Source organism: Collinsella sp. AF20-14LB (assembly GCF_003459505.1).
In the GTDB taxonomy this organism is placed as follows: domain Bacteria; phylum Actinomycetota; class Coriobacteriia; order Coriobacteriales; family Coriobacteriaceae; genus Collinsella.
In genome coordinates this window covers 1-57,671 of sequence record NZ_QRWD01000008.1, presented here as the reverse complement: position 1 = coordinate 57,671, position 57,671 = coordinate 1, and the positions used below count along the sequence as shown (strand labels likewise).

General features: G+C 61.2%; 46 protein-coding genes, 2 tRNA genes and 1 pseudogene (1 of these 49 running past the window's edge). 38 read left to right on the top strand and 11 right to left on the bottom strand.

Annotation, left to right across the window (positions count from 1 at the left end):
- The 3 genes from DWX63_RS05590 to DWX63_RS05580 all read left to right on the top strand — a co-directional run.
- A protein-coding gene (locus tag DWX63_RS05590; RefSeq protein WP_117843072.1) for a YitT family protein crosses the window boundary here: on the top strand, window positions 1-422 show its end. Its footprint begins 469 nt before the window's first position; only the last 422 of its 891 coding nucleotides appear in the window; its start codon lies off the left edge, out of view; it ends in the stop codon at window positions 420-422.
- 208 nt (window positions 423-630) lie between these two features.
- On the top strand, window positions 631-1,461 hold the full coding sequence (locus DWX63_RS05585; protein ID WP_117843071.1) for a transketolase: 831 nt from the start codon (window positions 631-633) through the stop codon (window positions 1,459-1,461).
- A gap of 1 nt (window position 1,462) precedes the next feature.
- On the top strand, window positions 1,463-2,404 hold the full coding sequence (locus DWX63_RS05580; RefSeq protein WP_117843070.1) for a transketolase family protein: 942 nt from the start codon (window positions 1,463-1,465) through the stop codon (window positions 2,402-2,404).
- Between the two features lie 117 nt (window positions 2,405-2,521).
- Here the strand turns inward: DWX63_RS05580 and DWX63_RS05575 are convergent, their stop codons facing one another.
- Window positions 2,522-3,703, bottom strand: a complete 1,182-nt coding sequence (locus DWX63_RS05575; RefSeq protein ID WP_233514484.1) for a hypothetical protein — start codon at window positions 3,701-3,703, stop codon at window positions 2,522-2,524.
- A 21-nt stretch (window positions 3,704-3,724) separates the two neighbouring features.
- Window positions 3,725-3,790 (bottom strand): annotated as a pseudogene (locus tag DWX63_RS11680) (zinc-ribbon domain-containing protein); the annotation flags it as partial.
- A gap of 437 nt (window positions 3,791-4,227) precedes the next feature.
- Here DWX63_RS11680 and ftsE point away from each other — a divergent pair.
- The 10 genes from ftsE to DWX63_RS05525 all read left to right on the top strand — a co-directional run bounded on the left by ftsE (window position 4,228) and on the right by DWX63_RS05525 (window position 15,180).
- Window positions 4,228-5,448, top strand: coding sequence for a cell division ATP-binding protein FtsE (ftsE, locus tag DWX63_RS05570; protein WP_117843068.1), 1,221 nt, complete (start codon window positions 4,228-4,230; stop codon window positions 5,446-5,448).
- Window positions 5,435-6,355: a permease-like cell division protein FtsX gene (gene ftsX / locus DWX63_RS05565; RefSeq protein ID WP_117735980.1), complete on the top strand. Its 921-nt coding sequence runs from the start codon at window positions 5,435-5,437 to the stop codon at window positions 6,353-6,355. Before ftsE ends, ftsX begins: the two co-directional genes overlap by 14 nt.
- Before the next feature lie 122 nt (window positions 6,356-6,477).
- Window positions 6,478-8,613 carry a ribonuclease R family protein gene (locus tag DWX63_RS05560; protein WP_117843067.1) on the top strand — a complete coding sequence of 712 codons (2,136 nt, stop codon included), beginning with the start codon at window positions 6,478-6,480 and terminating at the stop codon, window positions 8,611-8,613.
- 174 nt (window positions 8,614-8,787) lie between these two features.
- The gene (locus tag DWX63_RS05555) at window positions 8,788-9,393 is read left to right on the top strand and encodes a recombinase family protein (protein WP_117843066.1); all 606 of its coding nucleotides are present in this window, start codon (window positions 8,788-8,790) and stop codon (window positions 9,391-9,393) included.
- 120 nt (window positions 9,394-9,513) lie between these two features.
- A complete protein-coding gene (locus tag DWX63_RS05550) occupies window positions 9,514-10,080 on the top strand; it encodes a VanZ family protein (RefSeq protein WP_158559621.1) in 567 nt (188 codons plus the stop codon).
- 204 nt (window positions 10,081-10,284) lie between these two features.
- Window positions 10,285-11,136: a MurR/RpiR family transcriptional regulator gene (locus DWX63_RS05545; RefSeq protein ID WP_117802999.1), complete on the top strand. Its 852-nt coding sequence runs from the start codon at window positions 10,285-10,287 to the stop codon at window positions 11,134-11,136.
- 10 nt (window positions 11,137-11,146) lie between these two features.
- Window positions 11,147-12,070: an N-acetylmuramic acid 6-phosphate etherase gene (murQ, locus tag DWX63_RS05540; RefSeq protein WP_117843111.1), complete on the top strand. Its 924-nt coding sequence runs from the start codon at window positions 11,147-11,149 to the stop codon at window positions 12,068-12,070.
- Between the two features lie 57 nt (window positions 12,071-12,127).
- A complete protein-coding gene (locus tag DWX63_RS05535) occupies window positions 12,128-13,558 on the top strand; it encodes a PTS transporter subunit EIIC (RefSeq protein ID WP_117843064.1) in 1,431 nt (476 codons plus the stop codon).
- A gap of 117 nt (window positions 13,559-13,675) precedes the next feature.
- Window positions 13,676-14,728, top strand: coding sequence for a MupG family TIM beta-alpha barrel fold protein (locus tag DWX63_RS05530; RefSeq protein ID WP_117843063.1), 1,053 nt, complete (start codon window positions 13,676-13,678; stop codon window positions 14,726-14,728).
- Window positions 14,729-14,820: 92 nt separating this feature from the next.
- Window positions 14,821-15,180: an arsenate reductase family protein gene (locus DWX63_RS05525; RefSeq protein ID WP_117843062.1), complete on the top strand. Its 360-nt coding sequence runs from the start codon at window positions 14,821-14,823 to the stop codon at window positions 15,178-15,180.
- A gap of 72 nt (window positions 15,181-15,252) precedes the next feature.
- Here DWX63_RS05525 and DWX63_RS05520 read toward each other — a convergent pair whose 3' ends face one another.
- Window positions 15,253-15,663 (bottom strand): hypothetical protein, encoded by a 411-nt coding sequence (locus tag DWX63_RS05520; protein WP_117843061.1) that lies wholly within the window; start codon window positions 15,661-15,663, stop codon window positions 15,253-15,255.
- A 265-nt stretch (window positions 15,664-15,928) separates the two neighbouring features.
- Between DWX63_RS05520 and DWX63_RS05515 the strand changes: the two genes are divergently transcribed.
- The 6 genes from DWX63_RS05515 to DWX63_RS05490 all read left to right on the top strand — a co-directional run bounded on the left by DWX63_RS05515 (window position 15,929) and on the right by DWX63_RS05490 (window position 18,462).
- A tRNA-Gln gene (locus tag DWX63_RS05515) sits at window positions 15,929-16,002 on the top strand.
- Window positions 16,003-16,019: 17 nt separating this feature from the next.
- Window positions 16,020-16,093: transfer RNA gene (locus tag DWX63_RS05510), tRNA-Glu, on the top strand.
- A 101-nt stretch (window positions 16,094-16,194) separates the two neighbouring features.
- The gene (locus DWX63_RS05505) at window positions 16,195-17,112 is read left to right on the top strand and encodes a hypothetical protein (RefSeq protein ID WP_117843060.1); all 918 of its coding nucleotides are present in this window, start codon (window positions 16,195-16,197) and stop codon (window positions 17,110-17,112) included.
- Window positions 17,102-17,572, top strand: coding sequence for an SsrA-binding protein SmpB (gene smpB / locus DWX63_RS05500; protein WP_006235325.1), 471 nt, complete (start codon window positions 17,102-17,104; stop codon window positions 17,570-17,572). The genes DWX63_RS05505 and smpB overlap by 11 nt, the downstream gene beginning before the upstream one ends.
- Before the next feature lie 153 nt (window positions 17,573-17,725).
- Window positions 17,726-18,229: a flavin reductase family protein gene (locus DWX63_RS05495; protein WP_117839691.1), complete on the top strand. Its 504-nt coding sequence runs from the start codon at window positions 17,726-17,728 to the stop codon at window positions 18,227-18,229.
- Window positions 18,230-18,318: 89 nt separating this feature from the next.
- Window positions 18,319-18,462, top strand: a complete 144-nt coding sequence (locus DWX63_RS05490) for a rubredoxin-like domain-containing protein (RefSeq protein WP_055251878.1) — start codon at window positions 18,319-18,321, stop codon at window positions 18,460-18,462.
- A 467-nt stretch (window positions 18,463-18,929) separates the two neighbouring features.
- Here the strand turns inward: DWX63_RS05490 and DWX63_RS05485 are convergent, their stop codons facing one another.
- Together DWX63_RS05485 and gpmA are read right to left on the bottom strand one after the other, a co-directional pair.
- Window positions 18,930-20,186 (bottom strand): Nramp family divalent metal transporter, encoded by a 1,257-nt coding sequence (locus DWX63_RS05485; protein WP_117843059.1) that lies wholly within the window; start codon window positions 20,184-20,186, stop codon window positions 18,930-18,932.
- A gap of 75 nt (window positions 20,187-20,261) precedes the next feature.
- Window positions 20,262-21,008, bottom strand: coding sequence for a 2,3-diphosphoglycerate-dependent phosphoglycerate mutase (gene gpmA / locus DWX63_RS05480; RefSeq protein WP_199411115.1), 747 nt, complete (start codon window positions 21,006-21,008; stop codon window positions 20,262-20,264).
- Between the two features lie 406 nt (window positions 21,009-21,414).
- Between gpmA and gltB the strand changes: the two genes are divergently transcribed.
- From gltB to DWX63_RS05455, 5 genes are all read left to right on the top strand, one after another.
- Complete coding sequence (gene gltB / locus DWX63_RS05475) at window positions 21,415-26,112, top strand: glutamate synthase large subunit (protein ID WP_117843057.1); 4,698 nt, start codon at window positions 21,415-21,417, stop codon at window positions 26,110-26,112.
- Window positions 26,113-26,117: 5 nt separating this feature from the next.
- Window positions 26,118-27,599 carry a glutamate synthase subunit beta gene (locus DWX63_RS05470; RefSeq protein WP_117843056.1) on the top strand — a complete coding sequence of 494 codons (1,482 nt, stop codon included), beginning with the start codon at window positions 26,118-26,120 and terminating at the stop codon, window positions 27,597-27,599.
- 361 nt (window positions 27,600-27,960) lie between these two features.
- Window positions 27,961-28,668, top strand: coding sequence for a hypothetical protein (locus tag DWX63_RS05465; protein WP_117843055.1), 708 nt, complete (start codon window positions 27,961-27,963; stop codon window positions 28,666-28,668).
- 203 nt (window positions 28,669-28,871) lie between these two features.
- The gene (locus tag DWX63_RS05460) at window positions 28,872-29,942 is read left to right on the top strand and encodes a hypothetical protein (RefSeq protein WP_117790260.1); all 1,071 of its coding nucleotides are present in this window, start codon (window positions 28,872-28,874) and stop codon (window positions 29,940-29,942) included.
- Between the two features lie 375 nt (window positions 29,943-30,317).
- Window positions 30,318-31,721, top strand: a complete 1,404-nt coding sequence (locus DWX63_RS05455) for an amidohydrolase family protein (protein WP_117655755.1) — start codon at window positions 30,318-30,320, stop codon at window positions 31,719-31,721.
- 133 nt (window positions 31,722-31,854) lie between these two features.
- Here the strand turns inward: DWX63_RS05455 and DWX63_RS05450 are convergent, their stop codons facing one another.
- The 4 genes from DWX63_RS05450 to DWX63_RS05435 all read right to left on the bottom strand — a co-directional run bounded on the left by DWX63_RS05450 (window position 31,855) and on the right by DWX63_RS05435 (window position 35,507).
- Entirely contained in the window at window positions 31,855-32,328 is a 474-nt protein-coding gene (locus DWX63_RS05450; protein ID WP_117655756.1) for a hypothetical protein, read from the bottom strand.
- Between the two features lie 146 nt (window positions 32,329-32,474).
- On the bottom strand, window positions 32,475-32,747 hold the full coding sequence (locus DWX63_RS05445; protein WP_055285698.1) for a metal-sensing transcriptional repressor: 273 nt from the start codon (window positions 32,745-32,747) through the stop codon (window positions 32,475-32,477).
- Between the two features lie 48 nt (window positions 32,748-32,795).
- A complete protein-coding gene (locus tag DWX63_RS05440) occupies window positions 32,796-33,017 on the bottom strand; it encodes a heavy-metal-associated domain-containing protein (protein ID WP_006235338.1) in 222 nt (73 codons plus the stop codon).
- Between the two features lie 147 nt (window positions 33,018-33,164).
- Complete coding sequence (locus DWX63_RS05435; protein ID WP_117764949.1) at window positions 33,165-35,507, bottom strand: cation-translocating P-type ATPase; 2,343 nt, start codon at window positions 35,505-35,507, stop codon at window positions 33,165-33,167.
- A 552-nt stretch (window positions 35,508-36,059) separates the two neighbouring features.
- On the opposite strand from DWX63_RS05435, the gene DWX63_RS05430 reads away from it, so the two are divergent.
- The 12 genes from DWX63_RS05430 to DWX63_RS05375 all read left to right on the top strand — a co-directional run bounded on the left by DWX63_RS05430 (window position 36,060) and on the right by DWX63_RS05375 (window position 52,194).
- Window positions 36,060-38,330, top strand: coding sequence for a DEAD/DEAH box helicase (locus DWX63_RS05430; RefSeq protein ID WP_187364953.1), 2,271 nt, complete (start codon window positions 36,060-36,062; stop codon window positions 38,328-38,330).
- A gap of 683 nt (window positions 38,331-39,013) precedes the next feature.
- Window positions 39,014-39,715, top strand: coding sequence for a 4Fe-4S dicluster domain-containing protein (locus tag DWX63_RS05425; RefSeq protein ID WP_233514483.1), 702 nt, complete (start codon window positions 39,014-39,016; stop codon window positions 39,713-39,715).
- Between the two features lie 280 nt (window positions 39,716-39,995).
- Entirely contained in the window at window positions 39,996-40,508 is a 513-nt protein-coding gene (locus DWX63_RS05420) for a PTS glucose transporter subunit IIA (protein WP_158559620.1), read from the top strand.
- 6 nt (window positions 40,509-40,514) lie between these two features.
- Window positions 40,515-41,381, top strand: a complete 867-nt coding sequence (locus DWX63_RS05415; RefSeq protein ID WP_370445873.1) for a PRD domain-containing protein — start codon at window positions 40,515-40,517, stop codon at window positions 41,379-41,381.
- 99 nt (window positions 41,382-41,480) lie between these two features.
- Window positions 41,481-43,097, top strand: a complete 1,617-nt coding sequence (locus tag DWX63_RS05410) for a PTS transporter subunit EIIC (RefSeq protein WP_117843054.1) — start codon at window positions 41,481-41,483, stop codon at window positions 43,095-43,097.
- 3 nt (window positions 43,098-43,100) lie between these two features.
- Entirely contained in the window at window positions 43,101-44,483 is a 1,383-nt protein-coding gene (locus DWX63_RS05405; RefSeq protein WP_117634836.1) for a 6-phospho-alpha-glucosidase, read from the top strand.
- A 270-nt stretch (window positions 44,484-44,753) separates the two neighbouring features.
- Entirely contained in the window at window positions 44,754-46,586 is a 1,833-nt protein-coding gene (locus tag DWX63_RS05400) for an NAD(P)-binding protein (protein WP_117843053.1), read from the top strand.
- Window positions 46,587-46,636: 50 nt separating this feature from the next.
- Complete coding sequence (locus DWX63_RS05395) at window positions 46,637-48,391, top strand: [FeFe] hydrogenase, group A (protein WP_117843109.1); 1,755 nt, start codon at window positions 46,637-46,639, stop codon at window positions 48,389-48,391.
- 2 nt (window positions 48,392-48,393) lie between these two features.
- A complete protein-coding gene (locus tag DWX63_RS05390; RefSeq protein ID WP_117843052.1) occupies window positions 48,394-49,449 on the top strand; it encodes an ABC transporter substrate-binding protein in 1,056 nt (351 codons plus the stop codon).
- Window positions 49,450-49,473: 24 nt separating this feature from the next.
- The gene (locus DWX63_RS05385; RefSeq protein ID WP_117843051.1) at window positions 49,474-50,829 is read left to right on the top strand and encodes an ATP-binding cassette domain-containing protein; all 1,356 of its coding nucleotides are present in this window, start codon (window positions 49,474-49,476) and stop codon (window positions 50,827-50,829) included.
- 215 nt (window positions 50,830-51,044) lie between these two features.
- The gene (locus DWX63_RS05380; RefSeq protein ID WP_055252556.1) at window positions 51,045-51,248 is read left to right on the top strand and encodes a hypothetical protein; all 204 of its coding nucleotides are present in this window, start codon (window positions 51,045-51,047) and stop codon (window positions 51,246-51,248) included.
- A 34-nt stretch (window positions 51,249-51,282) separates the two neighbouring features.
- Entirely contained in the window at window positions 51,283-52,194 is a 912-nt protein-coding gene (locus tag DWX63_RS05375) for a CPBP family intramembrane glutamic endopeptidase (protein WP_117843050.1), read from the top strand.
- Here the strand turns inward: DWX63_RS05375 and DWX63_RS05370 are convergent.
- Complete coding sequence (locus tag DWX63_RS05370) at window positions 52,191-54,332, bottom strand: YgiQ family radical SAM protein (RefSeq protein ID WP_233514481.1); 2,142 nt, start codon at window positions 54,330-54,332, stop codon at window positions 52,191-52,193. The two genes, DWX63_RS05375 and DWX63_RS05370, sit on opposite strands and share 4 nt — an antisense overlap.
- A 253-nt stretch (window positions 54,333-54,585) precedes the next feature.
- Here DWX63_RS05370 and DWX63_RS05365 point away from each other — a divergent pair, with 253 nt between their 5' ends.
- Entirely contained in the window at window positions 54,586-55,302 is a 717-nt protein-coding gene (locus tag DWX63_RS05365) for a YoaK family protein (protein ID WP_117639796.1), read from the top strand.
- Between the two features lie 121 nt (window positions 55,303-55,423).
- Here the strand turns inward: DWX63_RS05365 and DWX63_RS05360 are convergent, their stop codons facing one another.
- Window positions 55,424-55,960, bottom strand: coding sequence for a hypothetical protein (locus DWX63_RS05360; RefSeq protein ID WP_147336058.1), 537 nt, complete (start codon window positions 55,958-55,960; stop codon window positions 55,424-55,426).
- Window positions 55,961-56,375: 415 nt separating this feature from the next.
- On the opposite strand from DWX63_RS05360, the gene fucO reads away from it, so the two are divergent.
- Window positions 56,376-57,542, top strand: a complete 1,167-nt coding sequence (gene fucO / locus DWX63_RS05355; protein WP_117634860.1) for a lactaldehyde reductase — start codon at window positions 56,376-56,378, stop codon at window positions 57,540-57,542.
- Window positions 57,543-57,671: the final 129 nt, after the last annotated feature.

Here is a 57,671-nt window from a genome sequence, read left to right as displayed (position 1 = left end):
GCAATACGTCACTACCGGTGGGCTCCACCGTCATGGCGATCGACGTTGCCGTGTGCGCGCTGTCGGCCCCGGTCTTCTCGGTCGAAAACGCGCTGTATGCGGGCCTTTCGATGGTCATTAGCGGCTACGTGATCGATGCCGTGGTCGACGGCGGCAACAGGCGCCGTATGGTACTCATCATCTCGGACAAGTTTCCCGATATTGCGGCCGACATCATGTATGGCCTGGGTCGCGGCTGCACCAAGTTTAGGGCGACCGGCATGTACTCGGGCGCCGAGAAGCCGGTGATCATGGTCATTGTGAGCCGCCGCGAGCTCAACACCCTCAAAACGATCGTGCGCGAGCGCGATCCTCACGCCATTGTGACGGTCGCCGACGTTACGGAAACCTTCGGTGAGGGATTCAAGGACATTAACGCGTAGGGCCGACTGCGTTCCATCCAAAAGACGTTCACATTGATAAACCGTTTCATCAGCGGTTCTGCCTGCTCAATTGTTCAAATAATGATAAATACTCTGGTAAAGCTTCCAGTTTCCAGCATAATGAATGACGTACGTGCATCGCGGCTGTGTTGGGACTACCTTTCCGTGCCGTGCGCATCTTGTCTTAAGAGGATGAAAGGAAGGCACAATGAGCGACGAAGAGCTCAAAAAGGTTGCCAACGAGGTAAGGAAGGGCATCGTCACCGGCGTGCACGCTGCCAAGTCCGGCCATCCGGGCGGTTCGCTCGGCGCTGCCGACATCATGACCTATCTGTACTTTGAGGAAATGAACGTCGACCCGGCCGACCCCCGCAAGGCCGACCGCGATCGCTTCGTGCTTTCCAAGGGTCACTGCGCGCCTGGTCTGTACGCCGTGCTCGCCGAGCGCGGATTTTTCCCCAAGGAGGATCTCGGGACGCTGCGCCACATCGGCAGCCACCTGCAAGGTCACCCCAACATGAACGACACCCCGGGCGTCGATATGTCCACCGGTTCGCTCGGCCAGGGCATCTCCGCCGCCGTGGGCATGGCCGTTGCCGCCAAGCACTGGGGCGACGACTATCGCACCTACGCCCTGCTGGGCGATGGCGAGAGCGAGGAGGGCCAGGTTTGGGAGGCCGCCATGTTTGCCGGCAACCAGCAGCTTGACAACCTCTGCGTGATCGTCGACCACAACGGCCTGCAGATCGACGGCCCCGTCGAGGAGGTCAACGACCCCATGCCGCTCGCCGACAAGTTCCGCGCCTTCAAGTTCCACGTGGTGGAGCTTGCCGACGGCAACGATTTCGATCAGATCCGTGCCGCCTTTGCCGAGGCCCGCGCCACCAAGGGTCAGCCGACCGCCATTATCGCCGAGACCACCAAGGGCAAGGGCGTTTCCTTTATGGAGAACCAGGTGGGTTGGCACGGCAAGGCCCCTAACGATGAACAGTTTGAGCAGGCCATGGCAGAGCTCACGGCCGCCGGAGAGGAGCTCTAGGATGGCAGACGTCAAGAAAATCGCCACGCGCGTAAGCTACGGCGAGGCCCTCGTCGAGCTCGCCAACGAGCACGACGACTTTGTGGTCCTCGACGCCGACCTGGCCGCCGCCACGCAGACCGGCAAGTTTAAGGCAGCCTGCCCCGACCGCTTCTTCGATGTGGGCATTGCCGAGAGCAACCTGATGGGTGTTGCCGCCGGTATCGCGACCACCGGCCGCGTCGCCTTCGCGAGCACCTTTGCCATGTTTGCCGCTGGCCGCGCCTTTGAGCAGGTCCGCAACTCCATCGGCTATCCGCACCTTAACGTTAAGATCGGTGCCACGCACGCCGGTATCTCGGTGGGCGAGGACGGCGCCACGCACCAGTGCTGCGAGGATATCGCTCTCATGCGCGTCATCCCCGGCATGACCGTTATCGTTCCCGCCGACGACGTGGAGGCTCGTGCCGTGACGCGCGCCGCCTACGAGTGCGATGGCCCCGTGTACATGCGCTTTGCCCGTCTGGCCTCGCCGGTCATCAACGACCCCGAGACCTACAAGTTCGAGGTGGGCAAGGGCATCGTCATGCGCGAGGGCGCCGACGTCACCATCATCGCCTGCGGCCTAATGGTCGGCGAGGCTCTCGAGGCCGCTGAGCAGCTTGCTGCCGAGGGCATCGATGCCGAGGTCATCAACATGCACACCATCAAGCCCATCGATGCCGACCTGATCGTCAAGAGCGCCACCAAGACCGGTCACGTCGTGACCGTCGAGGAGCACTCCGTGATCGGTGGCCTGGGCAGCGCCGTTGCCGACGTTCTGTGTGAGCAGTGCCCGACGCCGCTCAAGAAGATTGGCGTCAACGACACCTTCGGCGAGTCCGGCCCGGGTGCCGAGCTCCTGCACAAGTACGGCCTGGACGCCGCCAACATCGTGGCGACCACCAAGGAGTTCTTGGCCTAAGGCGTTTTGGTTGCGCTTTAACTTGGGAACCGTTCCCATATTGGGCAATGAAAAAGCCGGGGTGCCTTCCATCTAGAGGCACCCCGGCTTTGCGTTTGGAGACGGCTGGGAAAGAGGCTAGAGAGGTTTTACGGTCGGGGCCAGGGTGCCGGCAAAGATGTCGTCTGCCTTGAAGAGCGTTTTAGAATCCGGTGCGTTTGCGGCTTTCATTTCGGAGACGATGGTATCGAATGAGACGGCTCCCAAGGACTGTAAATCGAGGGTCTCGCGGGCGGCATCATCAGAGCAGCCGGTCGAGCTCGATGAGAATTTGGAAAGATGAGCCATTGCGGCGTCGTAGGACCAGCGCGTAATCCATATTTCTACATAGCGGCCGCCGCCGAGGTTGATGTCCTTTACACACCCGCCGCCGATATCGCCGCCACCCCATACCTCATGGTCGTATCCGGTAAGACTGCCGATGTATTTGTCGGGATAGGCGGTCGAGTACAGTTCTATCGAATCCCCGTTGACCTTTGCCGTGACCCTGCCATCCCAATACTCGGGCAGGTCGACACTGAAGGTTTGGGCCTCGATGTGGCGTGCGGCGACTTTGCGCTGTTCCTCGGCCTGGCGCGCCGCTTCCTCTTCGGCGGCTTTCTTGGCTGCAACGGCGGTGTCGCGGCGGTTCGTTGCGGCGTGTTGCAGCGCATCGACGTTGGGCGCGTCCTTGCCCTGGTATGCCATGGCGAGTTTCACGGCGTCGTTGATCTCGTCGTCGGTCACGTCGACAGCATCGATGGGCGTAAAGTCCAAAACCGAATCCTGCTCGGCGAGTTCTGCCAAGTCGATCTTCTCTCCCTTAGCAAAAGCGTCGTCGATCGTGAGCTCGGCCTTTGTGCAAGGCACCTGGTAGATGGTGCCGTCGGCGGCGATAGGGGAGCCGGCTGCCTTGAGCGTGTACTTGCCCTGGATTAGCTTGATGCCCGAACCGTCGGATGCGACATATTCGACCTTGTCGACCTTCTTTCCGTCGACCGTCTTGCCCTTTACGCGCACCGGCACACGCGAAGCGCCGTTTTCGGTGTCCCACCCATCAGCCTTTACGCTCACCACGAGCGCATGCTTGGAATGCGCCGACTCATACTGCCCCTGCTCCTGAACATGCTGCTGATGCAGGTGATACGCCAGCCCACCGCCCCCGTCAACAACAAGTATCGCCGCACAGACGATAGCGATCACAACGCCTTTCTTGGGCTTCTTGCTGGGAGCGGGCGAGTCCACGGGTGTCGGCGCAACCGCAGGGTTGGCTACGGGCATAGCCTGTGTCCCGTCAAGTGCAGCCCCGCATCCCACGCAAAACCGAGCCTCATCAGCAAGCTCAGCACCACAATAAGGACAAACCATATCAACCTCCAGCAAGCCTAGAGCTACCCATCTAACTCAACTCAACTGTAAAGCGATATCCCCAACCCAAGTTGCGCAACATTCAAAGAGACCTTATCAAGCGGGGTTTCTATTGGGATAAGGGCCCAGCACAACAAAGTGCAATTCAGCCAGACCCATGCATGGTTTTGCTGCATTCAAGACGAACGCATCGACTCTTTGGTAGCCGCAGGCCGCGCACAGGGTTACCTCCCAAATCTTTCCGCAGGACGGAGGAGCCCCCGCAGCGCGAAGCGCGCAGCGGGGGTTCCGACATGTCCGAGGACGATTTGGGAGGTAACCCTGTGCGCGGCCGGACAGATCCCAAAGCCCGCCATGCTTCTTATGTGCAGCAAAGGCAATCCTGCTAAAATACAAAGCGCTCATGTAGTTTAAACGCACGACGATAAGGAGCACCAGTGGGTAACCACTTCCGTACCTCCGGTGCGGGCGATGAAGCCCCCAAGACGCAGCCGAGCGTCGCGGGCAGTCGTTTCGCCACTCCGGATTCAGAGGATCAGCTGTTTAGCCCGATCCCCGCACAGCCGGCAGATCAGGCACAGCCGGCGGCAGATCCCTTTGCCTACAACCCCAACAACGATGTTGCGCTTTCCGGCACGGCTGGCTTTGAGCCCGTTCAGACGGTGACCGCCCGCGTGGCTCAGCCTCAGATGAGCGCCGCCACGCCGCAGCCTACCATGGCCGGCATCCCCGATCCTATGGCCCCTGCGGCTCCCGCGCCGCAGCCCGCGCAGTCCGGTCTTTTTGCCGGCATTCCCGACCCCACGCAGCCTGCGGCTCCCGTGGTCGAGCGCGATCAAGCCGCCGAGGTCGCAAGCCTCGACAGCGCGCTCAACAACCCCGACTTCACGTCGGTGTTTGCGCCCATCGACCCGCAGGCCAGCCGCAAAAAGATGGCCAAGCAGGCCGGTGTCGAGCCCGTCATCCTTATGGAGCACGTCACCAAGATCTATCCGGCGCAGCCCAACAAGCCCGCACTCGACGATATCAACATCGAGATCTATCCGGGCGAGTTCGTCTTTTTGGTCGGCCACTCCGGCTCGGGTAAGACCACGCTGCTGTCGACGCTCAACCGCGACGTCAAGCCCACAAGCGGTCGCATTTTGGTCGCCGGCCAGGACCTCATGAAGATCAAGAACCGCAAGGTCCCGTTCCTGCGTCGTCAGATTGGCGCCGTGTTCCAGGACTTTAAGCTCCTGCCGCAAAAGACCGCCTACGAAAACGTGGCGTTTGCCCTGCAGTGCATCGGCAAGCCCAAGGGCGTCATCCGCAGCCAGGTGCCCGAGGTGCTGCGTCTGGTCGGTCTGGCCGACCAGATGGACTCGCTGCCCGATCAGCTTTCCGGTGGCGAGCAGCAGCGCGTGGCCGTTGCCCGCGCTATGGTCAACCGTCCGCCGCTGCTTATCTGCGACGAGCCCACGGGCAACCTCGATCCGGCGATTTCGCTGGGCATCATGAAGCTGCTCGAGCGCATTAACCGCACCGGTACCACCGTGATCGTCGCTACGCACGACCGCGAGATGGTCGATAGCATGCACCGTCGCGTGATCGCCCTCGAGGGCGGCCACGTAATCCGCGACCAGGAGAGGGGAGGTTACGGCAACTATGGCACCAACTAACGTGGGCTACTCGCTCAAAGAGGCAATCAGCCACTTCTTCCGTAACTGGACCACCTCGCTCGGCGCCGTCATCACGATTTTCCTTTCGCTGTTTATCATCGGCCTGTTCATTATGGGTTCCGCGATGCTGAACTCCGTGATCGGCACCGTCGAGGATCAGGTCGTCATCAACGCCTTTATTAGCGATGACGCCGACCAGGCAGATGTTCAGGCCTTTGAGGCCGAGCTCAAGACGTGGAGCAACGTCAAGTCCGTGACGTACAAGGACAAGGACGACGCGCTGGCCGAGTACACGAGCAAGATGTCGGGTAACGCCGACGCTACCATGAGCGCGCTCGACGGTCAGAACCCGCTGCCGGCTTCGTATGCCATCGAGATGGACGATCCGTCCATGGTCGAGAGCACGGCCCAGAAGCTCAAGAAGAACGCCGATTTTCAGAAGATCGCGGACGACGGCGACGTTAACGCGAGCGTTCTGTACGGCCAGGAGGAAGTGAGCCGCCTGTTCCAGGTGACGAACTACATCCGTATCGCCGCTGTAGTGCTCGTCGGTCTGCTGACCTTTATCGCGTTCATTTTCATTAACAACACGATTCGCCTGTCCATTACGGCGCGTCGTCGTGAGATCGCGATCATGCGTCTGGTGGGCGCAAGCAACGGCTTCATTCGCGGGCCGTTCATTACCGAGGGCGTGCTGCAGGCCATTTTGGGCTCGTTGCTTTCCATCGGCGTGCTGGAGCTGCTGCGTAACCTGATGGTTCCGCGTTTGCAGGAGAGCATCGGCTGGATGTCGTTTGCGCTGCCGATGCAGTACTACCTGGTGACCTACGCCGCGCTGATTCTGGTCGGCGTCATTATCGGTCTCTTTGGTTCCGCCATCGCCATGCGCCGCTACCTGCGCGTGTAAGCGCTGCGGATATGCCGTCTACAACGGGTCGTTCCTTTCCAGGGGCGGCCCGTTTTTTGTCCCCTAGGGATCATTTGGGTAGACTCTTGGGTGTAAGCGGCCATCGATAGTAAGGAGGCGCCATGGGGCGCAATAACAAGCATAAGCGTGGAGCTCGCAATAAGCGCGGGCCGGTGCGCAGCGAGCGTCGCCCGAGTCTGACCGGACGCGTGCAGCTCCATGAGCATAGCGCCTATGTTGTAACCGAAAACGGCGACTACAAGGTCATGGGCCGCGGCAAGCGCGAGATTATGGACGGCGATACCGTTGCCGTAAGCATTAAGAACAGCCCGCATGGCGAGCGGCGCGCCGTAATTGAGGGCGTCGTTGAGCGTGCGGCCATTAGTGTGGTGGGCACGTACCAGACCGCCGGCCCGCTCGGGGTGATCGAGCCGCTTGATTCTCGCCTTAAGGCCGATTTCTTTGTTCTGCCGGAGGACACCTCGGCGGAGCGCTTGGGCGTTCATTCGGGCGATGCGGTCGTCGCGCGCATTCTGACATATCCGACGCGCCTGGAATCGGGCACCGTGACGATTGAGCGCCGTATTGGCGGCGATGATGCGCCCGATTTGGGCGTTCAGTATGTGATGGCGCGCTATGGCTATACCGATACTTATCCCGAGGCCGCGCTAGCCGAGGCCGAGGCACTTTCGCTCGATGTGGCCTCGGCGCTTAAGGACCCGCTCCGCCGAGACCTGCGCGACCGCTTTGTCATTACGATTGACCCGGTCGACGCGCGCGACTTTGACGACGCCATCTCGCTGGAGCGCACGCCCGAGGGCGGCTACAAGCTGGGTGTCCATATTGCCGACGTTTCGCACTATGTTGCCTGGGACGGACATATCGACCTGGAAGCCCGCCATCGCACGACGTCGGTGTATCTTGCCGATCGCGTGTTGCCCATGTTGCCCGAGCGCCTGTCGAACGATTTGTGCTCACTGCGTCCCGACGAGGACCGCTTGGCGTTTACCGTCGACATTGAGCTCGACGCGCAGGGTCGCGTGCGCCATTACGATCCCTATCCCAGTATGATCCGCTCGCGCGTGCGCATGGACTACGACGGCGCCGAGGCGCTGCTGGTACGTGCCGGTGCGGTGGAGTATTCGGTGCTGGAGGGTGCCGCCGAGGATGTTTCCGCGGTTGAAGTCTCGCGCGAGGAAGCGCTCGAGCGCGGGCTTGCGTGCGAGGAAACCACTCGCGGCTATAACGTCGACTTGGGGGATTTCCTCGTAGCTGCCAACGAGCTCGCTGAGCTTCGCCATCGTATTCGTCGCGCACGCGGTTCGGTCGACTTTGATACGGCCGAGATCCGTGCGCTGTTGGATGAGGATGGTGTGCCCGTGCAGATCGTGGCCCGTGAGCGCTCGTGCGCCACGTCGCTGATTGAGGAAGCCATGCTGCTGGCCAACGAGTGCGTGGCGGAGTGGCTGGCCGACCGCGATATCGAGGCCTGCTATCGCGTACACGACGATCCCAGCCCCGACAGCCTGCACGGTGCCGCCGTGGCGCTGGCACAGCTGGGTATCATCGATGACCGTCGCGCGGCAGGCATTGCTCTGGGAAGTCCCGACGAGCTACAGGCGGCGGTTGATGCCGCAGCCGGTACGGCCAACGCGCCGCTCGTCAACACGCTGCTGCTGCGCAGTATGCAGCGCGCACTGTACAAGCCGCGCAACGAGGGCCACTTTGCACTTGCTTCGCCGTGCTATTGCCATTTTACGAGTCCCATTCGCCGCTATCCCGACCTGGTGGTGCATCGCGTACTCAAGTTACAGCTGGCCTACGAGCGGCTGGGCGGCAAGGACGCCTTGGTGCGTACGCCGCGGCTGATCGGTAAGGGTCGCGAGTCCCTGCCGCGCATCCTGCCGCAAATCTGCCGCGCGTGCAGCGATGCCGAGCGTGCGGCCGATGCCGCCAGCCATGCGACGCAAAAGATCAAGATTGCCCAGTACTACGAGGACCGCCTGGGCGAGCGCTACGCCGGAACGATCTCGTGGGTCAGCAGCATGGGCCTCTTTGTGCGCCTGGATCTGACACAGGTTGAGGGTTTGGTTTCGATCAAGAGTCTGGGCAACGAGTGGTTCGAGTTTGATGAGGACGCGCTCACGCTCACGGGTGCCGACACGGGGACTCGCTATGAGCTGGGGCAGCGCGTGATCATCGAGGTCTCGCGCGTTAACACCACGCGCGGGCACTTGGATTTCAGGCTTATTCATTAGCCGGAATTTGGTGATTCATAGAAAACGGGGCGGTCTTTTGGGGCCGCCTTTTTTGTGGCGCATCAATCGTCTTGCCGCTCGCGCGCTTGCGTCTTCCGCCTGCTATAGGGGAGATAAAACCTACCAAAATAAACCTGTCCCTTTTTGGGAGGTTTACGAGAGAGCGGGGATGAGATGGCAACGGTGTACGGGTATGCGCGGGTGAGCTCGCGTGATCAAAATCTGAATCGGCAGCTGGATGCGCTGGGCGCCTATGGCGTGGAACCGGCGAATATCTTTGCCGATCATGCGAGCGGCAAGGACTTCGATCGACCGCGGTATCGCGAGCTGCTGTGCGCGTTGGATTCCGGTGATGTGCTGGTGGTACTTTCCATTGATCGGCTGGGCCGTAACTACAGCGAGATCCTCGAGGAATGGCGGTGCATAACCAAAGAGCTCGGCGCCGCCATCGTGGTGTTGGACATGCCATTGCTCGACACGCGCGCCAGAGACTGTGGTGGGTCGGACGTGACGAGTGCGTTGATTGCCGATATTGTTTTGCAGCTGCTGAGCTATGTGGCGCAGGTGGAGCGCGAGAACATTCACCGGCGCCAAGCCGAGGGCATTGCGGCGGCGCGAGCGCGCGGCGTGCGCTTTGGCCGGCCCCGCAAGCCCTGTCCTCCGCAATTCGAGCTGGTGCGCGATACCTACGAGGCGGGTGATATCACGCGGAGTCAGGCGGCAAAGCGGCTAGGCGTGTGCGTGGGGACGTTTGATCGCTGGATGCGCGAGATGGAGTAGGGGCGCCGCGGTCCTTTGGCGCCCCGATTCGAACATTTTGGATTTCGCTACGGCGGCAACTGCATTTGGGGGTACACTCGCTGCTGCTCAAAAAATGACGGAGGTTAGCCCTTGGCGCGTGTGAAGCACATAGTCGGATGGATTTCGGTTGTCCTGCTGGTCGTGACGCTGGCAAGTATTTGGATACTGACGGGGCAAAACGTGGAGCAGACGTCATCGCTCAGCGAGTCCACTGCGCGCGCGGTGGAAGGACGGGCCGCGGACATGCGACCCGACGCCGCGCAGGAGTCCCAGGCGGGGGATGCCGTCGAGGGCGCGGATTCAACGACTGCCACCGTTCATCCCGATCCGCTTGCGCCCGTTCGTCTGTGGATGGGTGCCAACATTCGTCGCGTCGCACATACCGTTGAGTTCTTCTTTGTAGGACTGTTTGCTTCGACGACAGTGGCATGCCTGGGCGAATGCCTGCCATGCGCGCGATTCCGGTACGCACTCGCTGCGCTCTTTTGCGCCGTCTGCTCTGTCGGCGACCAAGTGCACAAGATCTTTGTTCCTGGTCGTCATTTCGACATGATCGACCTGGGCTTCGATGCCGTGGGCTATGTCACCGCCATGCTGTTGGTATTGCTGGTCTCCGCATGGGTACACCACGTGACGCGCCCCATCGGCGCCCATGCGAGGCGCTAGCCGGTAACAAACCCGTTTCTGATAATGCGACCTTGTTGAATTATTTTGTGTCGCGCGTATTTCCGAGCGGTCGGATTTGAGGGGCGAGCGGTAGAACGCTCGCCCTTTGTGCGCCACGATGCGGCACAATGTACCGCAAAAGCTGTTTGTATCCGGTACGAATCGTTCGTTGGTCTTTAATTCTTCTCAACGGAGGTGTTTGAGATGGCAAACGGATTGCTTTTGCGGCTTCGCGAGCGTGAACTCAGCGCGAGCCCGGCGGAACGCAATGTCATCGCATATGTAAGCGCTCATCCGCATGAGGTGGTCGGGCTGTCCGTCCGCAGTCTTGCCGATGCCACGTTCTCCTCGCCCTCGAGCATTTTGCGTTTTTGCAAGCGTTTGGGTTTTGCGGGCTACAAGGAGTTCCAGCGCGAACTGATTGCTGAATTGGCGCTCTTGGGTGACAAGAAAGACGTTGCCCTCGAGGACATCTCCATGGATGACAGCGTCGAACGTATCGTGGGGAAGGTGATGAAAAGCAACGTGCGTACGATCGAAGCGACGGCGCGAACGCTCGATTACACCGTTTTGGAGCGATGCGCGGCCCATCTTAAGCGGGCACGCGCGGTCAATCTGTTCGGTATCGGTGCCTCTCGTTTGGTCGCGCACGATCTGGCGCAAAAGCTCATGCGTGTCGACAAAGAGTGCCATCTGTACGACGACTGGCATGATCAGCTCCTGTGTGCCAAGAACATGCATGAGGGCGATATGGCAATCGCCTTTAGCTACTCGGGCTTGACGCAAGAGGTGCTGGACTGCACTGCTGAGGCTCAACGTCACAACTGTCTCGTTGTGGCCGTTACCAAAGTAGATGGATCGTCCAAGCTTGCCACCATGGCCGATGCCGTGCTCGGCGTTGCTGCAAGCGAGCCCTTGGTCCGCAGCGGTGCCATGGCCTCGCGTATGGCCCAGCTTATGGTTGTCGATGCCCTGTACGCTGCTTACGTTGCCAGCGACTACGAGCGGGCGACGCATGTCATTAAGCAAAACTACATCGAGAAACAGGAAAGATGAGGTGAATGAAATGCTCGATTTAACAAAATTCACGACCGAACAGCGTAATCAAAGGTCAATGGACCTCGATACGATGACATCGCTGCAAATCGTCACGACGATGAATGATGAGGATCTTCGTGCCGTCCAGTCGGTCACGAAAGTGTTGCCCCAGGTTGCCACAGCAATCGACTGGGCTGCTGAGGCACTCGAGCGCGGCGGGCGCGTCTTTTACATGGGCGCAGGCACCAGCGGTCGTCTGGGCGTACTCGACGCTTCGGAGTGTCCGCCCACGTTTGGCGTGTCACCCGATCTGATCGTCGGGCTCATTGCCGGAGGCGAGACGGCGTTTATCAAGGCCGTCGAAGGCGCCGAAGACAGCGAGGAGCTTGGCGCGAGCGACCTGCGGGAGCGTGGACTCTCGGATAAGGATCTTGTCGTTGGCCTGGCGGCAAGCGGTCGTACTCCCTATGTGGTGGGCGGCCTTGTGTACGCCAAAGCAACTGGGTGCAAGACCATCGCAATTGCCTGTAACCAAGGGTCGAAGATCGGGGAGAGCGCGGATCTTGCCATTGAGCCTGTGCCCGGTCCCGAGGTGCTGACCGGCTCAACGAGGCTCAAAGCGGGAACGGTCCAAAAGCTCATTCTCAATATGATTTCGACCGGTGCCATGGTCAAGATTGGCAAGGTGTACCAAAACCTGATGGTCGATGTACAGCAGACGAACGAGAAGTTGGTGGTGCGCGGCCAGAACATCGTGATGGAGGCGACCGGCTGCACGCGCGAGCGCGCTGTTCAGGCGCTTGCAGATGCCGGCGGCCACGTAAAAACCGCTATTGTCTCGGTGCTGCTGGACTGCGATGCCGAGCAGGCTGCGGTAGCTCTTGAGCGGGCGCGCGGCCATGTCCGTGCTGCGGTGAGGGGCCATGAGAAGAGCAATGCCGATGCCCAATAGGTGCACGGCGTGAGTAGATATGACATCAAGAAGAGATACCCAATACAAGGAGGAGTTATGACGAACAAAGAGCTGGCTCAAAAGCTGCTGGATCTTTTGGGCGGTAAAGACAACGTGCTCGCAAACGCGGCGTGCATGACGCGCCTGCGCGTGACCGTCAAAGACACGAGCAACGTTGACACGGAGGGTATTAAGGCACTCGACGGCGTGATGGGCCTGGTCGAGGACGACACGATGCAGATCGTGCTGGGTCCGGGCAAGGTGAATAAGGTGCTCGAGGAATTCTCCAAGCTCACCGGCCTTGCGAAAGGCGTTGCTGACGAGAGCGTAGTTGACGCTGCGGCCACAAACAAGGCCGCGCAGAAGGCCAAGTACGAGTCCAAACCGGTTCAGGCCTTCCTTAAGAAGATTTCCAACGTCTTCGTCGCCCTGCTTCCCGGCATCATTGCGGCTGGCCTCATTAACGGTATCTGCAACGTCATCAATGTCTCGACGGCGGGTGCGCTTGCGGGCGAGTGGTGGTATCAGGGCATTCGCTCCATGGGTTGGGCCCTCTTCGCCTATCTGCCCATTTTGGTGGGCTATAACGCAGCGCGCGAGTTTGGTGGCTCCGCTGCACTGGGCGGTATCGCCGGCATGATGTGCATCGCCAACAGCGCCATGCCCCTGCTTGCGCCTGGCGCTGCTGATCCTGCCACTGCCATTCTGCTGCCGCTCACCAATGCGCAGTACAACCCCGCAGCGGGCGGTATGATCGCGGCTCTCATCGCTGGTGCGTTTTTCGCCTGGATGGAGCGTCAGATTCGCAAGGTCATGCCCAACGCGCTCGATACGTTCCTGTCCCCGCTGCTGGTGCTCATCATCGGCGCCTTTGCTCTGATGCTTGTCATCCAGCCGGTTGGCGCTTGGCTGACGGCCGCGATCTTTAGCGTCCTCACCTTTATCTTCGAGAAGCTGGGCGTCCTGGGCGGCTATATCCTGTCGGCAGGCTTCTTGCCGCTGGTGTCCGTCGGCCTGCATCAGGCGCTCACGCCGATCCACGCTATGCTCAACGATCCCGACGGCGCTACCAAGGGCATCAATTACCTGCTGCCCATCCTTATGATGGCTGGCGGCGGCCAGGTCGGTGCCGGTTTGGCGCTGTACTTTAAGACCAAGAACGCCAAGCTCAAGAAGTATGTCGCCGAGTCCATCCCCGTTGGCATCCTGGGCGTGGGCGAGCCTCTGATGTATGCCGTTACGCTGCCGCTCGTTCGTCCGTTTGTGACGGCCTGCCTGGGTGCCGGATTTGGCGGCGCGCTTGCAGCGCTGCTTCACATCGGCACGGTTTCCCAGGGTGTTTCCGGTCTGTTTGGCCTGTTGATCGTCGTTCCTGGTCAGCAGCTCGGCTACGTTGCCGCTATGCTGCTTGCCTATGTCGCCGGCTTTGTCCTGATGTGGTTCTTTGGCGTGGACGAGCAGAAGATCAACGAGTTTTTTGGCGAGTAGCCTGATACTGCGCGCTATGTCATTCGAACGTCTTGACGTGCCGCAGATCTCTTGATGCTATGGTTGTGCCGGCGGGGCTAACTGCTCCGCCGGCCTTTTTTAAAGGAGCGTTGAAGCGTGAAAACGGGTATTTCGATTTATCTTTCCAGCCCTCTGCAGGATATTGAGCGGACAATTGAGCGTGGTGCCGCGGCGGGTGCGCGCTATGCGTTTACCTCGCTGCATATTCCCGAGGATGGGGGAGCGGCGTATGCCGATAAGGTTCGCCAGGCGCTGTCGCTGCTTTCCGCTCGCGGTATTGCGCTCATTGCCGATGTGGGGCCGCGAACGTGCGATTTGCTCGGGCTTGAGCGCATCGAGGACTTGCGCGATTTGGGACTGGAATACCTTCGTTTGGACTATGGCTTTAGTGCCCAGCGGGTCGCGGAGCTGTCCGGTGTATTTCGCATTGTGGTCAATGCATCGACAGTGAGTTCTGATGAAATCGCATCGTGGCGAGAAGCCGGTGCCGATGTGACTCGTTTTGCCGCCTGCCACAATTTTTATCCCAAGCCTTATACCGGTTTAGCTCTTGAAGATGTTGCTCGGACGAATCTTCGTCTTGCGGCGCTCGGCTTCGAAATCATGGCTTTTGTGCCGGGCGATGCCAACGTTCGCGGGCCGGTGTTCGAGGGACTGCCGACGGTTGAGGCGCAGCGCGGTCGCGCGTCAAAGGTTGCCCTCAACATGCTTGAGCTCGCACATGGCGCCGATTGCGACATTGTTTTGGTCGGCGACCCCGATCTTTCGGATGCGGGTTGGGCACAGTTTGCTCAAGTTTCTGCCGGATACGTGGATTTGCAATGCGAGCTTGAGTCCGGCTATGCCTATGTACGTGGGCAGATTCATCATGACCGGCCCGATTCGAGCACCCTCATCTTTAGGTCTCAGGAGTCGCGCACGACGCTTAAGCCAGATTCCGTGCCGGCGGATACTGGTGCCGGCCTGCCGCGAAAGACGGGGTCGATCGCTGTGAGCAATAGCGGCTATGGGCGCTACGAAGGCGAGCTTGAGATTTCGCGGGTCGATCTTCCCGGCGACGAGCGCATGAACGTTGCGGGCCATATCACGTTCGAGGCAATGGAGCTGCTGCCGTTCATCAAACGCGGATTCGGGGTACGCTTCGTTTAGCGTGTGACCCGTGGGCTACAATTGCCCCATCATGCGAAGGCGCCTCGTATGGTATGTACCTGTGTTGGCCGATCTATATTCGGAGGATTCCCATGACCGTACTGTTTGTTGAATATCCCAAGTGCTCGACCTGTAAAAAGGCCAAGGCATGGCTGGATGAACATGGGGTTGAGTATATCGACCGCGATATCGTTACGGACAATCCCACGGCCGATGAACTTTCGACCTGGATTGCTCGTTCGGGGCTGCCGGTGCGACGCTTCTTTAACTCGTCGGGCATGAAATATCGAGAGCTGGGCCTGAAGGCGCGTCTGGATGCGGGTATGACGGACCAGGAGTGCTTCGAGCTGCTGGCGACTGACGGCATGCTGGTTAAGCGCCCGCTGCTGGTGGGCGACGACTTTGCGATCCCCGGCTTTAGGGAAGCGGCCTGGGCCGAGGCGTTGCTGTAGCGGCTGCGGAAAGCGCGACCCGTTTTGAGTGCTCAGGGTGGGACGTGTTTTCCATCGGCGGGCTCGCTCGGCTCAATCATCGAGCTGTGCCCATTCGTGCGGATCGTAGACCTTTACGTGCTTGTTGGGCTTGCCGCTCCAGTACTCCTCGTCCATAAAGGGCAGATATGCCTGAACGCCGGGGCAGATAAAGGGAATCCGCTGTTGTTGCAGTCGCTCGCGCTGTCGCTGCTCCAGGTGCGCCTCGGATATGACAGTCGGCATACCGGACAGCTCGACGAGGCTTGCCTGGATTCGCTTAAGGTCGGGGAGTCCCGCGTGCCATGACATCCGCATGATCAAAAAGGATGCACGGCGGTATTTTGCCTGCATCACCGTGATGGCGGGGCGCAGGGTGGGATGGATTTTGTCCCGTTCGGGCCAAAGGTCAGCAGTGATCTCGAGGCCCAGGGTCTCCCATAGGTAATCAAGCTCTTCGTCCATGGCGCCTCGATATCCGTGTAATGATGACGGTTTGATTGTGCCATCAGCCGTGAGTGCTGCATTGTTGTAATCTACCAGCGGTAGATGTGGGATGTTTTACGGGCTTTGGCACCGTACGTGTCGCTGGTGCTTCACAGGTCCTTCACGTGTCGGCCGTATTTGACTGAATTTCAAAAAAGTCAAAATTAGGGCTTGCGTCACGGCGGGACTTCCCGTATATTTCTTTCTTGCGCAAAGGCACAGCCGAGCGCAGCGATGCAGTCATTGGGATGTCGTCTAATGGCAGGACAGCGGATTCTGGTTCCGTCAATGGGGGTTCGACTCCCTCCATCCCAGCCATTGCATTTGCTACATATGGCCCGTTCGTCTAGCGGTTTAGGACGCCGCCCTCTCAAGGCGGAGATCACCAGTTCGAATCTGGTACGGGCTACCCACAAATGAATGCCCGGGCCTCGCAAGAGACCCGGGTTTTGTGTATCGACCGATATTTAAGGCGCGCGTTGAGTCTGCCGCCCGGACCGAGGAGTTGTCATGGACCTGCCTATCAGCTTGGAAGACATCACGTATGCCGAGAACTATCTGGCGCAGGGCGACCTGGCTACGGCGACGCCGCTGTTGGAGCGTCTGGTGGAGCTCGCCGAGGAGTATATCGACGCCGAGTGCAAGACGGAGGAGAAGCGCCAGTACTTTAGCTTCGACAGCAAGTTTGAGCGCCTGGCCTATCGCCGCGTGGAGAAGGATCCGCGCGAACTGGTGCAGGTCGAGGTTCCCTTTGACCGCCTGTACTCCGACATGGCGTTTGCCTACATCCGCCATCAGGATTATGTGAGTGCTCGGAATGCCCTGATGCAGGCCGTACGTTGGGATCCCATGAACTGTAACTATCGCTTGGACCTGGCCGAGCTGTTCCGCGCACTCGAGGACAAGCAGGAGTGGGCATCGCTCTCGTTCTCGGTGCTGGAGCGCGCGAGCGACGGTAAGTGCGCCGCACGCGCCTACACCAACTTGGGTCAGTACTTCTTGGAGCCCGAGACCGAGAACATTTCGGCTGCCGTGGGCTGCGCGCGTCTGGCGCTGCGCCTGGCGCCCAATGATGCGCATACGACGCGCCTGCTCAACAAGATCCATACCACCTATCCGGATGCCGCTGATGAGAGCGACGACCACGTGATGGGTGAACTGGCCCTGCAAGGCGTGCCGACTTCACCTTCGGCCGAGATCGCCATCTGCCTGATCATGTGTGCGACCGACGCTGCGAGCGACGGCGACAAGCAGGAGGCTACGCGCCTGACGGTCCGTGCCCGCGACCTGGTGGGCGAGGAGGCATGCGCGGCGATCATTAAGCTGGTGCGTGAGAGCGATGCCGAGCTTAACGCCGAGCGCAAGGCAAAGCGCGCAGGCGCCGACAAGGGAGCCGACGGCGTCAAGGAGGCCAGCGATGCCCAGTAAGCGCGAGCGCAAGCTCATTTCCAAGAATCGTTCGGCACATCACGAGTACTTTATCGACGAGACGTTCGAATGTGGCATTGAACTGAGCGGTACCGAGGTCAAGTCGATTCGCGAGCGCGCGTGCCAGATTACCGATACCTTCGCGCTGATCCGCGGCGGGGAGTGCTGGCTCGTCGGCCTGCATATCCACCCTTATAGCCATGGTGGCGTGTGGAATCGCGATCCCGACCGTCGGCGTCGTCTGCTGCTGCACCGTAAGGAGATCGACTTTCTTGACGGCAAACTTCGCAACCGTGGTTATGCGCTGGTTCCGTTGGAGCTCTACTTTAATACCGACGGCCGCGTAAAGCTGCTGCTGGGCCTGGGCCGAGGCAAAAAGCTCTACGACAAGCGCGAGGACATGGCCAAGCGCGATGTCCAGCGCGAGATTGACCGCGCCCTCAAGGAGCGCAACCGCTAGGAGCGAGTTCACGGGAAGGTGCCCTACCGCGCCCGCCCCGTCTTCCTTGCTGTTTTGCCATATATTTCCAAAAGACGGCGTCCGTTATGGGCGCCGCTTTTTATGGGTACATACAGCCTTAAGGTTCAATCCCGGGTTAGGGGAGTACTTGTTATGGACAAAACTGCGTTCTTTACCATGCCGAGTGGGCTCTATGTGGTGAGTGCCGCGGCCGACGGGCTGCGTGCCGGCTGCGTTATCAACACGGCGGTGCAGGTGACGGCAGCACCGCCTCGCATCTCGGTTGCCGTAAACAAGGAAAATGTGACCGCTGGCGTGATCGAGACTGCCAAGGCCTTTGCGCTGACCGTGATCGACCAGACGGCGGATATGCTCTACATTGGCAACTTTGGATTTCGCACCAGCAGCAACTATGACAAGTTTGCCAAATACGAGACCCGCGAGACGGCTCTGGGCATGCCCTATGTGCCCGAGCATGCGGCGGCCCTGTTTAGCTGCCGTTTGATCGACACTGTGGATGTGGGCACGCATCTACTGTTTATCGGCGAGGTCGAGGATGCCGAACGCCTGAGTGACGAGACGCCGCTCACCTACGATTACTATCACAAGGTCCTAAAGGGCAAGACGCCTCCGAAGGCGTCCTCGTATCAAGGTTAGAAATGTTTTAAAAATACTTGCATTATATTATTGAGAATCTATACTGATAAATGAAGTACATCACCAGTCACGTTCGAGAGGAGAACATCATGGCTGAGGAGAAGAAGACGTATAAGTTCGTGTGCGTCGTTTGCGGTTACGAGGTTGAGGTCGATACGCCCGAGCTGCCCGAGGATTATGTGTGCCCGGTGTGCGGCGTCGGTCCCGATCAGTTTGAGCTCGTCGAGGAGTAGCTCGCAGGCACACGGCGATTGGCCATACAGAGCTCTGTCCAAGGGCCCCGGTCGAATTCACGGCCGGGGCCCTTTTCCTCCGTCCCCAAGGGATCACGGCTGCTGTTAGCCGATCCTGTCTGTCGTGAGTCTGGCCGACCGTTTGTCTCAATCTGTAACATGTGGCGGCTCAAAACGGGCCTATCTGTTACAGATTGAGACAAAAGGTTGGAGCTGAAGAAATGTCTCAATCTGTAACATCTAGAAGCGGAAAATGGGTCTACTTGTTACAGATCAAGACAAACCAAAACCGTCCGGCAGAAGATCTCAACCTGTAACATCTAACAGTGAAAACGGGGTCTACGTGTTACAGATTGAGACAAACGGAGCTGTCCCTCGGAAAGATCTCAATCTGTAACATCTAGACATCAAAAGCGGGTCTAGATGTTACAGATCGAGACGTTTGCCTGGGTGGGTGTCCCGTCCCATTACATCCCTGTTAACAACACGACATCGAGAATCGTCACGATGGCACCGATCCCTACGAGCAGCGCGTTGAGCGGGCGCGAGTTGGCGTATTTACCCATGACGCGGCGTGAGCTGGTGAGTCGTATGAGCACAAAGACCGTGATCGGCAGCTGAAGCGACAGCAGCGCCTGGCTCCAGATGAGGCCCTCAAAGGGATTTTTGACGACCAGGCAGGCAACAACTGCGCCGGCAAAGCAGAGTGCCACGCCAACCGATGAGTGTCGGTCGTGGATGTCGTATTCCTCATCAAACATGCCTGCCGTAATGGTTCCCGCGGCCATGCCCGCCGTAACGCTGCTCGAGAGCCCCGCAAACAGCAGTGCCACTGCAAAGATAATCGAGCTCGCCGGGCCCAGGATGGGGGAAAGTGTGGCTGCTGCGACGGTAAGGTCGTCTACGACGATGCCGTGCGCAAAGAAGGTCGTTGCGGCCAGGATGACCATGGCCGAGTTGATTGCCCAGCCCACGCCCATCGAAAAGAGCGTGTCGAAGAACTCGTAGCGCAGGCGCTCCTCGATAACTTGCTCGCCTTGCCCCTCGAAGTGCATGGATTGGATGACCTCGGAGTGCAGAAAGAGGTTGTGGGGCATAACGACCGCACCCAGGACGCTCACGATAATCGCGGCAGAGCCGGTGGGCATACTGGGCGTGATCCAGCTTGCGGCGGCCTGCGGCCAGTCGACCTTGACCAGCGCAAGCTCGGCCAAAAACGAGAGTCCTACCACGCCTACGAAGGCGATGATCCATCGCTCGGCGCGCTTGTAGGAGCTCGTCATGAGCATCGCCATGGATGCCGTCGCCACGATGACGCAGCCTGCGCGCACGGGTAGCCCAAAGAGCATTTGAAGGGCAATCGCGCCGCCCAGGACTTCTGCCATGGCGGTGGCGATGGTCGCGAGATAGGCGCTGGCGAGCACGGCACGTCCCGCGGGGCGGGGCAGGAAGCGAGTCGTTGCCTCGGCAAGACAGGCGCCCGTGGCGATACCCAGGTGTGCCGCGTTGTGCTGCAGCACAATGAGCATAATCGTGGACAGCGTGACGATCCACAGCAGCGCGTAGCCAAACTGCGAGCCCGCGGCCATATTGGAGGCCCAGTTGCCCGGGTCGATAAAGCCGACGGTGACGAGCAGCCCGGGGCCGATATGCCGCGCAATGTCTAGGCCTCCGTGACCACCGGTGCGTCGGGAGCCAAAGCGTTGTTTGAGATGGTTGAGCATGGTGCGCTCCTGCGTATGGACGGCGTGACGTCGCATCTGGGGCGTGTGGCGCCACGCGTCGGTTTTGGGTTGGGGCTACTTGTGCGCTTTGCCCTGATTGGCCACGGCGTCGATCTTGGCGGCGATGGTCGCCGGATCGCCGATGTAGCGCTTGTCGAGGACGTTGAAATCGGTGTCGAAGGTGTAGACGAGTGGCACGCCGGTGGGGATGTTGACCTTGAGGATTTCCTCGGGCGTGAGGTGCTCGAACTTCATGACGAGTGAGCGCAGGGAGTTGCCGTGCGCGGCGATGAGTACGCGCTTGCCGGCGAGCATCTGGGGGCGAATCTCGTCTTCGAAATAAGGCCAGGCGCGGGCGATCGTGTCCTTGAGGCACTCGGTATAGGGCAGCTGATCGGGCGCGACATCACGGTATTGCTCCTGGGTGTGGGGATCGCGCGCGTCGTCCGGCTCGAGTGCCGGCGGGCAGACATCGAAGGAGCGGCGCCAGATGAGCACCTGCTCGTCGCCGTGCTCCGCCGCGGCATCGGCCTTGTTGAGACCCTGCAACGCGCCGTAGTGGCGCTCGTTGAGCTTCCAGGATTTGATGACGGGCAGCCACTCGCGATCCATTTGGCCGAGCACGATGTTGAGGGTGTGGATCGCGCGCTTGAGGCGCGAAGTGTAGCAGACGTCAAAGTCGAAACCGGCTTCTTTGAGTGCTCGACCGCCTGCGGCGGCTTCTTCGCGGCCCGTGTCAGTGAGCTCAACATCGGTCCAGCCGGTGAACAGGTTGAGTTTGTTCCACTCGGATTCTCCGTGACGGATAAGGACAAGTTGCATTGCCTGTCGGTCTGCTCGGTGCGCCATAGGGGCCTCCTTGATCTGGCACGGTGTGCGTGCCGTTTGCTTGACGCCGCAAAGGATACCCGTTTTAAGCTTAAAAGTTAACCAAGACTAACAAAATTGTTGTATTTGAATGGGATGGTGAAAGGGGGCTGCCGAAATGTTTCGATCTGTAACAACTAGGGATGGAAATTGGGCCTAGGTGTTACAGATTGAGATGTTTGAAGCGGTGGGCTTACAGGCCGAACTTGGGCGCCTTGTTGCCGCCCTTGAGGTCGGCGGTGTCCACTCGTAGGGCGTGCGTTACGCGATTGTTTCGAAACGGGCGGGAAACACAACGATGCCCTGATGCTCCTACTATGCCTATTCAACTGACTGTCTAAATATCTAGGGGAGGATCGCGATGCAGGCAGATTCCGCTCAACAGCAGGGCCTTTATCGCCCCGAATTCGACCACGATGCATGTGGCATCGGCGCACTTGCCGATATCAACGGTGAGCGCCATCACCAGATTCTGGACGACGCGCTGTCCATTCTGGTCAACTTGGAGCACCGCGGCGGCACGGGACTCGAGAAGAACACCGGCGACGGTGCCGGTATCCTGTTCCAGGTTCCGCATCACTTTTTTCGCAAAGAGGCTCAAAAGTGCGGCCAGATTCTGCCGGCAGAGGGCGACTATGGCGTGGCCATGCTGTTCTTTCCGCAGGACGACAAGGGCGTAGAGGATGCCCGTCGCGTGTTTGAGGAGGGCTGCGCCGAGGCCGGCGTGCCGCTGCTCTTTTGGCGCGAGGTGCCCGTCGACCCGCACGACCTGGGCGAGACGGCACGCGCCTGCATGCCCACCATTCTGCAAGCCTTTCTGGGCCGCCCCGACGATACGCCGGCGGGTGACGCCTTCGAGCGCCGCCTGTACGTGTGCCGTCGCACTATCGAGAAGAAGGCCGATGCCGAGTTTGCCCTGCGCGACAAGATCTTCTACGTCTGCTCCATGAGCTCGCGCACTATCGTGTACAAGGGCATGCTCGTCGCCACGCAGATGCGCCGCTTCTTCATCGATCTCAACGACGCCGCTGTCAAGACGGCCGTTGCGCTCGTCCACTCGCGCTACTCCACCAACACCACGCCCAGCTGGGAGCGTGCGCACCCCAACCGTTTTATCATCCACAACGGCGAGATCAACACCCTCAAGGGCAACGTCAACTGGATTCGCGCCCGCGAGCCCAACCTGTACAGCCCCGTGCTGCAGCACGATCTTGAGCGCGTGATGCCCATCATCAACCGCGAGGGTTCCGACTCGGCGATTTTGGACAACGTGCTCGAGTTTTTGGTTATGAACGGTCGCCCGCTCACGCGTGCCGCGTCCATGCTGCTGCCCGAGCCGTGGGATCACAACGACAGCCTGAGTGAGGAACGCCGCGCCTACGACGCTTACCAGTCCATGCTCATGGAGCCGTGGGACGGTCCGGCCGCCATCGCCTTTACCGACGGTCGCACGCTGGGCGCTGCCCTCGACCGCAACGGCCTGCGCCCGGCCCGCTACTATGTGACGCGCGACGGCCGCTTTATGCTGGCAAGTGAGGTGGGCACCATCGAGGTGAGCCCCGAGAACATCCTGACAAGCGGCTGCCTGGGGCCGGGCCAGATGCTCGAGGTCGATTTTGCCCGCGGCCGTGTGATCTACAACGACGAGCTGCGCGCCCGCTATGCCAAGGAAAAGCCTTACCGCGACTGGATTGCCGAGGAGACGCTGACCGTTGACGCACTCGATGAGCCCGTTGTGGCAACGCCCGCTGAGGACGCCGAGGTGCCTGCCGCTGTGCGTATGGCCAAGCTCGGCTATCACTGGGATGATGTTGACGAGGTTGTGCGTCCCATGGCCCAGCAGGGCAAGGCGCCGCTCGCCTCGATGGGCATCGATGCGCCGCTGGCCTGCCTGTCCAAGAAGACGCGCTCGTTCTTTGACTACTTCTATCAGCTGTTTGCCCAGGTCACGAACCCGCCGATCGACGCCCTGCGCGAGCATATGGTCACCTCGACCACGCTCTACCTGGGCAATCACGGTAACCTGCTCGAGGACTCCCGTACGGCCTGCCAGCTGGTTCGCTTGGAGCGACCGCTGCTGAGCAAGGAGGAGTTTGACCGCATTTGCGCCATCGACCGCGTGGGCTTTAAGACCCGCCGTTTCCGTGCCGTGTACCGCCGCAATGCCGGCGAGGGCGCGCTGCAGGCTGCGCTCAAGCAGCTTGCAGGGGACGTTGAGGCTGCGGTGCGCGATGGCGTGAACATCGTGGTGCTGAGCGATCGCGCCGCTGCGGGCGAGGTCCCCGTGCCGTCGCTGCTCGCCGTGGGTTGCGTGCACAACCATCTGATCCGTGCCGGCGTGCGCACCTTTGCCGATATCGTGGTGGAGTGCGGCGACGCCGTGTCCCCGCACGACTTTGCGGCGCTGGTGGGCTACTCCGCGAGCGGCATCTATCCGTATAACGCGCATGCGTGCATCCGCGATCTGGCGGCACACGGCGACCTGGACGTGACGGCCGAGCAGGGCATCGCCAACTACAACAAGGCTGCGACCGCCGGCATCGTCTCCATCATGTCCAAGATGGGCATCTCCACGGTGCAGAGCTACCATTCGGCGCAGATCTTCGAGGCCGTGGGCTTTACGCCGGAGTTCGTCAACGCGTACTTTGCCGGCACGGTGAGCCGTGTGGGCGGTATGGGTGTCGAGGACGTCGAGCGCGAGCAAAGCGAGCGCTACGACGCCGCGCTCGCTATCCTTAAGAGCCCGGCTCCCGATCAACTGCCCACGCTGGGTCTGACCAAGTGGCGCCCGCTCGGCGGCGAGGAACACCTCATCGACCCTCAGACCGTCTACCTGCTCCAGACCGCCTGCCGTGAGGACAGCTACGACACCTTTAAGGAGTACAGCGCCCGTCTGCACCGTACCGGCCGTGCCGTGCGCCTGCGCGACTTGCTCGACTTTAATGCCAGCGGCCGCACGCCGGTTTCGCTCGACGAGGTCGAGCCCGCGCTCAACATCGTCCGCCGCTTTAACACCGGCGCCATGTCGTACGGCTCCATCAGCAAAGAGGCGCACGAGTGCATGGCCATCGCCATGAATCGCCTGCACGGACGCTCCAACTCGGGCGAGGGCGGCGAGGACCCGCGTCGCGAGACCCCGCTGGCTAACGGTGACTCCAAGAACTCCGCGATCAAGCAGGTGGCAAGCGCGCGCTTTGGCGTGACGAGCCGCTACCTGTGCAGCGCCTTCGAGATCCAGATCAAGATGGCCCAGGGCGCCAAGCCCGGCGAGGGCGGTCACCTGCCCGGCAAGAAGGTCTACCCCTGGATTGCCGAGGTCCGTCAGTCCACGCCCGGCATCGGCCTGATCTCGCCTCCGCCGCATCACGACATCTACTCTATCGAAGACCTGGCCGAGCTCATCTTCGACCTTAAGAACGCCAACCCCGGCGCGCGCGTGTCGGTCAAGCTGGTCAGCGAGGCCGGCGTCGGCACCATCGCCACCGGTGTGGCCAAGGGTGCTGCCGACAAGATCTTGATCAGTGGCCACAACGGCGGCTCGGGTGCCGCTGCGCGCGACTCTATCTGGCATGCGGGACTGCCGTTGGAACTTGGCCTTGCCGAGGCCCAGCAGACGCTGCTGCAAAACGGCCTGCGCTCACGCGTGGTGCTCGAGGCCGACGGCAAGCTCATGGACGGCACCGATGTTGCCGTCGCCTGCCTGCTGGGCGCCGAGGAGTTTGGCTTTGCGACCATGCCGCTCATCTCGATGGGCTGCTTCATGCAGCGCGACTGCCAGCAGGATACCTGCCCCGCCGGCATCGCGACGCAAAACTGTCGCCTGCGTCGCGGCTTCCGCGGCAAGCCCGAGCATGTCGAGCACTTTATGCTCTTTGTTGCCGAGCAGCTGCGCGAGGTCATGGCGAGCCTGGGCTTCCGCACCGTCGACGAGATGGTCGGCCATCCCGAGTGCTTGCGCCAGATCGAGGTCCCGGGCAACCGCAAGGCTAACCTGCTCGATCTGTCGCCCGTGCTGGCGAGCGCGACCTGCGAGTTCGGTGCCCACATCCCGGGTGCCGACGGCCGTCACTTCCTGCCCCAGATGGCTGCGGACAGCGAGCTCGACAAGACGCTCGACTCCACGCTGTTTGTGCCTTACACGGCCGACGCTCGCGCGCACCTGCGCCCGATTCGCTTCCGCGCCGATATCGCCAACGTCAACCGCTGCGTGGGCACTATCCTGGGCAACGCGGTGATCAAGGCACATCCCGAGGGCCTGCCCGCCGGCTCCATCACCATCGATTGCGATGGTTCGGCCGGTCAGAGCTTTGGCGCCTTCCTGCCGCGCGGCATTACGCTCAACGTGTGCGGCGACGCCAACGACTACTTTGGCAAGGGCCTTTCGGGCGGCGAGGTGTCGGTGCGCCCCAACCCGCATGCGACCTACAAGTTCGACGAAAACATCATCGTGGGTAACGTTGCGTTCTTTGGCGCCACGAGCGGCCACGGCTTCATCAACGGCCTGGCCGGCCAGCGCTTTGGCGTACGCAACTCCGGTGCCACCGTGGTGGTCGAGGGCTGCGGCAACCACGGCTGTGAGTACATGACGGGCGGTCTGGCGCTTATCCTGGGTGAGGTCGGGCAGAACTTCGCCGCCGGTATGACGGGCGGCGTGGCCTATGCCTTTGACCAGTACGGCACGCTCGATGCCCGCGTGAACCACGAGAGCGTTGAGCTCAAGGCCCCGACGGCCGGCGAGCTGGCACAGATTCGCGAGCTCATCCAAGAGCACGTGGACGCGACGCAGAGCCCGCGCGGCATCAAGCTGCTCTACAGCTTTGAGACGATGAGCAAGCACTTCGTGAAGGTCATTCCGACCGAGTACGAGCGTGTGCTGGCGATTGTCGCCGCCGCCGAGGCCGTCGGCAAGACGCATGCGCAGGCAGAGGCGCTGGCGTTTGACATTGTGACCGGTCGCGCGAGCGCCGCGGATGTCGCTCGCTTCGATATTGCGGGCGGTGCTGCGGGTGCTGCGTCCGTGGCCGCCAGCTCTGTTGCTTCGACCAAGAAGGAGGCGTAAGTGCTATGGGTAAGCCCGGTGCTTTTCTTGATATCGATCGCGTGACCCACGAGCTTCGCCCCGTGGAGGAGCGCAGCCGCGATTTCGATCCGCTGTACGTTGAGCTCGACGACGATGCACGCCGTGCCCAGGCGAGCCGCTGCATGATGTGCGGCGTGGCGTTTTGCCAGATGGGCGCGAGCTTTGGCAAGGCACGTCCGAGCGGCTGCCCGCTGCACAACTTGATTCCCGAGTGGAACGAGCTGGTGTACCGCGGCCGCTGGGACGAGGCTGCCGAGCGCCTGTCGCTCACCTCGCCCATGCCTGAGTTCACGAGTCGCGTTTGCCCGGCGCTGTGCGAGGCCGCGTGCAACCTGGGTTCGGTCGATGGCCAGCCCACGACGATCCATGACAACGAGCGTGCGATCAGCGACCGCGAATGGGCAAACGGCGGCCCGCGTCGCTTTGAGCCGGCAGGGGAGGGCGCGCCCACGGTTGCCGTGGTGGGCTCCGGTCCTGCTGGTCTGGTGGCAGCATGGGAGCTTGCGCGTCGTGGCGCCCGCGTGACGGTGTTTGAGCGCGACGACCGCCCGGGCGGTCTGCTCATGTACGGCATTCCCAACATGAAGCTCGAGAAGTCCGTGGTCGAGCGTCGCGTGGCGCTCATGCGCGAGCTGGGCATTGTGTTTGAGCTGAGCGCCGATGTGACGAACCCTGCGGTGGCGGCCGAGCTCGATGACTTTGACGCCGTCGTGATGGCTGTCGGCGCTCGTGCGCCCCGCGGGCTTTCGGCTGCGAACGTGGATGCTCCGGGCGTGGTGTACGCGGTGGACTACCTGACGGCTTCGACCGCCTCGGTGCTCGATGGCAGCGAGCCCGCGGTGAGCGCGCGCGGCCTGGACGTTGTGGTCATTGGCGGTGGCGATACCGGAAACGACTGCGTGGGTACCGCCGTGCGTCAGGGCGCGCGCAGCGTGCGCCAGTTTGAGTTCTTGCCGGCTGCGCCCGATAAGCGCGCGGCGAGCAACCCCTGGCCGCAGTGGCCCAACGTTAAGAAGACCGACTACGGCCAGCAGGAGGCTATCGCTGCGATGGGTGACGAGATGCGTGCCTGGGGCGTGGATACGCTCGAGGTGCTGCTGGACAAGAAGGGTGCGGCTGCGGGTTTGCGCGTGGTCGATCTGGACTGGTCGGCGGGAAAGCCCGAGCGCATCGCGGGCTCCGAGCACGAGGTGCCGGCGCAGCTGGTGCTCATCGCCTGCGGCTTTACGGGTCCCGAGCACGGCGTGTTCGATGCGGTGGGCGTGCCTGTTGCCACCGCTGGTCGTCCGCTGCCGGTGATGGCTGCCGAGGGCTCGCACCTCGCGGCTCGCACGGAGGGTGTCGCCGCGGATGCCGCACCGGTGTACGTGGCCGGTGACGCCCGCAACGGCAGCTCGCTCGTGGTGAGTGCTATGGCCGATGCCCTGGCCTGCGCAGCCGAGGTCGCCGAGGCGCTGGAGCTGTAAAGTAGTCATTTAAGAACGTCCTCAATGACTAGTCATTTTTTGTCTAGTCGTTGGGGACACTCCTTGCGGATTTGCGAGCAGTTTGCTCGTTTGTCGACGTACGGGCGTTCATTTGTCGACTTCTTGGGCTGTGGTCACCTGTTGTTTAAGTGGTGGCTGCGGGCATCTGGCTCAAAAGGGCGGGTTGGCCGTCGATGTTTACCTGCGGTTTTGTTGCGGCGCGCATTTTCGGTCAAGCTTTTCGTCAAGTGTTTGGTCAGCATCTGGTTTGCAGCCGGAGGCCTATTTTGCCCGCGCTGGTCGTGGCTGCCCACCCTCCTCGTAAGCTCAAATTGAGGTCCATCAGTTTGAGGAGGATGCCATGACTGACCACGCTTTTGACCGAGCAGAGCTGGCTGAAGCCGTCGGCAACGATATTGCCGACATGGCTCACTTTTGGATGCTGCGGAAGTTTCAATTCCTGGAGCCGGCGCGCGAACAGTTCGAGATCATTGTCGACCCGTGGCTCAGCTATTGCACCGAGCCTTCGCAAAACGAAATCATGGCCTACAACATGGCGTTTACCGATTGGCTGCTGTTTGAGCGCCCCTATCGCCATGGCAAAACGCTGCTCGAGCTATATGTTGACGAGCCGCCGGCATCGCTTTCGCCTGCCTCGCTCAAGCGGCTCGAGCAGGTACGCGACACGCAGTATTTCTCGCGCTTTGGCATTTTGGACAAGGATCCTGCGTCCGGCATGGTCGTGCTGAAGGACACGCGCACCGATCATCGCTTTGATGTCTACGATCCGCATATCGTGCAGAAGGAGCACTGGAGTGACGGCGCGATTGCGGTGCGCCTCGCCTGCGTCGATGATGTCTGGCTTACGGCGGGACAGCTCTACCTGTATGACATCGCGCGGCTGAGCGATACGGCGGTCGATGGGCCGGGTGCGGTGCATCCGGAGGACCTGCAGGACGGCTTTGACACCTCGTGCATCAGCTTCTTCTTGCGTCTGGTCCGCGACATCATGGGCGTCCAGGGGCGGTACGTAAAGTCGCTCAACATCTACGAGCAGGAGTGGGAGTAGGGGATGGGTGGTTGTCGCCTGCCTTGCCTTTTGCCTTTTTGTCTCGATCTGTAACGTTTGGGGACAAAAAACCAGCCTATCTGTTACAGATCGAGACGAACGCTTGGGCACCGCTGGTTTGTCTAAATCTGTAACGTTTAGGGGCCTGAAGAACGTCTAACTGTTACAGATCAAGACGTTTATCAGCGGAGGCAACGGTGACAATGGTCCATTTGTCCGATGTGGTGGTGATGGAAGTGTCTAATACCGTTCTCAAACACAAGCATACGGCTCGCAACACGTTGGCGCGGAATAGGATGCTTGCCAGGCTCACGGAGGCGGCTGAACTAGGCGTGCTGCTTGTGACGCACGACAATGCCGAGCTCATGTGGCTGCGGCGCCATGTGGGAACCGACGATATCGCGGAGCCTGAGTCGCACCTGTTCTGTTTTCAGCATGATTGGGATGCGTTGACGCCGACGGAGCGAGCGCTGCGGACCATCAAAGGGCTTGCGGAGTTTCATCCCGATTGGGCGTTTTGGGGTTACGACGCGGCACTTTTGTGGGGTCTGGAGGTGCCAAATGATCTGCTTGGGCCGCGATTTCTTGTTAAGACAGGTTGCTCGGTGCCGCTGAGTGCAGGATGCCGGCTGTTGCGTCCGCAGGCGGCGGGTGCGCTTGAGCGCGTCGACGGCGTGCGAGTGACGCCGTTTTGGCGCACGGTGAAGGACTGTCTGCTGCGTGCGCCGTTTTCGTATGGTCTGGCGATCGCCGATTCTGCGCTGCGGGCGAAGGGCATATCGCGCGACGACCTCTGCGAACGGCTCCAGGCCGATTGCGAGGGCAGACGCGGATATCGCAGAGCTCAGGTGATTGCGTCGCATGCGGACGGGCTGTCCGAAAACGGTGGCGAGTCTCGGTTCCGGGCATTCTTTATTGCATACGGTTTTCCGGTGCCAGAGTTGCAGGTGGAGTTTCGTGACCCGCTTGATTCGAGCCAAGTGTTTCGCGTTGATTATTTCTGGAGGCTCGAGGACGGGACGTGCGTGATTGGCGAGCTCGATGGAAAGGGAAAGTATGCCTTACAGAACGACGAGGGTCGGGAGTCGGTCGACCCGTTCGTGGCAGAACGTCAGCGAGAGTCTCATCTGACGATGCTCGGACATAAGGTGCTGAGGTTTACGTTTGATGAGCTCAAGAATCCGGGGAAGCTGGCTGAAAAGATGAGACTGGCGGGCATTCCGCAGTGGGCCGATTTGGCTGAGCAGTGGAGGCGGCAGTGGTATGGGCGCTGAGGGGTGTAACTGACGCGGATGTGGTTGTTCCTGCCGAGTTTGTCTCGATCTGTAACAACAAGGGGCCGTTTGGCCTCGCAACTGTTACAGATCGAGACAGAAGGTTGGCTGCCGCTAAAATATCTCGATCTGTAACATCTAGAGGCCGAAAACCTGTCTACTTGTTACAGATTGAGACAAAGGTTGGACGCGGTGCCGAAAGATCTCGATCTGTAACATCTGGCTGCTAAAACCCGGTCTACCTGTTACAGATCTAGACATTTCCCGGATGTCGCTGGGATGGGACTGCAATGCATTCCGTTCTCCGTGTCTCATCCTTTCTCCGTTAACCGATATGTCCGCAGCAACCCTGCCGCACTGGGTGATAATGGACAAATGTTCAAGTTGCTCGTGAGGGAGGAGCTCGATATGGCGTCTGCCGATCGTTCCACGTTGTTTATCAATGCGACCGTCCTGGATGGCTCGGAGCATATGGAGCCGCAACCCGATATGGCCGTGGCCGTTGAGCGCGGTGTCATCACGTGGGTGGGGCCGAGTGCTGTGGCGCAGGCGCCTGCAGGTGCCGAGGTCATCGACCTGGCCGGCGCGTACCTCATGCCCGGCCTCATCAATATGCATGTGCACCTGTGCGGCTCGGGCAAGCCTGTCTCGGCCGGCGATGCGGGCGCGCTGATGAAGAAGCTCGATAATCCCGTGGGGCGCGCCATCGTGCGCCATATTCTTAAGGGCAGCGCCCAGCAGCAGTTGGCAAGCGGCGTGACCACGGTGCGCGGTGCGGGTGACCCGCTGTTTGCCGATATTGCCGTGCGCAACGCTATCGACGCCGGCAAGTATCAGGGTCCGCGTCTGGTGGCGCCGGGAACGGGTGTCACGGTGCCGGGCGGTCACGGTGCGGGGCTGTTCGCGCAGGTCGCCGATACCCCCGATGAGGCGGCCGAACAAGTGCGTGACTTGTATGCGCGCGGTGCCGACGTCATCAAGCTGTTCGTGACGGGCGGCGTGTTCGACGCGACCGAAGTAGGTGAGCCGGGCGTGCTGCGCATGCCGGTCGAGGTTGCCGCGGCGGCGTGCAAGGCTGCGCACGAGGTGGGCCTGCCGGTTATGGCTCATGTCGAGAGCACCGAGGGCGTGAAGGCCGCGCTTGAGGCCGGCGTCGATACGATCGAGCACGGTGCCCCGATGACTCCCGAGATCTTGGAACTGTACCGCGGCGCCGCGGGCACGCAGCTTGAGGGGCGTGCGCCCAGCGTTACCTGCACTATCAGCCCCGCGCTGCCGTTTGTGCTGCTCGATCCGGAGAAGACCCATTCGACCGACACGCAAAAGAAGAACGGCGACATTGTGTGTTCGGGCATCATCGAGAGCGCCCGTGCCGCACTGGAAGCTGGCGTTAAGGTGGGCCTGGGCACGGACTCGAGCTGCCCGTTTGTGACGCAGTACGACATGTGGCGTGAGGTTGCCTTTTTTGCCAAGTACGTGGGCGTGAGCAACGCCTTTGCGCTGCATACGGCTACGCAGATCAATGCCGAGCTGCTGGGGCTGGGCGGCGAGACCGGTACGATCGAGTGCGGCAAGGCTGCCGATATCTTGGTAACGCGCAAGAACCCGCTCGATGATCTGTGCGCACTGCGTGAGCCGACGTACGTGATGTGCCGTGGTGATCTGGTGCGCAAACTCAAGGTGAAGCGTATTCCCGAGGTGGACGCCGAGCTCGACGCGATTATGGCCATGCCTGCCGAAGCGCTGGCTGAGGAGCTCGCCCGCGACGGTGTGGCGTAGATGTGACAAAGGGGCAGCTCCGTTGCCGCATGCAAAAAGCCGAGGTCTCAACACGAGGCCTCGGCTTTTTTATCGAACAAATACTTAAGATTTGGGACAAACAAACCTGATTAATTTGTCCCGCGTGCGGGCGCTAGGAGCGGGTTTCCATCTTGGCGTGGCACTTGGGGCAGGTGACGCGGATCTTGCCTTTGCCCTTGGGGACGGAGAGCATCTGGCCGCAGTTGGGGCACTTGAGGTATGCTGTGGTCTTGCGACCCTTCCACATCTTCTTGGCCGTGCGCTTGGCACGCTCAAAGTCTTCCTTGCTGGTACCGGCCGTGCGCGAGGCGTTGGCAGCCGCGGTGCCGCTACCCAAGCTCGCTACGAACTTGCCCAGGCCGGGGACGTTAGCGGTCGCGGCGACAAAGGCCGCGTTTTCCTTGCGACGTGCATCGATATTTTTGGACAGGCCGCGCAGCACGCCAATCACGATTACGGCGATGGCAATCCAGCTGAGCCACTGGATATGGGCTATCGATCCGATCATCGCGATGACGATGCCGACAAAGCCCATAACGATGGTGAGCTCATCGGCGCCATTGCGGCCCTTCATAAAGTCATTCATGCAAATTGCCTTTCGTTCGATATGCTGCACGCCTTTATACCCGATTTAGAGCAAGGGGGACAGGTCAATCTGCACCAAGGTGGTGCAAACATACCTGTCCCCGATGCACCAAGAAGGTGCAAAGCAGTCCGTCCCCAATGCCCCAATTACTTGGAGAGCTTGTCGACGACGCGTTCGATCTCGGCGAGCTTGGCGGCCTTGAGGTCTTCGTCGCCCGATTCGATTGCCGAAGTCACGCAGCCCTCGATATGCGCCTTGAGCACGTCGGCGTTGATGCGCGCAATGAGCGCCTGCGTTGCCATGAGCTGCGTGGAAATATCGACGCAGTAGCGGTCCTCATCGACCATCCGCAAGATGCCGTCGATCTGGCCGCGTGCCGTCTTGAGCATGCGGGTCACCGATTTGTGGTCTGCCATCATGGCGGGTCCTCGTTTCTGGTCGATGGGGTCGAATGCTTCTGGTAGCTGCTACGCGGCGGTCACGGACAGGGCGTGGAACTTCTCGCCGGCGCCCTCGACGGCGGCAGCGAGCTGCTCGGCGGTCACGGTGTCGGCGCACTCAACCTGGACGGTCTGGGTCTCGTGATCGGCGTCGGCGTCGGTCACGCCGGCAACGTTGAGCAACGCCGTCTCGACGGTGGCGTCGCAGTGGCCGCACATGAGGCCGGAAGTCTTGATTGTGTATCGCATCGGTATTCCTCTCTGTTGTGTCGGCTTTCCCAGGCACCCGACCTTGGCCTTCAAGCCGTCGCTCGCGTACCAAAGTACGCGTCGCTCCTCTTTCAGGTCAATCTCGGGCACCTGGAAAACCCGTTCTAAATGGACTTAAGGGTGAACCTATTTTGCCACTTTGGGCTTAAAGGTTCGCAGGCGCAGCGCATTGCTTACGACGCACACGCTCGACAGGCTCATGGCCGCAGCTCCAAACATCGGCGAGAGCTGCCATCCGGTGAGCGGGAAGAACACGCCCGCGGCGAGCGGAATGCCGATACCGTTGTAGAACAGTGCCCAGAACAGGTCCTGCTTGATGTTGCGGATCGTGGCGCGCGACAGCTCGATGGCGCGGGCGACGTCCATGAGGTCGCTGCGCATGAGCACCACGTCGGCGCCCTCCTTGGCGATGTCGGCGCCGGTGCCAATGGCAAGGCCCACGTCGGCGCGCGCCAGGGCGGGGGAGTCATTGATGCCGTCGCCCACCATGGCGACCTTGCCGCCCGCATCCTGCAGTTCGCGCACGTGGCGTTCCTTGTCGGCGGGGAGGACGTCGGCGATAACCTGTTCGCTGGTGAGTCCCACGCGGCGGGCGATGGCCTCGGCCGTCACGCGGTTGTCGCCGGTGAGCATGCGCACGTCGACGCCGAGCTTGCGGAGCGCGGCGATGGCCTCGGCGCTCGTTTCTTTGACCTCGTCAGCCACGGCAATGGTGCCGGCAAGCTCGCCGTTCTTGGCAAAGAACAGCGGCGTCTTGCCCTCGGCAGCGAACTTCTCGGCAAGACCGGCGGGCACCTCCGCGCCCAGCTCGTTCATCAGGCGCACGTTGCCGGCTGCGATGACATTCTGCCCCTCGCGTGCCGTAACGCCTCGCCCGGGCACGGCGGCAAAGTCCTCGACCATGCGCGCGACGATTCCGCGCGACTCGCACTCGGCCATAATCGCCTCGGCCAGCGGGTGCTCGCTCGAGCGCTCCAGCGCGGCGGCCAGCTTGAGCAGCGCCTTTTCGCTCATGGCGGGCGAGCCGTCGGCGCGTGCGGCAACCACGATATCGGTCACGGCCGGCTTGCCGCGGGTGACGGTGCCCGTCTTGTCGAGCACGACGGTGCCCACGCTGCGCAGGTTCTCTAGCGCCTCGGCGCTCTTAAACAGAATGCCCATTTCGGCGCCCTTGCCGGTGCCCACCATAATGGCGACGGGCGTGGCCAGACCCAGTGCGCACGGACAGCTGATCACCAGCACGGCCACGGCGGAGGTGAGCGCCTCGTTTATGCTGCCGGTCAGTGCCATCCACACCGCAAAGGTCACGGCCGAGATCACGAACACCACGGGCACGAACACGCCGGCGACCTTGTCGGCCATGCGGGCGATGGGCGCCTTGGTGGCGTTGGCGTCCTCGACGAGCTGGATGATCTTGGCGAGCGATGTCTCGGCACCCACCCGCGTGGCGCGGAAGGTAAACGAACCGGTGCGGTTGACGGTGGCGGCGTTGACGGTGTCGCCGGCGGTCTTTTCCACGGGGATGGACTCGCCGGTGAGCGCACTCTCGTCCACGGCCGAGCTGCCTTCGAGCACCACGCCATCGACGGGGATGGACTCTCCGGGGCGCACGCGCAGGACCTGGCCGGGAAGGATGCTGTCGACGTCGACGGTGGTTTCGGTACCGTCGTCGGCAACGACGGTCGCGGTCTTGGGCGCCAGGTCGATCAGCGCCTCGATGGCGCCGCCGGTTTTGGACTTGCTGCGCGTCTCGAGGTATTTGCCCACGGTGACGAGCGACAGGATCGTGCCCGCACTCTCAAAATACAGGTTGTCCATGCCCGTCATCATGGCCTCGTGCACCTGACCTGTGGCCAGCTGGTCGGCCATGATAAACATGGCATAGAGCGACCAAGCGATGGAGGCGGTGCCGCCGACGGCGATGAGAGCGTCCATGGTGGGCGCGCCGTGCACGAGTGATTTGAAGCCGTTGATAAAGTATGCGTCGTTGACGTAGACGATGGGGATGAGCAGGACAAGCTCGGTGAGGGCGAGCGTCATGCTGTGGATGTGGTCCGTGCAGATGCCGGGCAGTGGCCAACCGAGCATGTGCCCCATGCCTATGTAGAACAGCGGGATGAGGAAGGCGATCGAGACGATGAGGCGGGCGCGCATGGCAGAGGCGGCGGCCTCCAATTTTTTGGTGGGCGACTCCATGTGGGCGGCGCCGGACCTGACCTGCGTGTTGCCGCTTGAGCCGGCGGCACCGGTGCCCGCATCGACGGGTGAGGCCGAGTAGCCCGCACGGTCGACGGCGGTGCAGATATCGTCGGAGGTGACCTGCGCGGGGTCATAGTCGACCATCATGGAACCAGCGAGTAGGTTGACCGCGACGCTTTGGACGCCGTCGAGTTTGCTTACGGCGCGGTCCACGTGCGCCTGGCAGGCGGCGCATGTCATGCCGCCCACGTCGAACTTATCTTGAGCCATGGTTTCTCCTTTCCGTGGTTCGGTGTTGGAATTGTTAACCTGCCGATACTATACACCCATACCCCCAGGGGGTGTCCAGTGGAGGTGAGAATGTATGACATTTCGCTACAGATGCGGGTGGCTGCTCAATCGTTGGCAGCTCATGTCAAACATCTCGATCTGTAACATCTAGCGGGGAAAATGACCTCTAACTGTTTCAGATCGAGATTATGTTTTGCGATGTTTGAGTTCGTCTCAATCTGTAATGTGTAGACCCGGTTTTGTCTCGTAACTGTTACAGATTGAGACAATCGGCCCCGACCGCCCCGTCATCTGTGGTTTACGTGGGGGCATGCGAAGCACGGGTATACTAACCCGCGGCGAATCTGCTCCATCGCTTAGAGCTGCTGCGTCTGGACGGCGCGTGATAGGGCTGCCAAAGCGATCGCCAGCGTGCTGAGCAACGTCCTCTCTGTGCGCGCACCTGTTTTTGTATGTATTAGCGCACTACCAAGCACGCCCGCGCGGCCGCATGCCGTGCTCATTGCGCGTGCAGATAAGGAACAACAACATATGCGTAATTCTGTATCCGACGTCACGGACGCCGAGATTCTGGACGAGACCCGCGAGGCCATGACCCAGGCTGCCTTCGATGCTGCCGACGAGGCCAGCGCCGCCCAGGCCGTCGAGTCCGCTACCGAGAGCCTGCCCGCCTTTGACGAGCTGGGCCTTTCCGACGAGATGCTTCGTGCCATCGAGAACCTGGGCTACACGGCGCCGACGCCCGTGCAGGCCGGCTCAATCCCCGTGGTGCTCGAGGGCCGCGACCTGCTTGCTGCCGCTCAGACTGGCACCGGCAAGACGGCCGCTTTTTTGCTGCCGACCATGAACAATCTGGAGCACATCGCTCCTCCCAAACCCGTGCGCGAGCGCGGCGGCCGCAACCGCCGTCGCGGTGCTAAAAAGCCCGAGGGCAACGGCCGTGGCCCCGTGATGCTCGTCATCACCCCCACGCGCGAGCTCGCCCAGCAGATCGACGAGGTCGCGAGCAAGATCGCCGACGTCACGGGCCACGTTGCCGTGACCGTCGTGGGCGGCGTGAGCTACAAGCCGCAGACCGCGGCGCTCAAGTACGGCTGCGACATTCTGGTCGCCACGCCGGGCCGTCTGGTCGATCTGATCGAGCAGGGCGCTTGCCACCTGGACGAGGTCAAAGTGCTGGTACTCGACGAGGCCGACCGCATGCTCGACATGGGCTTTTTGCCCGCCGTCCGCCGCATTGTGCGCGAGACGCCGGCCGAGCGCCAGACGCTGCTGTTCTCGGCGACGCTCGACGAGGAGGCCGTGGGCGAGATCACCGACCTGGTGAGCGACCCGGCTCGCGTGGAGATCGCGCCCGCCACGTCGACCGCCGACACCGTTGACCAGCTTGTGTTCCCGGTGTCCATCGAGGCCAAGAACAACCTGCTGCCCGAGTTCCTCAAGAAGGAGGGTCCGGAGCGCACTATCGTCTTTATGCGCACCAAGCACCGCGCCGACAGCTGCTGCCGTCGTCTGGAGCGTAAGGGCATCAAGGCCGCCGCGATTCACGGCAACCGCAGCCAGGCCCAGCGCGAGCGTGCCCTTTCGGCCTTCCGCGACGGCACCGTCGACGTGCTGGTGGCAACCGACGTGCTCGCCCGCGGCATCGACATTAGCGACGTGCGCTACGTTGTGAATTTTGACGTGCCGGCCGAGCCGACTGACTATATCCACCGCATTGGCCGTACGGGCCGCGCCGGCGAGCTGGGCTGGGCCATCACGTTTGTGACCGAGCAGGACGTGGACGAGTTCTACGAGATCGAGAAGCTCATGGACAAGACCGCCGACATCTACGAGGCCGGCGACCTGCACGTGGGTCCCAACCCGCCCGCGGTTGATCCCGAGCGCGACCCTGCGGCCTTTAAGGCGAAGAAGAAGACCAAGCGCGGCAAGTCCAAGAGCAAGAAGAAGCTTGAGCAGGCGCGTCGCGACGGCAAGCGCAACGGCGACGATTACGGCGATGTTGCCGGTCGTTCCAACCGCGGTCGCGACGAGCGCCGCGGCGACGGCGAGCGTCCGAGCCGTCCCAAGCGCGGCGGCAAGACCCGCGTGCGCGAGGGCGTTCAGGCTCGCGTAGACGAGGCTGTTGAGAGCGTGGCCCGCGAGGTAGCTGCCGAGGAGCGCGGCGGTGCCGCTGCCGTCGAGCAGGCCCCGCGCGGTAACCGTGCCGAGCGTCGTGCCAAGCAGTTCCAGGGCGAGGCGCATCGCCGCCGTCGCGAGGATGGGGATCGCGGTGGCCGTCGTCGTGTCGAGCGCGAGGACGAGGGCCGCGGTTCGCGCGGTGGCAAGCGCGGTTCGGGTGACCGTCGTCGCTCCGGTCGCGATGGCGAGCGCGGCGGGCGCGATGAGCGCCGTGGCGGCGAAGGCCGTGGCTCGCGTGACGAGCGTGGTACCCGCGGCGGCGAGTCCCGCGGCGGCAAGCGCTTTGACGAGCGCGGAGGCCGCGAGGGCGGCCGCGGTGGCGAGCGTCGCGAGGGCGCTCGTGGCAACGGTGGTCGCAGCCTCGCCGGTCGTTCGAATGAGTCGCGTGATCGTCGCGATCCGCGTGCCAGCCGCGATCGTCGCGATGACTGGCGCAACTACGACGACACCCGCGAGGAGCGCCGTGGCGGCTATCGCGGCGGGCGCGGCGGCAACCAGGCCGGCTCCCGCGGCGGTCGTGCCGGCGGTCGCGATAACCGTAGCAGCTATGGTAACAATCGTGGCGGCAAGCGCGGCGGCAGCTCCCGTCGTCCCGGCGACGGCGGCGGCAAGCGCAAGTAAGATGCGCATCGCGCGCTAGCGTGAGACAAGCTAAGGGCCCGAGCAAACAACGCTCGGGCCCTTTTGTTTGCCGTGTCCATCGCTAATTCAAACGTGATTTTCTCGGGAATGCATCTGGGGGATGCTGAGGACCTATTTTCCGCCATGCAGCAATGGGTCCTATGGGGTGCGCCGTGCATTTTTTGGAGTATTCTGCAGTTCGAGTTGTCTGCATATGATTCGACGTCGCCAACGGTGGCCTTCGGATATCCCTAGCGAGCGTTCCGAGTCAGATTTCGCCGTTTTCCGGAGCAGGGGCGCGTCATTCTCGCCATGTCGGGACTTAGAACGATACGGCGCCCTACAGTTTTGCCCACCCGCGGCGGTGCTGGCGCGGTCACGTTGCAGAATACTCCGTTTTTTGCACGGGCCAGGATGGGGTACCTCAGGAGAACGCGGCGATATCCCGTAAATATATACAATCTGTACCGTAATTTATGCAAAACGAAGAGGCAGACAGCGTAGGGTGGGTGCATTGGGGTGCCTGGCGCACCGAAACGGGGAGCTCCCCCCATGCGCCGTATACTCTGTCTGAATGTGAAAACGGCTTGACGCGTTGCCAGGCGTAGGGAGAGGGTGCCTCGATGAGCGTATTCGAAATTGTGTTTAGTCCGACGGGTGGAACGCGGAAGGTGTCTGGCCTTGTGGCCGGGGCGCTGGACAATAATACCGTTACCGTCGATCTGACCGATAGCGGGCTAGATCTCAGCGCTGTCTCGATGACTGAGGACGACGTGGCCGTAATCTCTGTGCCGGCGTATGCCGGTAGAATTCCGGCTGTGGTGGCTGACCGGTTGGGCATGGTGCGCGGCAACGGGGCTCGGGCTGTTTTGGTTTGTGTATACGGAAACCGCGCGTTTGAGGACACGCTCGTAGAGCTGGAGGACGTTGCGAAGCGCGCCGGATTTAGGGTGGTTGCAGCTGTTTCTGCTATTGCTGAGCATTCCGTTGCTCGTCAGTTTGCTGCTGGGCGACCGGATGCGCAGGATGCGGCGCAGCTCGCAGAGTTTGCGCAGCAAATTCAGCAAAAGCTGTTGGCTGAGGATGCGTCCGAGCCCTCTATCCCCGGCAATCGTCCTTATAAACAAGCTGGAGGTCGCCGTATGGCACCCGAGGCAACAGAGGAATGCGTCTCCTGCAGTGCATGCGCCGCGGCGTGTCCCGTTTGTGCTATCGACAAGGGCGACCCCAAGCGAGCAGCTGACGAGGCGTGCATCTCCTGCATGCGCTGCATCGCCGTATGCCCGCGAGGCGCTCGCAAGCTTGATCCCAACAAGCTATCCGCTGTTTCCCAGATGCTGAGCAAGGCTTGCGTCGTGCGGAAGGAATGCGAGCTCTTCATCTAACGCATGCGAAATTGCTGCAAGGAGTGCCCCTGGGTGCCGGCGGGAAAGGAACGTCCCTAAGTGCCGCCTAAATACCGTTTATCGAAGAAAAAATACCGCTCACCGTTCATAATGATTGTTCTGGCTTTGGGCTTGTCTAAAATAGCTCCCGTAAAAAGAAATGCGGAAGGTTACCGAGTCCCTCGGACGTGGGCCTAACCAAAGTCTTTGAACGGGTGTGTCTCTATGGATGCATTCGCTTGATTTTGGTTGGGCTATATTTATGAAGGGACATGCCACCATGGGTTTCTTTTCTCGCCTGATGGGCGGTTCGGATGAGCAGAAGACTGCAGCTTCCGAGTTCGAAATCCTCGCTCCCGTTTCCGGCGAGCTTGTTCATCTAGAAAATACCAATGACCCCGCTTTTAGCAGCCGTGCCGTGGGCGATGGCGTTGCCGTGGTTCCCCAAGAGGGAACGGTGTGCGCTCCTGTTTCCGGCACCGTCGCGGCGTTGTTTCCGACTGAGCACGCGCTGGGCATCATGTCCGACGACAGCTCTGCTCAGGTGATGCTGCATATCGGAATCGACACTGTTAAACTTGAGGGCAAGGGCTTCCATGCGCTTGTTGCTCAGGGTGACCATGTCGATGCGGGCCAGCCCCTCGTCGAGGTCGATTTCGAGGCGGTTCGCGCCGCTGGCTTCGACCCCACGGTCTTCGTTATCGTGTGCGAGCGCTCGGAGAACTCGACTCTTCGTGAGCATGCTTCCGGCCCTGTTGCTGTTAAAGAGCCTGTCGTCTGGCTTTCCGAGTAAATTCTTGTGGTGGGTACCGTGGTTATCAAGCGAGTTTTCAACAATAACGTCGCAATGGTCACTTCGGACGATGGCTCCGAGCTCATCGTCATCGGCCGAGGCCTCTGCTTTGGCCGCCATGCCGGCGACGCTATCGACGAGGCGTCGGTCGAAAAGACCTATGCGCTGCAGGAGGGAACTTCTCAGGATTCGCGTACGATTGACCGCTTGGCACATCTTTTGGAGTCCATCCCCACCGTCAACCTCGTGATTTCCGAGGACATTGTTCAGATGCTCCGTCGAGAGCTCAATGTTGATATCAACGACAAGATTCTCATTGCTCTCGCAGACCATATCAGCCTTGCCCTCGATCGTGAGCGCAAGGGCGTTCGCTGCGAGAACCCGCTGCTGCTCGAGATCCAGCAGTTCTATCGCAAGGAGTACGCGCTTGCGGGCCGTGCGCTGCAGATTATCAAGGAGTATATGGGCATCCAGATGAGCGAAGAAGAGCAGGGTTTTATTACGCTGCATATCGTCAACGCCACCATGCCGCAGCGCTCTGACCGTCTGATTGTTTCGGTCCAGCTTGTTCGCGACGTGCTCGCGATTGTTTCCGAGCACTATGCCACGACCCTTGACGTCACCTCGTTGCCGTACGAACGTTTCGTTCGCCATTTGCAGTTTTTTGCGCAGCGAGCGCTCGATCCCGCGGCGGGGCAGGTCAATGGCGACGCGCTGTTCCGTATCGATGAAACGGCGTATCCGAGGGCGTTCTCGTGCGCGGAGTCAATTGCCGACCACTTGGCGTCTACCTATAACGTTGTCGTTACCGATGCCGAGAAGAGTTATCTCGCATATCACATTGTTAACCTGCTTGGAGAACCTGGTCTCTAGGCATAACGTGCCCACACATCGATTGATATAAGGCAAGGCTCACGGTCTTGTCTAGGGCACACCTATCTCAATTTGCGGAAAAGGAAGGGGAGTACCGCTATGACCGCAAAAAAGAAGTTCAATTTCAAAGCGCCGTTGGAGGTGTTCGCGAAGTCGATCGTTCAGCCGATGATGTATCTCTCGGTTGCCGGCATCCTGCTCATCGTGGGCATCATTCTGACCAACAAGACCATCTGCGCCGTGGTCCCCGTGCTGGGCTCCGGCCCGTTCCAGCTTGTGGGCGCCGTTGTCTATCAGTCGCTGATGTTTATCATCAACAACCTCTCGATTTTGTTCTGCGTGGGCATCGCCGGCGCCATGGCAAAGAAGAACAAGGGCCATGCTTCGCTGATTGCCCTGATGTCGTTCTTCCTGTTCCTGCAGGCCAATAACATCGTGCTCAACGCCACCGGCTCTCTTGCCGAAGCGAGCGGCATGCTCGGTCTTACCGGAACCGGCCAGAGCACCGTTATGGGCATTCAGGTGCTCGATACCGGCGTGTTTGGCGGCATCATTCTTGGTTGCATCACCGGTGCCGTGTTCAACAAGTACTCGAACAAGCAGTTCCCCATTGCCCTTTCGATGTTCTCGGGCGTTCGCTTCCCGTTCCTGATCATGATCATCATCTCCTGGATCATGGGCGCTGGCTTCTGCATCGTTTGGCCTCCGGTTCAGGGTGCCATCTCCTCCGTTGCCGGTATCATTAAGGAGTCGGGCAACATCGGTCTGTTCATCTACGGCATGCTCAACAAGCTGCTCGTTCCCACCGGTCTGCACCACCTCATCTACACCCCGTTCCAGTTCTCCGATGTGGGCGGCACCCTGACGCTGGGTGATCAGGTTATCGCCGGCGCCTATCCCATCCGTGTCGCCGAGATGGCGATGACGGGCCAGCCCTTCTCCGATAGCACCTACTTCAACAGCTACACCTTCAACAACCTGTGGCCCTACATTGGTATCGGTCTCGCCTTTATCTTCACCGCTTACAAGGGGAACAAGGATAAGACCAAGGCCGTTATCATCCCGCTGATCATCACCGCCGTGCTCTCCTGCGTGACCGAGCCCATGGACTTCCTCTTTGTCTTTGCCGCTCCCGTGCTCTTTGTCGTTCACTCGGTTCTTTCCGGCATCTTGCTGGTCCTGCTCAAGGTCCTCTCCGTGCCCGCTTCGACTGCAGGCGGCATCATCAACATCGTGGTTTCCAACCTGGTCCTCGGTGTCGACAAGACCAACTGGCCGGTTATGCTGGTGCTTGGAGTCGTCAACGCCGCGCTGTACTTCTTCCTCTTCACCTTCCTCATTAAGAAGCTCAACCTCCACACGCCTGGTCGCGAGGAGGAGTCCGAGCTCGCCGAGTCCGTTGCCGAGGGCGAGGCCGCCGCGTCTGTCGCGGTGAAGCAGGGCGCTGTTGCCGCAGCTCCCGCAGAGGGCGTCGATGCAGGTATTGCCGACCTGGTCGCAGGTCTTGGTGGCAAGGACAACATCGAGGAGCTCGAGAACTGCTTTACGCGTCTCCGCGTGAACGTTAAGAACCCGGACCTCATCAATGAGGACCTCATCAACCACGTGCCCAACAGCGGTATCAACCGCAACGGCAACAATATCCAGATCATCTTTGGCATGAAGGTCGCCGAGATGCGCGACAAGGTCGAAAACGCAATTGAGAAGGAGCAGTAAACAATGATCATTACTCTGTGTGGTGGCGGATCCACCTTTACCCCTGGCATCGTCAAGTCCATTGCCCTGCGCAAGGACGAGCTCGACGTTGACGAGATTCGTCTGTACGACATCAACGAGGAGCGCCAGCGCAAGATCGGCGTGCTCGTGGACTGGATTTTGCACGAGGACCTCGGCCTGGACATCAAGCTCACGGTGACCACCGATAAGGAGACCGCCTTTACCGACGCGAGCTTCGTGTTTGCCCAGATGCGCGTGGGCGGCTACGCCATGCGCGAGCAGGACGAGAAGATTCCGCTGCGCCACGGCTGCGTGGGTCAGGAGACCTGCGGTTGCGGCGGCCTTGCCTACGGCATGCGCACCATCTTCCCCATGGTCGAGCTGATCGATGACGTTGAGAAGTATGCCAAGAAGGACTACTGGATTCTTAACTACTCCAACCCTGCCGCCATCGTCTCCGAGGGCTGCCGTGTGCTGCGTCCCAACGCTCGCATCATCAACATCTGCGACATGCCGATCGCGATTATCGACGTGGTTTGCGCTGCGCTCGACATCGACAAGAAGGATGTCGAGTACGATTACTTTGGCCTCAACCACTTTGGTTGGTTCACCTCGATCCGCCACAAGGGCGAGGAGGTGCTCCCGCAGCTGCGCGAGTACATCAAGGAGCATGAGATTCTGCTGCCCGATTCGTACCTCAAGGGCATGGGCTCGCTGATGTCCAAGAAGCCCGAGGAAGCCACCGACGAGCACCCCGAGCAGAACCGTCACACCAAGGGCAGCTGGTACTACGTCTGGAAGGGCGAGTACGAGATCATGGAGTGCTTCCCGGAGTATCTGCCCAACACGTACCTGAACTACTACCTGCAGCAGAAGGAGTTCGTCGAGCACTCCAACCCCGAGCGCACCCGTGCGAATGAGGTTGAGGAGACGCGCGAGAAGAACCTCTTCGACGGCATCGACCACTACGAGAAGACCGGCGAGATCGACGAGAGCACGTTCTATGCGGGCAGCCACGGCGACTGGATTGCCGACCTGGCTATCGCTCTGAAGAACGACACCAAGCAGCGCTTCCTGGTCATTTGCGAGAACAAGGGCGCTATCCCCAACATGCCCTACGACGCTATGGTCGAGCTGCCTGCCTACATTGGCAAGAACGGCCCCGAGGTCATCAGCCGCGACAACATTCCGCTGTTCCAGCAGGGCCTCATGATGCAGCAGCTGAACTCCGAGAAGCTCGTGGTCGAGGCTACGATCGAGGGTTCGTACGAGAAGGCGCTCAAGGCCTTTACGCTCAACAAGACCGTGCCTTCGATGAAGGTCGCCAAGGAGGTTCTCGACGACATGATCGAGGCCAACAAGGACTTCTGGCCCGAGCTTAAGTAAAGACAGAAGGTCGCCGGCGCAAAAAGCCGCTGACTATATAACTTGAGCAATGCCCCGTTCGCGTATTAGCGCGGACGGGGCATTGTCATTTGGTAACGCGTTTTAGCAAATATGGCATTTATCTGCGGTAAAGGTGTTTAGCACCGCTGAGGGCCGCGTTTCATACCGCCTGCCGAACCGTGTTGTAGCCAAAAACTTTTTAGGTCAGTGTGTTGCATGTAGCAACTTCGCCCGGCCTCGCCTCCGGGCTGCCATGTGAGAGGGGATCTTATGGCTCGACTGCACGTAATGGAACGCAGCCACGCTCAGGCCGTCATGGACGACCTGCATGATGCGCTTGGGCGTCGTCTGGCGGTGAGCTCGCTCGCCCCGTGTCCCGTCGAGTTTACGGCGGCGCTCGTCAACCTGTGCTCCACCCAGAGTTGCGGCAAGTGCACACCCTGCCGTGTGGGCCTGAGCGCGCTGAGCGATCTGCTCGCCGACGTGCTCGAGGGGCGCGCCGACGAGTCCACGCTCAACTTGATTGAGCGCACCGCCCGCACCATCTATCTTTCGAGCGATTGCGCCATCGGCTACGAGGCCGGCGCCATGGCGCTTACGGCCATCCGCGGTTTTCGCGACGATTTTGAGCACCACATCCGCGAGCACTCCTGTGGCTTTGACCGCGAGGCCCGCGTCCCGTGCGTCTCGGGCTGCCCGGCGCACGTCGACATTCCCGGTTACATTTCGCTGGTCGAGGCCGGCCGCTATGCTGATGCCGTAAAGGTCATCCGCAAGAACAACCCGCTGCCGCTCGTCTGCGGCCTGGTGTGCGAGCATCCCTGCGAGATGCACTGCCGCCGCGGCATGGTCGACGATCCCATGAACATCCTCGCCCTCAAGCGTTTTGCCGTTGAGCACAGCGACCTCAACGACCACAAGCCGCATGTAGTGGACAACACCGGCAAGCGCATCGCCGTGATCGGCGGCGGCCCGGCCGGCCTTTCCTGCGCCTACTACCTGGCCGTGATGGGCCACAAGGTGACGATTTTTGAGCAGCGTCACCACCTGGGCGGCATGCTGCGCTACGGCATTCCCAGCTACCGTCTGCCGCGCGAGCGCCTGCAGGCCGAGATCGACTGGATCTTGAGCGCCGGCATCGACGTTGAGCTCGATCACTCCGTCAACGGCGAGGAGCTTGCCCGCCTGCGTGACGAGTTCGATGCCGTCTACCTGGCCATCGGTGCCCATAGCGACAAGAAGCTCGGCCTTCCGGGCGAAGAGGCGCCCGGCGTGGAGTCGGCCGTCAAGATGCTGCGTGCCATTGGAGACGACGAGCTGCCCGACCTGAGCGGCCAGCGCGTGTGCGTCATCGGCGGCGGCAACGTGGCCATGGACGTGGCGCGCTCTGCCGTGCGCTGCGGTGCCGAAAAGGTGAGCATCGTCTACCGCCGTCGCATCTGCGATATGACGGCTCAGGACGCCGAGATTGCCGGCGCCCAGGCCGAGGGTTGCGAGGTTCTGGAGCTGACGGCCCCACTCGGTATAGAGATGGGCGAGGACGGTCGCGTGAGCGGCCTGCGCGTGCAACCGCAGATTATCGGCGAGCCCCGTCGCGGTCGTCCGGCCCCACGTGCCGCCGCCACGCCCGAGCAGGTCATTCCCTGCGAGCGCGTGTTTGTCGCCATTGGACAGGACATCGACTCCAAGCCGTTTGAGGACATGGGCATCGCCTGCAAGTGGGGTCGCGTCGTCACTGATTCGGACGGCGCCGTGCCCAACTTCGATGGCCTCTTTAGCGGCGGCGACTGCCAGACCGGCCCCGCCACCGTCATCCGCGCCATCAACGCTGGCCGTGTGGCCTCGGCAAACATCGACCGCTACCTGGGCTTTGATCACAAGATTAAACTCGAGGTCGAGCTGCCGACCGTCCAGTTTAAGGGTAAGCACGAGTGCGGCCGCTGCGAGCTGGGCGAGCGCGAGGCCGGCGAGCGCATTCACGATTGGAATCTGGTCGAGCAAGGTCTTACTGAGCAGGAGGCGCGCCAGGAGGCGAGCCGCTGCCTGCGCTGCGACCACTTTGGCTTTGGTGCGTTCCGCGGAGGGAGGAACCTGGAATGGTAGAGCTCAACAACCCCACCGTCAGCGACAACACCGAAAACGGAGCGCACAACATGGTCAGGCTCATTATCGATAACTGCGAAGTCGTGGTGCCCGAGCGCACCACGATCCTGGACGCAGCCAAGTCCGTCGGCATCCAGATTCCCACCCTGTGCTATCTGCGGGATCTGAACGAGATCGGCGGCTGCCGCGTGTGCGTGGTCGAGGTTGCAGGCTGCGACCAGCTGGTTGCCGCCTGCAACAACTACGTGCTCGACGGCATGGTGGTCCACACCAACAGCCCCAAGGCGCGCGAGGCCCGTCGCACCAACGTTCAGCTGCTCCTGTCGCAGCACGACGCGCAGTGCGCGAGCTGCGTGCGCAGCGGCAACTGCAACCTGCAGGCCATCGCCAACGACCTGGGCATTTTCTATCTGCCCTGCCAGAAGCATCTGGCGGGTGAGGGATGGGACTTCGACTTTCCCATCATCCGCGACAACGACAAGTGCATTAAATGCATGCGCTGCATCAAGGTGTGCGAGAGCGTCCAGGGCTTGGGGGTTTGGGACCTGACCAACCGCGCCACGCACACCGCCGTGGGCACCCGCGGGCGCGCGCCGATCGGCAAGACCGACTGCGTCGCATGCGGCCAGTGCATCACGCATTGCCCCACGGGCGCGCTGCGCGAGCGCGACGATACCGAGACCGTGTTTGACGCGCTCGCTAATCCCGATAAGATCGTGCTGGTGCAGATCGCGCCAGCCGTGCGCACCGCTTGGGGCGAGGAGCTCGGCATTCCGCGCGAGCAGGCCACCGTTGAGCGCCTGGCCTGCGCATTGCGCCGCGTGGGCTTTGAGTACGTGTTCGACACCGATTTCTCGGCCGACCTCACCATTATGGAGGAGGGCTCCGAGCTGCTCGAGCGCCTGGGTAAGGCCGCCAAGGGCGAGGGTGACAGCCGCGGCTGGCCCATGTTCACGAGCTGCTGCCCGGGCTGGGCGCGCTTTGTGAAGGCGCGCTATCCGGAGTTTGTTGACAGCCTGTCCACGTCCAAGTCGCTGCAGCAGATGTTTGGCGCTGTCGCCAAGACTTATTACGCCAAGGTTCTGGGCGTGGAGCCCGAGCGCCTGTTTGTGGTGTCCGTGATGCCGTGCACCGCCAAAAAGGCCGAGTGCGCGCTGCCGAGCATGGTGGGCGAGGACGGCGCGCCCGACGTGGACGTTGCGCTGACGGTGCGCGAGATGGTACGCATGATCCGCGCAAGCCACGTGAGCGTCGGCACGCTGGTCGAGGAGCCGCTCGATACGCCGCTGGGCTTTGGCACGGGCGCGGGTGTGATCTTTGGCGCCACGGGCGGCGTGATGGAGGCCGCCGTGCGCTCGGCATATTACCTGGTGACGGGCAAGAATCCCGATGCCGACTTCTTTACCGAGATGCGTGGGCTCGACGGTTGGAAGGAAGCCATGGCCGATATCGATGGCACCAAGGTGCGCGTCGCCGTGGCGCACGGGCTGGGCAACGCCGCCCGCCTGCTCGATGCGATTCGCGACGGCCGTGCGAGCTATGACTTCGTCGAGGTCATGGCGTGTCCGGGCGGCTGCGTCGGTGGCGGTGGCCAGCCCATCCATGACGGCTGCGAGCTGGCGGCAGAGCGTGGCCAGGTTCTTTGGGGCCTCGATGCGGCAGCGGACATTCGCTTCTCGCACGAGAATCCCGATGTTCAGGCATGCTATCGCGAGTTCTTGGGCGCGCCGCTCTCGCCGCTGGCCGAGGAGTTGCTGCACACTGACCACCACGCCTGGACGATGCCTAACGAAGGGATGTGCTAACGATGCGCGCGTTTGATTTTGAGATGTCGCGCCGGGGGTTTGCCTCGGCGCTCGCCGTGGGCGCCCTGTCGCTTGTGCTCGCGGGCTGTGGCGGCGGGGCTGCCGGTGCCGGGTCCACCGCGGGCTCGGCTGCCGCGGACGGCGCCGGTGCTGCTGCAGAGTCGGTCGAGGTGCACGTCGCCTCGCTCAAGGGACCGACCTCGATTGGCCTGGTGCAGTTTATGGACCAGGCCGCAAACGGCGAGACGGACAACGAGTTCGACTTTGCGATCAACACTGCCGCCGACGAGATTGTGCCCAAGGTCATTCAGGGTGATGTCGACATTGCCCTGGTGCCGGCCAACGTGGCGAGCGTGCTCTACAACAAGACCGAGGGCGCGGTGCGGGTCATCGACATCAACACGCTGGGCGTGCTGAACGTTGTGACGGGCGATGCGAGTGTAGCCTCGTTTGCCGATCTGGCGGGCCATACCGTCTATATGACGGGCAAGGGCACCACGCCGGAGTACGTCATGAACTACTTGCTGGAGCGCGCGGGCCTGACCGGCCAGGTGACGCTCGAGTTTAAGAGCGAGCCCACCGAGGTGCTGTCGGCCCTGCTTGCCGACCCGTCCGCCGTGGGCGTGCTGCCGGAGCCGTTCAAGACCGCTGCCATCGCCAAGAGCGAGGGCAGGCTGTCGGCACCGGTGAGTCTGACCGATGTGTGGGACGAGCTCGCGGGTGACACGGGCTCCCGTTTGCTGACGGGTGTGACCGTGGTGCGCCGTGCCTTTGCCGAGGAGCATCCCGAGGCCGTTGCGGAGTTCTTGAGCTGCCATGCGGCGAGCGTTAAGGCTGTCAATGCGGCACCGGCAGACTGGGCGCAGGCCGTGGTCGATGCCGGCATCGTGGACAACGCCAAGATCGCCGAGAAGGCGATTCCCGGGTGCATGCTTGTCTGCCAGACGGGCAAGGATATGAAGGCGGCGCTCTGTGGGTACCTGCAGGTGCTGGCCGATGCGGACGCGAGCGCCGTGGGCGGCAAGCTCCCGGCCGATGATTTCTACTACATGGAGTAGCCCGTGCGTGCGTTTGCTCGACAAATGACAGAGCGTATGAAGGCGGTGTCGGCAGCAGGTGCCGTCGCCGCCTTTTGGCTTGCTGTGTGGGTGCTGGTGGCGGCGCTGGTAGCGCAGCCGCTGATTTTGCCGGGGCCGGGTGCTGTTGCCTTGGCGCTGCTGCGCCTGATATGCGATGCCGGCACGTGGGCGATTCTGGCGGGCTCGGGCGCGCGGATACTGGGCGGGCTGGCGCTTGCCGCGGTATGCGGCGGTTTGTTGGCCGGGATTTCTGTACGGTCGCGGGCGTTTGCCCGCTTGGTGGCGCCGGCGCTTTCGTTTGTTAAGGCGACGCCGGTTGCCTGCGTGGTGGTCCTGCTGCTTATTTGGTTGGGGTCGGCACGTGTGAGCATCGCGGCGGTCTTTTTGATGGCGCTGCCGGGCGTATATTTCTCACTGGTCGAAGGCTTGGCGCAGGTGGATAAGCCACTGGAGCAGATGTTTCGTCTGCATGGCGTGCGGGGCTGGCGACTGTTTTGCGCCCACACCTGGCGCGAAGTCCTGCCGTTTGTGCTTTCGTGTGCGCGTACCGTGATCGGCATGAGCTGGAAGGCCGGTGTGGCAGCCGAGCTGATCGGCATGGCGGTGGGCACCGTGGGTGAGCGCATCTATCAGGCGAAGCTTTTGATTGAGACGGCTGATCTGCTGGCGTGGACCGTGCTGGTCGTTGCCGCCTCATGGGCGTGCGAGCGCGTGCTGGTGTGGCTGCTGCGGGTTTCGGGACCCGTGGCGTGGCGCGCGGCCGTGCGGGCGCATGGGCGCGGCGCTCGCGGGCGTGCGGGGGCTGCCGGGGGCGGCGCTGCGGCGGAGCTTGCGCTCGCCGTGGGCGAGCGGGCGCCCTGGGCTCCGGCGCTCGACGGACTGACACTCCGTGTGCCCGCCGGTGGGCGCGCCTGCGTGATGGGCGCCTCGGGTGTGGGCAAGTCGACGTTGCTTGCCCTTGCGGCAGGGGAGTGCGCACCGTGCTCGATGGTGTTTCAGGATGCACGCTTGGTCGAGTCCGCCTCGGCGCTGGATAACGTGCTGGTGTGCGCCGATGCACGCGTGGACGCCTCGAGTGCTGCGGCCCTGTTGCGCTTGCTGGTGCCGGGGGTCGATGTGCATGCTCGCGTGGCCGAGCTTTCGGGCGGGCAGCGCCGTCGCGTCGAGATCGCTCGAGCCCTGCTGTGTCCGGGCGGCGCGGTGATTCTTGACGAGCCCTTTACCGGTTTAGATACCGCTGCGCGCGACGCATGCGCCGAGGTCGTGCTCGACTTGCTCGACGGCCGCATGCTCCTGCTTGCCACGCACGATGTCGCCGACGCTCAGGCCCTCGATATCTCGGATATCATCACGCTCTAAATACTAACTCAGCAACAAAATGATCCGTTTTCCTCCGTCCCCATGGGGTCGGGTGTGGTATTCTATCTGCGGGGTAATACTTAGGAATACCAAGTAATACCAACGCCGCAGAAACAAACTCCGGATGCGGGCCAATCGGGTTGCCTTCACAGCCCGTCGCCCAGCCGCGTGGCCCGCATCTATCCGCACTACCGTCGTTTCAAAAAGGAAGCGCCATGGCAGAACACATGACCCCCGTAGTCGCGAAGGTCTTGCCCGAGGAAAAGGCGGCCTTCGCGGCGGCAACCCAGCTCGTGGGCACCACGCCGTCCAACGCCATCCGCATGTTTATCGCCGCGTTCAATCGGTGCGGCACCTTCCCGTTCGACATTTCGCCCAACGGGGCTTTTGGCGCTGCGCCCGATTCTCATCAACAATGACTGTCCCCAAGTGCCGGGTTTTGAGGAGGTTGGCATGCTCAATGCGCTGGTTTGGGCGCTTGCCTGTTTTGGTGTCGTCGCTGCCGATATTGCCCTGAGCATTGTTTTGTTCTCCGCGCTGGACATCGTGTCGGCACTGACGGGTTTCCCGATCGACAATCTCGATATTCAATGGTTTCAGGCCGCCGCTCAGACGGCGTCGTTTTTGATGGCGCTGCTGTGGTGGCGCTATCTGTGGCCCCGCTCCTTCATGGCGCGCCGGCAAGGTGAACGCCCGCTCGGCGGGGGAGCAAATGCTGCATGGAAGCGCATCGCATGCGTTGTCGTGATCGGCCTATCCATGCAGGTGGTCATTAGCTACCTATGCGACGGCGTGCTGTCGCTGCTGCCCGAGGTTGCGGCGGACTATAGCGAGCTCGTCGAGGAAACAGGCTTGGGCGATACCAACCTTCTTGCCGTCCTGACCACGGTGCTCGGCGCTCCGTTTTGCGAGGAGTTGCTGGTGCGCGGCATTGTTTTTGAGTTTTCGCTACGAGCGTTTAATCCGCAGTGCCGCCCGCTTTGGAAGCGCAGGCGTCGTGCGAGCGCGCAGGACGGCGCCATGGTGCCCTGGGCGGCACCAAGCACGTGGGGTATCGCCGCGGCGATTGTGCTGCAGGCGGCAATCTTCGGTTTTATGCACATGAACTGGGTGCAGGGCTGCTATGCGGGTGCCGCCGGCCTCATCTTTGGCTGGGTGCTCGTGACCACCGGAAAGCTCCGCTACACGATCCTGCTGCACTTTGCCTTTAACGCCGGGTCGTACCTGATGGGTCTGTTGTGGTTTGTGAACACACCGCTCGACGTGGTAATCACGGTCGCTATCGCCGGCGTCATCCTCGTTGAGGCTATGCGCTCGCTGCGCCACGCGTGTGGGATGGGCGCAGCGAGCGCGCCGCTGCCCTAGTTGCGACGCCCGCCTCCGTTGGCGCCCTGACGCCCCTGGGCCGCGCGATTACGCCCGGCAGTGTTCTGTGCACGCGACATGCCGCCGTGCCCCTTGCTGCCTTTGGGTCCCTTGCCGCCAGCACCACCGTGCGGTTTGCCGCCCTTCTTGCCGGTGCCGTGTCCGCCGCTGGCCGATGTCTCGCCTGGGCGCGGCGGCACGGGGCGAATCAGGCAATGCTTGGTGTAGCCGATCAGGTCACGACGCCCGGCTTTTTCCAGCGCCTCGCGCACCAGCTTGTAGTTCTCGGGTTTGCGATACTGGATGAGCGCGCGCTGCATGGCCTTCTCGTGCGGGTCGCGAGCTACATAGATCGGCTCCATGGTGCGTGGGTCCACGCCGGTGTAGTACATGCACGTCGACATGGTGGACGGTGTGGGGTAGAAGTCCTGCACCTGCTCGGGCATGTAGCCCATGTCGCGCACGGCCTCGGCAAGGTCTACGGCTTCCTTCATCGTCGAGCCGGGGTGGCTCGAGATTAGGTATGGCACCACGTACTGCTTGAGTCCGTATTCGCGGTTCAGGCGTTCAAATTTACGGCAGAACGCGTCGTAGACGGCGCGGCTCGGCTTGCCCATCACAGAGAGCACCGCGTCGCTCACATGCTCGGGCGCTACGCGCAGCTGGCCCGAGACATGGTGTTCCAGCAGCTCGCGCAAAAACTCGTCCGAGGCATCTGCCATGGTGTAGTCAAAACGGATGCCGCTGCGGACGAAGACCTTTTTGACGCCCGGCAGCTGGCGCAGGTCGCGCAGCAGCTGCGTGTAGCCGCTCTCGTCGACCACCATGTTTTTGCATACGCTCGGCCACAGGCAGCGCTTGTTCTTGCACACGCCGTGCTTGAGCTGCTTGTCACAGGCCGGGCGGCTAAAGTTAGCCGTCGGTCCGCCCACGTCGTTGATGTAGCCCTTAAACTCGGGATCACGCGTGAGCAGCTCGGCCTCGCGCATGATCGAATCGTGGCTGCGCATCTGCAACACGCGGCCCTGGTGGAAGGTGAGGGCGCAAAACGAGCACTCGCCAAAACAACCGCGGTTGGAGCTAATGGAAAACTTGATCTCGGCAAAGGCCGGCACGCCGCCCGCCGCGTCGTAGTCGGGATGCCAATCGCGTGCGTAGGGGAGCTCGGCCACCTCGTCCATCTCGTCTGTGGTGAGTGTTGCCGACGGCGGGTTCTGCACCACATAGACGCTGTTGGGGTAGGGCTCTACCAGACGATGCCCGGTGATGGGGTCCATGTTCTGCTGCTGCACGTTAAAGCTGCGCGCGTAGTTGAGCTTGTCGGCGGCAAGGTCGTCCCAGCTGGGCAGCAGGTCGTAGTCGTAGACCTCGTCGAGCGAACCCGTGCGGTAGACGGTGCCGTTGATATAGGTGATCTGGTCGACGGGCAGTCCCGCGTCGAGCGCGTCGGCGATCTCGACGATCGCATGCTCGCCCATGCCGTAGATGAGGATGTCGGCGCCCGAGTCGAGCAGTACCGAGCGCTTGAGCTTGTCCTGCCAGTAGTCGTAGTGGGCCAGGCGGCGCAGGCTTGCCTCGATGCCGCCGATGATGATGGGAGCGTCCTTGAACGTCTGGCGGATGAGGTTGCCATAGACCGTGACGGCTCGGTTGGGACGGCGCCCCTCCTCGCCGCCGGGGGTGTAGGCGTCGGAGTGGCGGCGGTGCTTGGTCACCGAATAGTGGTTGACCATGGAGTCCATGTTGCCGGCACTGACGAGAAAGCCCAGGCGAGGCTCGCCGAGCACCGTGATGCTGGCGGGGTCGGTCCAGTCGGGCTGGCAGATGATACCCACCTTGTAGCCGTGCGCGTCAAGGACGCGGCTGATGATAGCCATGCCAAAGCTCGGATGGTCCACGTAGGCGTCACCGCAGATGTAGACAAAGTCGCACTGGTCCCAGCCGCGCGCATCCATGTCGGCGCGACTGACGGGGAGGAACTTATCGCGGCCCGGACGCCAGGGGCGGGCGGGCGTCGCTTGGGAATGCTTGGTGCGGGCGACCGTGGCCTGCGCCTTACCGCCGCGCTTTTGCTGCTGGCCCTGTTTGCCCTGCTGACTGCGCTGGTTGTTCTGAGCGTGCTGAGGCTTTTTTGCCACGATCCCTCCCGGTGTTTGTATGCTGCACGTAATTGTAACCAGTCTTTTTGGGACGGGGCTAAAAAGACTGGTGGAGTACATGGGCTGGCGGATCGGCGTATCGATGCGGGTGCCGTTTGTTTCCAGACTGTGTATCTGCGCGTTGGGGAGCCCGTCTCGCGCGCATGCCATGTTGTCAATGGGTTACAGTATGAACGGCGGCTATGTTTCCGCCAACGCACGAGAGAGTCGTCAACAAGGAGGATGCACGACGATGCAGCGTGCCAAACAGATATCGGAGTCTATTGAGCTGGGCATCATCTTGGCGCTCGCCGGTGGCTTTATGGACGTGTATTCGTACATTGGGCGCGATCATGTTTTCGCTAACGCGCAGACGGGCAACATACTGCTGGTGGGCGTGAGCATCTCGGAGGGCAATTGGGCACTTGCGGGGCGTTACTTCTTCCCTGTGGTTTCGTTTGCTGTGGGCATTATGCTTGCCGACCTGGTTCACGAGCGGTTTGGCAGTGTGATTCACTGGCGCCAGGTGACGGTGTTTTTTGAAGCCGTTATCTTGCTGGGCGTGAGCTTTATCCCGGGCGGCGGTTACAACCTGCTCGCCAACTGCCTTACTTCGTTTGCCTGCGGTATGCAGGTCGAGAGTTTCCGCAAGATTCATGGACACGGCATCGCCACGACCATGTGTATCGGCAACCTCCGTAATGCCTTGCAAAACGTGGACGACTACATCATTACCCACAAGCGCGGCTTTTTGGAAAACGGCCTGCTGTACTTTGGCGTGATCTTTACCTTTGTGTTTGGCGCCGTGTTGGGCAACTGGTGTATTGAGCGCATGGGCCTGCACGCCATCGTCGTGGCGAGCGTGCTGCTGTTTGTCGCGTTTGCCATCATGTTTATCGACCGCGAGCGCGACTTGCGTTTTCGCTGGAAGGTTGCGGCCGAGGCTTGGAAAGAGGGCTGCCGAAAGTAACCGAATGCGGCAAAGGGACAGCCCCTTTGCCGCATTATTTTTCATCTCTATGTAGTACAGCTTCAGGAGCCAGAAAAAACTATCTAGCTCCTGAATGTTGTTACGAACTGCTTTTTGCAATTTATTCGAGATGCTCTTCAATCCGAGCCCTCAGAAGGGCAATGGCTGTGGGTATTCCAATTGCGGCGGCTAATTCGGCTTTATCCAAAACCTGTATGTTAAAGCACGATTGTTTATCACATTGAAGGACGTTAACTGAAGATAGCTCCACTTCCCGTTGACTGAATATATCGTAATCTCCAAATAGGAAGTTACCTTTTATTGTGTAATTCGGTATGTTCGTTACGCACTTCATCTCAAGTCTGTTTAGGCCATAATCGAACACCGCAACTTCCTTGTGTTCGATGATGAGCGCAACCCTGGGCATGTTACTAAAACCACCGTCGACGACAGTAAAGAGCTTTTCATTTGCATCGTCATAAACGGTGTATTTAAGACTCAATAGCTGTCCTAGTGGACCCGTGAACCCATGTCTTTTGATGTTGAGGTTGTCTCCCGCTGGGTTGACGAGAGCCAGAGCATGCGGATAAGGGTTACCTTCAATTGAGATTCGATATTCGTTTGTAGCCGTCTTGCTCGATTTAGGACCAGTAGCCATCACGCGTCATCGCCTCGATCGAATTGGAACCGTCTTCTGCTTCGTGCGGAGAATTACGCTGTATGTTGCAGTACATGCAGCTGCAATAACCGCATGGGCAATTTCTAACAAAATGAATGACACTATTTGCTGCATGCATATTAATTACTATAAAGTATCCTTTTATAAACGTATTGTCAAACATATATTGCTAAAACAGAAACAATTTATAGACTGAGTTGGTCGTATTCTTTGGGCAATTGCTCCTATAATCTAGCCTTCGCTGCAGTCGGGAGGGAAGGACTGGGGCTCCGTTATTATGTTGAAACGCTTTAACACTTTTGACGTTCTCATGCATTTTTTGTTTCAAAAGCGTTAGGATGGGACACATAGCGTGGGGCGTAATGGGCGCCCCGCACACGATGGGAGGCTATCAATGGCTAATCGTTTCGTTCTCAACACCATTTCTTATCATGGTTCCGGCGCCATCAAGGAGATTCCCGGCGAGCTCCAGCGTCGCGGCTACAAGAAGATCTTCGTCTGCTCCGACCCCGATCTGGTCAAGTTTGGCGTTACCGCTAAGGTGACCGACGAGCTCGACGCTGCCGGCATCGCTTGGAGCCTCTACTCCGAGATCAAGCCCAACCCCACTATCCAGAACGTCAAGGACGGCGTCGAGGCCTTCAAGGCCGCCGAGGCTGACGCTATCGTGACCATCGGTGGCGGTTCCTCCATGGATACCGCCAAGGCCATCGGCATCATCATCAACAATCCCGAGTTTGCCGACGTTCGCAGCCTCGAGGGCGTTGCTCCCACCAAGAACCACGCCGTGTTCACCATCGCTGTGCCGACGACCGCCGGTACTGCTGCCGAGGTGACCATCAACTACGTCATCACCGACCCCGAGAAGGTCCGCAAGTTCGTGTGCGTCGACACCAACGACGCCCCCGAGGTCGCCGTCGTCGACCCTGACATGATGGCCTCCATGCCCGCCGGCCTGACCGCTTCCACTGGCATGGACGCTCTGACCCACGCCATCGAGGGCTACACCACCAAGGGCGCCTGGGAGCTCTCCGACATGTTCCACTTTGAGGCTATCAAGCTGATCAGCGAGAACCTGCGCGACTCCGTCGCCGAGGCCAAGTCCGGCCAGCCCGGCTCCGGCCGTGAGGGCATGGCTCTTGGTCAGTATGTCGCCGGCATGGGCTTCTCCAACGTTGGCCTGGGTATCGACCACGCCATGGCTCACACGCTGTCCGCTCACTATGACACCCCGCACGGCGTCGCTTGCGCCATGCTGCTGCCGATCGCCATGGAGTTCAACAAGCCGGTTTGTGCCGAGCGCCTGGCCAAGGTTGCCGTCGCCATGGGCGTTGACACCACGGGCATGAGCACCGACGAGGCCGCCGACGCCGCCATCGCCGCCGTTAAGCAGCTCTCTGCCGACGTGAACATCCCGCACGTCTGCGAGGCCATGAAGGCCGACGAGATTGAGGTCCTGGCCAAGGACGCCATGGCCGACGCCTGCTTCCCGGGTAACCCGCGCGAGGCGACGCTCGACGACGTCATCGAGCTCTTCAAGAAGATCTGCCCGGCTGAGTAAATTACTCCCGTCGGCGGTCCCGGGCTTCCCTCCGGGCGCGTCCTCGGACATGTAAAAGGCCCCGCTGCGCGCGTTGTGAACTGCCTCCCATTTCTTGGACATGAGAAATGGGAGGCTTTCTTTATGCGC

Excerpts from the sequence above, each read along its gene's own strand:
- DWX63_RS05360 (WP_147336058.1), bottom strand. The coding sequence starts at position 55,960 with ATGGCTACTGGTCCTAAATCGAGCAAGACGGCTACAAACGAATATCGA.
- DWX63_RS05495 (WP_117839691.1), top strand. The coding sequence starts at position 17,726 with ATGGACAAAACTGCGTTCTTTACCATGCCGAGTGGGCTCTATGTGGTG.
- murQ (WP_117843111.1), top strand. The coding sequence starts at position 11,147 with ATGCTCGATTTAACAAAATTCACGACCGAACAGCGTAATCAAAGGTCA.
- DWX63_RS05490 (WP_055251878.1), top strand. The coding sequence starts at position 18,319 with ATGGCTGAGGAGAAGAAGACGTATAAGTTCGTGTGCGTCGTTTGCGGT.
- DWX63_RS05380 (WP_055252556.1), top strand. The coding sequence starts at position 51,045 with ATGGCAGAACACATGACCCCCGTAGTCGCGAAGGTCTTGCCCGAGGAA.
- DWX63_RS05575 (WP_233514484.1), bottom strand. The coding sequence starts at position 3,703 with ATGCCCGTAGCCAACCCTGCGGTTGCGCCGACACCCGTGGACTCGCCC.
- DWX63_RS05395 (WP_117843109.1), top strand. The coding sequence starts at position 46,637 with ATGGTCAGGCTCATTATCGATAACTGCGAAGTCGTGGTGCCCGAGCGC.
- DWX63_RS05505 (WP_117843060.1), top strand. The coding sequence starts at position 16,195 with ATGGACCTGCCTATCAGCTTGGAAGACATCACGTATGCCGAGAACTAT.
- DWX63_RS05390 (WP_117843052.1), top strand. The coding sequence starts at position 48,394 with ATGCGCGCGTTTGATTTTGAGATGTCGCGCCGGGGGTTTGCCTCGGCG.
- DWX63_RS05560 (WP_117843067.1), top strand. The coding sequence starts at position 6,478 with ATGGGGCGCAATAACAAGCATAAGCGTGGAGCTCGCAATAAGCGCGGG.
- DWX63_RS05410 (WP_117843054.1), top strand. The coding sequence starts at position 41,481 with ATGACCGCAAAAAAGAAGTTCAATTTCAAAGCGCCGTTGGAGGTGTTC.
- DWX63_RS05520 (WP_117843061.1), bottom strand. The coding sequence starts at position 15,663 with ATGGACGAAGAGCTTGATTACCTATGGGAGACCCTGGGCCTCGAGATC.
- DWX63_RS05585 (WP_117843071.1), top strand. The coding sequence starts at position 631 with ATGAGCGACGAAGAGCTCAAAAAGGTTGCCAACGAGGTAAGGAAGGGC.
- ftsX (WP_117735980.1), top strand. The coding sequence starts at position 5,435 with ATGGCACCAACTAACGTGGGCTACTCGCTCAAAGAGGCAATCAGCCAC.
- DWX63_RS05405 (WP_117634836.1), top strand. The coding sequence starts at position 43,101 with ATGATCATTACTCTGTGTGGTGGCGGATCCACCTTTACCCCTGGCATC.
- DWX63_RS05450 (WP_117655756.1), bottom strand. The coding sequence starts at position 32,328 with ATGAATGACTTTATGAAGGGCCGCAATGGCGCCGATGAGCTCACCATC.
- DWX63_RS05485 (WP_117843059.1), bottom strand. The coding sequence starts at position 20,186 with ATGCTCAACCATCTCAAACAACGCTTTGGCTCCCGACGCACCGGTGGT.
- DWX63_RS05525 (WP_117843062.1), top strand. The coding sequence starts at position 14,821 with ATGACCGTACTGTTTGTTGAATATCCCAAGTGCTCGACCTGTAAAAAG.
- DWX63_RS05465 (WP_117843055.1), top strand. The coding sequence starts at position 27,961 with ATGACTGACCACGCTTTTGACCGAGCAGAGCTGGCTGAAGCCGTCGGC.
- DWX63_RS05440 (WP_006235338.1), bottom strand. The coding sequence starts at position 33,017 with ATGCGATACACAATCAAGACTTCCGGCCTCATGTGCGGCCACTGCGAC.
- DWX63_RS05365 (WP_117639796.1), top strand. The coding sequence starts at position 54,586 with ATGCAGCGTGCCAAACAGATATCGGAGTCTATTGAGCTGGGCATCATC.
- gltB (WP_117843057.1), top strand. The coding sequence starts at position 21,415 with ATGCAGGCAGATTCCGCTCAACAGCAGGGCCTTTATCGCCCCGAATTC.
- DWX63_RS05535 (WP_117843064.1), top strand. The coding sequence starts at position 12,128 with ATGACGAACAAAGAGCTGGCTCAAAAGCTGCTGGATCTTTTGGGCGGT.
- DWX63_RS05555 (WP_117843066.1), top strand. The coding sequence starts at position 8,788 with ATGGCAACGGTGTACGGGTATGCGCGGGTGAGCTCGCGTGATCAAAAT.
- DWX63_RS05375 (WP_117843050.1), top strand. The coding sequence starts at position 51,283 with ATGCTCAATGCGCTGGTTTGGGCGCTTGCCTGTTTTGGTGTCGTCGCT.
- DWX63_RS05545 (WP_117802999.1), top strand. The coding sequence starts at position 10,285 with ATGGCAAACGGATTGCTTTTGCGGCTTCGCGAGCGTGAACTCAGCGCG.
- DWX63_RS05400 (WP_117843053.1), top strand. The coding sequence starts at position 44,754 with ATGGCTCGACTGCACGTAATGGAACGCAGCCACGCTCAGGCCGTCATG.
- DWX63_RS05455 (WP_117655755.1), top strand. The coding sequence starts at position 30,318 with ATGTTCAAGTTGCTCGTGAGGGAGGAGCTCGATATGGCGTCTGCCGAT.
- DWX63_RS05445 (WP_055285698.1), bottom strand. The coding sequence starts at position 32,747 with ATGATGGCAGACCACAAATCGGTGACCCGCATGCTCAAGACGGCACGC.
- gpmA (WP_199411115.1), bottom strand. The coding sequence starts at position 21,008 with ATGCAACTTGTCCTTATCCGTCACGGAGAATCCGAGTGGAACAAACTC.
- DWX63_RS05470 (WP_117843056.1), top strand. The coding sequence starts at position 26,118 with ATGGGTAAGCCCGGTGCTTTTCTTGATATCGATCGCGTGACCCACGAG.
- DWX63_RS05580 (WP_117843070.1), top strand. The coding sequence starts at position 1,463 with ATGGCAGACGTCAAGAAAATCGCCACGCGCGTAAGCTACGGCGAGGCC.
- DWX63_RS05420 (WP_158559620.1), top strand. The coding sequence starts at position 39,996 with ATGGGTTTCTTTTCTCGCCTGATGGGCGGTTCGGATGAGCAGAAGACT.
- smpB (WP_006235325.1), top strand. The coding sequence starts at position 17,102 with ATGCCCAGTAAGCGCGAGCGCAAGCTCATTTCCAAGAATCGTTCGGCA.
- DWX63_RS05435 (WP_117764949.1), bottom strand. The coding sequence starts at position 35,507 with ATGGCTCAAGATAAGTTCGACGTGGGCGGCATGACATGCGCCGCCTGC.
- DWX63_RS05385 (WP_117843051.1), top strand. The coding sequence starts at position 49,474 with ATGACAGAGCGTATGAAGGCGGTGTCGGCAGCAGGTGCCGTCGCCGCC.
- DWX63_RS05460 (WP_117790260.1), top strand. The coding sequence starts at position 28,872 with ATGGTCCATTTGTCCGATGTGGTGGTGATGGAAGTGTCTAATACCGTT.
- DWX63_RS05430 (WP_187364953.1), top strand. The coding sequence starts at position 36,060 with ATGCGTAATTCTGTATCCGACGTCACGGACGCCGAGATTCTGGACGAG.
- fucO (WP_117634860.1), top strand. The coding sequence starts at position 56,376 with ATGGCTAATCGTTTCGTTCTCAACACCATTTCTTATCATGGTTCCGGC.